This is a genomic window from Cryobacterium sp. Hh11, from assembly GCF_004404045.1.
Classification (GTDB): Bacteria; Actinomycetota; Actinomycetes; order Actinomycetales; family Microbacteriaceae; genus Cryobacterium; species Cryobacterium levicorallinum.
Genome location: NZ_SOHF01000027.1, coordinates 115,344 through 164,407 on the forward strand (window position 1 = coordinate 115,344; position 49,064 = coordinate 164,407).

A 49,064-nucleotide genomic window follows, 5' to 3' on the forward strand; every position below is an offset into this window, starting at 1 on the left:
ACTGCTCGTCGTCGTCAGCTGCTGGTATCTGTTTCTCACCTCGGTGCTGTCGATTCCGCAGTACTACCTGGAACGTCATTACGGCCGCGGCAACGCGCGCACGCTGCCGCCGACCCCACTCGGACGGGTCTGGGCGGTCCTGCGCCCAACGCCTCGCCCGACCACACCGAGAGCGGATGCCCCATGACCGATACGCGCGTCACAACAGCCGCACCGACGGCATCCGTTTCTGCACCCTTGTTGAGCGCGCGCAAGGTTCGCAAGAGTTTCGGTGGTGTCGAGGTACTCAAGGGCATCTCGCTCGAGGTCGCGGCCGGGCAGGTGATGTGCCTGCTCGGGCCATCGGGCTCCGGCAAGAGCACGTTTCTGCGCTGCATCAACCATCTCGAGCGCATCGACGGCGGCCGCATCTCCGTCGACGGCGAACTCATCGGCTATGCAGCCAGACACGGCCGCATCTTCGAGATGAACCGGCGCGAGGTCGCCAAGCAGCGCGGCGGCATCGGCATGGTGTTCCAACGATTCAACCTGTTCCCGCACATGACCGCCCTCGAGAACATCACGGCGGCGCCGATCGGGGTGCGCGGGCTGGCCAAACCGGCCGCCCTGGCTCGCGGCCGGGAGCTGCTCGACCGGGTCGGACTCGCCGACCTGGCGCAGTCGTACCCCGCGCAACTCTCAGGCGGGCAGCAGCAGCGCGTCGCGATCGCCCGCGCCCTGGCCATGGATCCGAAGCTGTTGCTGTTCGATGAGCCGACGAGCGCGCTCGACCCGGAGCTGGTCGGTGATGTGCTCGATGTGATGCGGGCGCTCGCCGCCGATGGCATGACGATGGTCGTGGTCACCCACGAGATCGGCTTCGCCCGCGGTGCCGCCGACGAGGTCGTGTTCATGGACGGCGGGGTCGTCGTGGAGAGCGGGCCGCCAGCGAGCGTGCTCGACCATCCGCAGAATCCGCGCACCAAGGCATTCCTCGACAGCGTCATGTAGCTCGGCGGACGCGCACGCCTGACCGGGGCCTACTCTGTAAGCAACGAAACCCTGGAGGAACAATGACCGTGTTGACCGCCGATTTGTACGACGAACGTGGCGACGAGCTGCAATCCGTGCCCCTGCAGTTTCAGACGATCGGCGGGCGGGCCCGGTTCAGCGGCCCGATTCGCACGGTCACCTGCTTCGAGGACAATGCGCTGCTCAAGTCGATCCTGTCCACGCCGGGAGACGGCGCCGTGCTCGTCATCGACGGGGGTGGTTCGCTGGGCTCAGCGCTCATGGGCGACATGATCGCCGACCTCGCCGTGGCGAACGGCTGGTCTGGCGCGATCATTAACGGCGCCGTGCGCGACCGGGTCGCCATCGGAGCCCTCGACCTCGGAGTCAAGGCCCTCGGCAGCAACCCCCGCAAGAGTTCCAAGACCGGTTCGGGGGTAGCGGATGCCGTCGTCGAGATCGCCGGCGTCGTCTTTACCCCCGGGCGCACGGTGTACTGCGACGAGGACGGCATTCTGGTCGAGCGCTGACCCCTTAAACGCGTGAAGCGCTGAGCGAATTCGCTCAGCGCTTCACGGAAAAAAGGGAATTACTGCAGAACGTCGTCGATGCTCACGACGATGAAGTTAGCGTCGAGGTCGACGTCGCGGTCATCGCCGTTGTCGAGGGTGACCTCAACCTCGTAGAGGTGGTCCCAGTCGTCATCGCGGTCGAAGTCGGTGACGCGACCGCTGCCGATCGCGGCGAGGGCTGCGGCCTCCGCGCTGGCACGGTCGCTGGCGGCCTGGTCGGCGGAGCTGGTGTCGGCCGTGGCACTCGGAGTGGTGATTGCGGAAGCGCTCGGGGCGGCGCTCGACGGGGATGAGTTGCTGTCGTCGGTGTCGTAATCGCCGACCCAAACCACGTCGAAGGCGTCGTTGAGCTCAACGTCGACGGTCGTGCCGTCGTCCAGACGCACCTCGAGGTCGTAGGCGCTTCCGCCGTCGTCGTTGCGGTCGGCGTTCGTCACGGTGCCGGGGCCGACCTCGGCCAGGGCGGCGTTGCTGGCGCGGTCGAGGGTCTCACCGGTGAGGGGGCCGTCGTTGTCGTTGTCGCTCACGGCGAGGGCAATGCCAGCGCCGCCGAGGAGCAGAACCACGCCAGCGGCGGTGGCGATGAGAATATTCTTCTTGTTCATGGTGCAGTGCCTTACCTCGGTGCCCCCAGAAGCCGGAGACCGAACGGCCGTGCCCAAGTTGCTGGGTTCAGCATAAGCGAAACAATGTACACCCCCTAATGTGCGGGGGCAAGCCATGGCCTATTCACTGGCCGCCGGTCAGGAGGCCCAATTCCCTGGCTGAAGCTGCCCGCCCGGCGGCAATAGAAACCGCTCAGCGGCCCGGTGAAGGGCCGCCGAGCGGCGCAAATCGGTGAGCGGTTACGCGGCGGGCGTGCTCGGGGTGTCGGTCGGGGCGACGGGTGCGGTGCCGTCGGTCGGCGGGGTGACGCTGGTGCCGGCATCCGCTCCCCGGGGGCCGCCGTGACCGCCGCCCATGCCGGGACCACCGATGCCGGGATCACCCATACCGCCGTCGATGCCATGGCCCGCCGAGGCCGTGGTGATCGACGTCGCATCGAGGCTCGTGTCATCGTCATTGACCGTTCCGGTGGCGCGAATTTCGGTGCCATCTTCGAGGTCGGCCGCAAGCCCGTCGCCGTACTCGGTGTCGTCGGTAACGTTGATCGTGCGCACGAACCCGTCGTTGTCGGTGATCGTGATGGTGTCGCCCGACACGGTCAGCACGGTGCCCGAGATGCTCGGACCGGAAGCGCCGAGGGCGGCCCTTCCGGTGGACGACCCCGGGCCGCCCTCAGAGTCGGAGCCACCGTGGCCGGGGCCATCGGAAATGCTGGAATTGTTCGACGCAAGCTCGGCGTTCGAACCGGAATTCGCGGCAATGCCGAAGCCGATTCCGGCGCCACCGAGGATGATGACCGCGGCAGCGATTCCGCCGATAGCGACCGGCTTGCGGTACCAGGCGCGGGGCTTCGGCGCGGCGGGATCGAAGGGCACGCTCGGGGTGGCGTAACCGGCTGAGGCTGCCGCGAACGGAACCGTCGCGTTCGCGTCGACCGGCGTTCCCGTTAGGGGAACGGTCGCGTTGGAGTCAAAGGGCAGGGTCTGCTGCGCGTCGTACGGCAGGTCCGACTGCGCGTCGAAGGCCTCGGTCGCGGCGGTATCGGTGCTGGACTGGGCAGTGTCTGTCTTCTTAGTGTCTGTCGTGTCCGCGCTGGTGTCCAAGGCGTCGGGCGTGGTGCGGGGCTCGACGGTGTCGTCGGCACCGTCGGCGGGATCGATGGGCTGGGAATCGTTGGTGCGGGTCATGCTGTCTCCTGACGAACTGAAGTGAGTGGGGATCTGTTTTCAGCTTCTGGCGCGAATCTGAAGACGAACTGAATCCCGCCCGACGCCGCCAAACGGTCAGCGGGCGCATAGCAAACGCCCAGCTTGGCCCCTCACTGTTAGACCGTGCCCACTGAACCTGCCCGCGTCCTCGTCGTCGAAGATGAAGACGTGCTGCGCAGCGCGATCGGCCAGGCCCTCACTCACGCCGGGTTTGTGGTCGATACCGCGCCGGACGGCACGAATTTCGCCGAACGCATTGCCCGTTTTCGACCGGATGCCGCGGTGCTCGACATTATGCTGCCCGGTGAAAACGGCCTGCACCTGGCCCAGCGGCTACGGGCGGCCGGCAACACCCCGGTGTTGTTCGTGACCGCCCGCGACGCGGTCGATGACCGGCTCGCCGCCTTTGAGGCCGGTGCCGACGACTACATCATGAAACCGTTCGTGCTGGCCGAGCTTGTTGCCCGCGTCACCGCCGTGCTCCGCCGCACCGGCCGCCTGGTCTCACCGACCATGCAGGTCGCCGACCTCGTCGTCGATGAGGAGGCCGCCACAGCCACCCGGGCCGGCCAGCTGATCGACCTCACCGCGACCGAACGACGCCTGCTCACCTACCTCGTGCACAACCGCGGCCGCACCCTCTCCAAAACCCAGATCCTCACCCAGGTCTGGGGCTACGACGACTACGACCCCAACCTGGTCGAGGCCTACGTGAGTACCCTGCGCCGCAAACTCGACGCCAACGGTCCGCGCCTCATCCACACCGTGCGCGGAATCGGCTACCGCCTCACGGGCTGACCGGCTCGTCTCGGCCAGCGGATGCCGTTTGCTCGCGACATCCGTTTATCTCCCGCTCCCATTAGAAAGCACCCCTCATGCGGACCACGTCCCTACGATTGCGAGTCGTCGCTGCTGTTCTGGCGATGCTCACGATTGTGCTGGTCACGGTCGGTATTCTGATCAACGTCGTGCTCGGCGGCCAGCTGCGGGCCGACCTGCAGCAGCGCCTGATCGACCGGGCCGGTTACGCGCAGATTCTGGCCGAGGAAGGTCTGGCGGCGCAGAGCCTGGCCAACCGGCTGACCGGCGATGACGTCACCGTGACCTACTCGGTCGGCGGCGACACCGTCTACGGCCGCACCGATCCCACTCCCCGCGGCGACCGCGGCCCTGGCGCTCCGCCGCACGCCGAGACCGTGCCCGGCGCCGTCGTCACCCAGAGTGGTGACCGCCTCTCGGTCACCCAGACCGTGGCCGGCGGAACCCTCACCCTCAGCTCGAGTGAGGCCGGCATCGACGCGGCCCTGGCCCAGCTGCGCACGATCGAGGTCGTCGCCGGTGCGCTCACGATTGTCGTTACCGGGCTGCTGCTGACCGGTGTGGTCGGGGTGGCGCTGCGACCACTGACCCGCATGACCGAGCTCGCGCTCGCCATCACCCAGGGCGGGCGCGGCGGCCGGCTGCGCCCGAGTAATCCGCGCACCGAGATCGGGCGCACCGCCGGCGCCTTCGACGACATGCTGCAGGCGCTCGAAACCGCCGAAAACACCTCTCGCCAGGCCGCGGCCGATGCGCAGGCCGCAGAAATCACGGCCCGTGATGCCGCGCAGGTCGCGGCTGCCGCCGAGGAACGGATGCGCCGGCTTCTCGCCGATGTCTCGCACGAACTGCGCACCCCGGTGGCCGGCCTGCAGGCCAGCGCTGAAACGCTGCTGCGCGACAATCCGGCCCGCGCTGAGCGCGAGAGCCTCACGGTCGGCATGATTCAGCAGACCCAGCGGGCTGCCCGACTGGTCGATGACCTGCTGCTGATGACCCGGCTGGACCAGGGCGATGAGGGCGCGGCCTTCGAACCGGTCGACCTGTCCGCGCTCACCCGCGACGTCGTTGCCGAGCAGCGGATGCTCGGGGCCAGCCGCGAATTCGACCTCGTGGTCGCGGCCGAGGTTTGGGTGAGCGGTGACGCCCAGCGCCTGGCGCAGATCGTGACCAACCTGCTCGGGAACGCGCGCACTGCGACCGAGCCGGGTGGCTGCATCCGTACCAGCCTGGCAATCGTTGATGGCACCGCCCGGCTGGAGGTCAACGACTCCGGCGCCGGCGTTCCCGCGCCAGACCGCGAGCGCATCTTCGAACGGTTCGTGCGCCTCGACCCGTCACGGGCCAGCAATCGCGGCGGCTCCGGCCTCGGCCTGTCGATCGCCCGGGCCCTCGCCCGCGCGCACGGCGGTACGCTCGAGTGCCTCGAACCGGTCGCGACGGGTGCGCGCTTCGCCCTGACGCTACCCCTGGCACGCGCCTAGCCCGCGACTATTCGCAGCCGGTTCCGTCACCGTCGCGGTCGAGGTGGCTGCCATAGCCGGGTTCGCCGGAGTGCACCGGCGCCGCGCCGGCCTCCCGAGCTGCGGTGCAGTTCTGAAAATAAACCTCGTCCGGCGTGACGACTGCAGGCTCACCGGTACTCGCGAGCTCGTCGGGGCAGTCCGAGAGGATGCGCGTCATCGCGTCGCGCTCGGCCGCGGTCACCCACAGCGCGTAGGTCGCCTTCACCGAGATTTGCCGGGCCACGTAGGTGCACCGGTAGCTTTTCAGCGGCGGCAGCCAGGTGGCCGCGTCGCCGTCTCCCTTGCGCGAATTGGTCACGCCGTCGACGGCGAGCAGATTGAGCGGATCGTTCGCCAACGCCACCCGCTGCTCCTGCGACAGTTGCTGAGCCCCGGTCTGCCAGGCATTCGACAGGGCAACGAGGTGGTCGATCTGCACGAGCGAGGAGGTCGCCTGGCCCCGCACAAAATCGATGGTCAGGCCCGTGAACGGCCCGACCAGGGTTCCGCTCTGCACCTCGCAGCCGCCCGCAATGACGAGCACGGTCAGGTCGCGGGCCAGGACGTCGTTGCGGGTGTCGCATCCGTTCTGGTCGACGTCTTGCCAGGCTGATCCGAAGCTTTCCGTGCGGTCATAGCCGGTTTTCGGCGCGCGACCCTTTACCGGCAGGGTTGCGAGCACGGAGAGGGCTGCGGAGTCGGACGTGGGCGCTGGCTGTGCGGTGGCCGGTTCGGCAGTGGCATGCGTTGATGGCGTCGCACTTGCGGAACTTCCGGTGTCGGCCAGATCCGGTGAAACGGATGTCCCCGCGAGCGACGTTCCCACCAGAATCGCCGCGAGGGCGGCCACGATCACCGCCGTGATCACGAAAGTCTTCTTCGGGCGACGGACGGCCATGGTGCTCCTTCTGGCCGCAAAGGCACGACCCCTCGAATATACGGCGTGCGCCGCGGCCGTCGGGTCAGGCCGCGGCATCCGTTTGATGAAAAAGGCACCCATTCTGGGGGTCTTCTTTCGGGGGCCGCACTGGCAGGATATAGAACCCGGCGAGGAGCACTCATGACTCACATACTCTCCACGCGGCGGCGTCTCGCGACGCCCCCGGAATTGCCCGAATCGAATCGCACCGGAGCGCTTCGATCAACACCCGGCCTGGCCTGGCTGCTCGATCGCGCCCCGCGCCGACCCGAACCCACGCCCACCGACCTGGCGCTGGCACGAGCCCGCAGCGAGCTGGCCGTCGACAGCTTTCTGGAGACGCTGCCCGAACATTGGGCGGCATTCACCTCGCCTGCCTTGACCGGCGACGGCCCAAGCGCGGCGCGGCTCATCGTCGGCCCCGGCGGCGTTTTTGCGCTGCACGCGCAGCTCTGCGACGGGCGGATCGCCTGGGTGTATCGCCAGACCGTGCACGTCGCGGGGCGTCGGGCCCCCGACCTGGCCACCGCCGAGGCTGGCGCGCAACGACTCACCACGCTGCTGCGCGGGCGGGTACCGCTGCGCACAGCGGTGCAGCCCGTCGTTGTCGTGCTCGGCGCCCGCGCGCTCTGGGCCCCGGGCCAAACTGGGCAGAGTTGGGCGGCGCCGGGTCGTCCTGCTCCGGTGGCGGTTCTCGGGGCGCGCGCTCTGGGCGACTGGCTGGCTTCCCGGCCGCAGGTGCTGCGTCCGATCGAACGCATGGAACTGGCCGCCGCCATCGATAACCCGCTGACCTGGGGCATCCGTCCGTCTATCCTGCCGCGGCCCGGTACCGTGCGGAATTAGCGCTTTTTGGGCCCGTTCCCCTTCGCGGAGAGCAGGCGCGCCCGCACCGAGAACGCGCCGCCGATCACGAGCGAAACGACGGCCGCCGGCAGAATGAAGTCGACGAACTGATTGCCCGAGATCAGGTTGCCCACCAGTAGCAGCACGGCCAGCCCGCTGAAACCGAGGCCCGCGATGGCGCAAACGTTGAAAGTCAGGTGTTTCACGGGGCAAATCCAATCGGTGGGGTGACTGTCAGGCTAGCCGACCTTGGCCTATTTAGTGGGGGAGGCGCCGGTCGGGGTCGTACCCCTATATTGACAAGCGGATGCTCCGCGCCAGCCTCGCGCGCCACTTCCTCAACCGGTCTGAGAATTACTCCGATTTGCTAACCAATGTCGCGCGCCGGCCGACTGTTACCCCTGAACGGGGACTCCTCGGCAACTGAATGGTATCGGGCGAAAGCCCGAGGTGAGGCGAGAACGTGATCAACGCAACGCTGGGCAATGGTGTGCACGCCGGCGACAGCGAGCCGGCGCCAGTGGTTTTGGCGGCGCCAGCCGTGTCGATGCTGCCCGGTTCTGACCCGTCACCGGCCACCGGGCGGTTCGCCGGGCAATCCCTCGTGGAAGAATTGTTGCGGCAACAGGAGGATCGGGCTCCGCGCTCCCGGCTAGCCCGCACCCTCGGTCGCTCCCCGCTCGATGCCAATGGCCTGGCCTGGTTGCGCGCGGCGCAGGCCGAGATGGTGGTGGGCGACATTCTCGCCCGGCTTCCAGAGGGCTACAGCGTCTTCCACTCCCTGCCCATTCGCAATACGGCGTTCTGGGTGGATCACCTCGTGGTCGGGCCCGGCGGAATTTTCGCGCTGAGTTCCAAAACACGCTGGGATCACGACCTGACCGGGTCGGTACGCACGATTCCGGTCGGCGATCACACCATGCCCTACCTGCGCGATGCGCGGTTCGAGTCGACTCAGATCACGGCACTGCTGGCCGGGGCAATGCCGGCAACGGCCGTGGTTCAGCCGATGATCGTGCTGGTCAACCCGCACAAAATTCGGCTCAATCGCAAGCCCGACGTCGTGACCGTCATCGATTCGCCCAGGCTGCGCCGGTGGTTGGTGGGGCGCCCGCGGCAATTTAGTGCGGAGCAGCAGGCTACCCTGACCGCGGTCATTGACGACCCGACCACGTGGCACACGCCGGTGCGAACGAGCGCGCCGGACCACCTGCACGCACGCTTCACCGCGCTCGAACAGGAGGTTTCGGCGGCCGGCGTCCGGCGCACTACGTTCACGGTTCTCGCCGCCGCCTTGGGCGCCAGCCTGCTGGCGATCGTGACGCTGCCCGTCATCGTCTCCGTCGTCGAGTACCTCGCCGCCCCCTAACCCGAATGCCGCGCGCCGTCCGCGGCTGGCCCTGCTGGCGCCGCGGACGGCATAACTCCTGCAAATTGTGGTCGGCCGCAAGCGGATGCGCCGAATTCCACCCAACTTTTCTGCCGCTCCTCCAAATTGCAGAAGTTGTGACCTGAAGCAGGGTGCGCTGGTGGCTAGATCAGCAAATCGGGACCACCGGCAGCCTGGTGTCCGGTGTTTTCGGGCCACCGCCTGCTCGATCGACCCAGAGATCCTGATTTAGCCACCATGACGGCGCAAGATTTAGGCGAGGCGCTCGAGAACGGTGCCCTCGCGCATCCGTTCGACGCGCACGACGTGGTCACGCAGGTCGCGCACGCCGCGCGGGATCGCGAGTTCGGCGACATCCTGCCCCTTGGTCGCGGCGTGCGACCGGGTCGGATGCTGATAGTCCGCGATCGACCGAAAGGTGTCGCGCCCGCGCGGCTCTTTGCTGTGCCGCTGAGCGAAGCCGGAGTTGATCGCGCTCAGCTCCATCTCGTCTTCGTGCGCCGCGACCAGGCTCTTGGTGCTCAGGGTGATCACGGTGTGGGCATCATCCCGATACGACCGGGCCTGCAGAAGTTCCTGCAGAAAGCGTGGCTGCAGGTGAAAGAACACCCGGTCGTTCAGCGCGGCGTACCACTCGGCGAGCGTCATATCGTCGAGGGCATCCTCCAGTGACGGCTCGTGAATCGCCTTTTGATGACGGATGACCGCGGTCCCGAATTCCGCATGCTCGAGCACGCGTGACTCACCGCGCCGCTTGCCCAGAATTGCCACCTGCGGCGCGCCCTGTTTGACTCCCCAGCGGGTCACGAGCGCGGATGGACTGAGCAGCCCGTGGCGCTCGATGGCTGGCCAACTGCCATCGGCGGCCACGTGGTAGAGCTCGGGGTACAGACGGATCAGATCGCGGGACAGCACAGTTCGAGAGTACTCGCCGCCCGTGCCGCCTCGGGTCGTCCGACTAGTTCAGCCAGCCAGGTCCAATGTCGCGAGCACCGTGCGTCCGCTCGCTGCCGCGCGCGGCGCCATGTCCACGAGCGCGATCTGGGCCAGTACGAGCTCATCGCCCGCGTGCACGCGCCGATGCTGCTTGACCGTGACGTGTGCCCGAAACTCCGGTCCCGAGAAGGCCGGCTCGTTCGGGGCTGTGGCCAACGGGAGCAGCGCTTCGACCAGCCGGTCGTGCAGTCTCGTCAGCGAAGCGTTGTCGTCAATGAGTGTCACCGGAATATCGTGTCGGCGGCCAAACAGGGCGTCCGGCCCGACTGCCACCGTGAGTGCCGGGAACCCGGCCATCGTCGCGGCAATGACCTGCGCAATCTCGCTGGGCGCAGCATCCGTTTTGAAGGGAGCGAGCACGGTAATGTGCAGCGGCCAACTCCCGACGGTGAAGCTCTCGCCGGTCTGCAGCGGCGTCAGCGGCAGAACGACAACGAGGCGGGGCATGCGCCGAGTCTAGACGGCGCCGGACTGCCCGACCTGCCGCGCAGAACAGCGGAGATTTTCGTCAGAATCGACTTAACACGCCAGCTGTCGGCACTGAGGCCAATATTCTCCGCAGCCGTGCACGCGCCCCATGCAGAACGGCCGCGACGCCCCACGAATCCGCGCATCACCGGCCCCGACGAGTCGGCAATATCGCGCGACCCGCCGCAGGGCGTAGCCGACCCGCTCCTGGAGCGGTACAACTGAATCATGACGAGTTCACCTCTGATTCTGGGCCCGATGATGCGCTACGTCGATAATGTCTCGGCGAGCATCTGGTTCGAGACTCGGGATGCCGGTCGGATCGTGGTCACCGCGGCTGGTCGTTCCTGGGCGGCGCGTACCTTCGCCGTGCATGCACACCACTACGCCCTCGTGCACGTCGACGGCCTGCACCCCAACACGACCCTGCCGTACACGGTGGAGTTCGAAGGACGTCCGGTCTGGCCCGATTCGAAGTCCTCGTATCCGGCGGCGGTCATCGCGACGCTCGGCGGCGGGCATCCGCTTCGGATGTCGTTTGGATCCTGCCGCACCAGTGTTCCCCATGACGAGGACGGCAACCGAACGCACGGCGTTGACGCTCTGCGGGCCTGCGCTCTGCGCCTGGCCTCGCCCGACAACGACGTGCCGCGCCCAGATCTGATCCTCTTTCTGGGCGATCAGGTTTATGCCGACCTGACAACCGAGGAGATGCAAAAGTTCATCAGGGCGCGGCGTGATATCACGAAGCCTCCCGGCAAAGAGCTCGCCGATTATGAGGAATACGCGCACCTCTATCGCCTGGCCTGGTCGGACGAAGCTAACCGCTGGCTGCTCTCCACAGTGCCGACCGCGATGATTTTCGACGACCACGACATTCGCGACGACTGGAATACCTCGCAGAGCTGGAAGCGCCAGATGGAGGCGACGTCGTGGTGGCGGGGCAGGATCATCGCGGGGCTGGCCTCCTACTGGGTGTATCAGCATCTCGGCAATATGTCACCCGCCGAACGAGCCGACGATGACATCTGGCGCCTGATCGCTGCCCACGATGGCCCGGATGAACTCGACCTGAGCGTCGCACTCGACGCATTTGCCGAACGGTGTGACCAGCAGCCCACCAGCTACCGATGGAGTTATTGCCGAGACATCAGCGATGTTCGGCTGATCGTGGTGGACTCCCGCGCAGCCCGCGAACTCGACCCGGCCCGGCGGGCACTTCTGGACGAAGACGAGATCGCCTGGCTCGATGAGCGGATGCGAGGCGGCTTCCGCCACCTTTTGATCGGCACCTCGCTGCCGTTTCTGCTTCCGCCCGGCCTCCACCACCTGGAATCCTGGGACGAAGCCATTTCCGAAGGAGCCTGGGGCAAGCCGGCCGCGCGGGTCGGCGAACGGCTGCGTCAGCTGGTCGACCTGGAGCATTGGGGCGCCTTCCAGCGCAGCTTCCGCGAGGTGGCACGGATGGCTACCGAGGTGGCCGACGGCCAACGCGGGATGGCGCCCGATACGGTGACGTTCCTGTCGGGCGACGTGCACTACTCCACCGTCTCCGAGGTCGGGCGAACCTCGGGGAGCCGCATCGTGCAGGCCGTCTGCTCACCGATTCGTAATCCGCTCCCCATATTCATGCGATCGTTCTCCGCCGTACTCACCTATGGCATCGCCACGCGACTGAGTGCCCGGCTGGCTCGTTCCGCTGGAGTCGCGTCGCCGCCGTTCGGCTGGGCGGGCATCAAGGGGCCCTGGTTCGACAACTGTCTGGCGAGCCTCGACGACACCTCCGCCGGCCTCACCATTCGGTGGGAGAAGGGAGTCGTCCGGGCCGGTGACCATCGGCATCCGCTGGTGGAGAATGTGGCAACAGTCGTCCTGGAACCCCGGACGCAGTGAGACGGCCCGCGTCTTAGTCCGGCGATACCCCGACTGTCAGGAGCAACTGGGGCTGGGACTGCTCGACCCAAGTACCCAATACCGTGGCGGCATCCGTTGCGAGGGCCCCCGAAGATGTGCCGTCGAGTACCCGCACGACGGTCACGCGCAGGGCGCCCGCCGTTGCGATCGTGGTGCCCGCCGTAGAGACGGTGTCGATGGTCGCAGCACGCTCCGGAACGGGGGTTCCGGGGGTGCCGCTGCCGCGCACGGTAGCGGTCGGTGCGACCGGAATGAGTTCACCGTTCCCTTGCGTGAATTGGTCGGCCTGCTGCCCGCCGGTCAGGGCTGCGGCAGCGACCACCGCCAGATAGACCGGGTCGCCGGTGGCGTCGTAGACCCAGCGGTCACCGAGCACGGAGTGGGACATGGTGCCGACGAGCTCATTCTTGCCGCCCTCGAGTGGCGCGCCGCGATAGGTCAGCGGAATCTGCAGCAGCGGCCCGGTACCAAAGCGGACCAGGATGGTTTCGATGCCGACACCTCCATCAGGATCGTCGAAGCGGAAGGATGCGACGCGCTCCACCTCGGCCCCAACGTCGCCCACAAACCACGTTTGCGTCGGAGCCCACGCGGCGATGAGCTCAGACTTGGAGGGCCGCAGGACGGCGTCGTAGAGAAGTGCCATAGCTTCGATCGTAGGGGTCGTGGCGTAACCCGCACCAGCTAAGCCCTTTTCGGGTGGCCTCGGAGAGCGCGTGCGCTCGAAAGCTGCTCGAGCGCACGGCAGGCCAGCCGCGTGCGCCAGCAGCTTTCGGCCGCACAATGCCTCCAGAACAGATGCTCGCGCCGACTTCAAATGCGGATCAGGGCACCAGCACGATCTTGCCGACGTGAGTGGATGCTTCCAGCCGCCGGTGCGCATCCGCTGCACTCGCAAACGAAAACCGGCCGTCGATCACCGGTCGGAACTCGCCCGATGCGATCCACGGCCAGACCGCCGACTCCAGGGAACGCAGAATGGCGACCTTTTCGGCCAAGGGCCGCGACCGCAGGGTGGTGCCCCAATAGCGGGCGCGCTTCTGCATGAGGCGAAACGGGTCGAACGTGGCCGGTTGGCCGCCCTGGTTGGCGAGCACCATGATGCGCCCGTTCACCGCGACCGCCTCGATATTGCGCGCCGCATAGTCACCGCCCATGATGTCGAGGATCACGTCGGCGCCGTGCCCGTCGGTGGCGGTGTTGATCTCGGCGACGAAATCCTGCTCGTGGTAGTTGATCAGAATCTGTGCTCCGAGGCTCGCGCACGCGGCGAGTTTCTCGGCGGATCCGGCCGTCACGGCCACACGGGCGTCCATGAGTCGGGCGAGCTGGATGGCGGTCGTGCCGATTCCGCTCCCGCCGCCGTGCACGAGCAGCGTCTCGCCGGGCGCGAGTTCAGCGCTCATGAACACGTTCGACCAGACCGTGGCGAGGGCTTCAGGCAGGGCCGCGGCGTCGATGAGGTCCATCGACAGTGGAACCAGCAGTGCCAGATCTTCGTGCACCACGGCTTCGGTGGCATAGCCGCCGCCGGCGAGCAGCGCACACACCCGGTCGCCGACACCGAACCGAGTCACGTCCTCGCCCACCTCGATGACCAGACCAGACACCTCCAGCCCCGGCCACTGCGGCGCGTCGGCCGGCGAGGGGTAGTGCCCCTGCCGTTGCATGATATCCGCACGGTTCACACCTGCCGCAGCCACCGCCAAACGGATGTCGTGGGCCCCGACAACGAGATCGGGCGCCGTCGTCAGGGTGAGAGCTTCAGGACCACCGGGAGAGTTCACGATAATTGCGCGCATGCTCGCAGCCTACGCGTGGGGTACGACACGACCAACGGCGCAGAGGTGTCGGGCGGGCATCCGCTTCACCGATGCTTCGCCCCTATCGGGACGGCAGAACTCGGCGCATCATGGAATTGCGGCTCACGACTCTGACCGCTGAACAGGAGATTCTCATGCGTGCGACCGTTCTGCCCCCCATTGACCGCTGGTGGCCGCACCTTGACATCGACTTCAAGCACGAGATCCTGGCGAACCTGGATGCCCCCTTGAGCACGGAGGCGTTGGCCGAAGTGGCCCGCTTGTGTGACGCGACTATCGAGCCAGGCCCGGCCGCCCTCTCCGATAGTGAGAAGGAATACATTCGCACCCAGATCGAAGTCGTCGACTGACGAAGACTCGAACTACCCGTGCCTCACTGCGTGAGCGGTGGCGGCGCGCCCGGCCCGAATGATCAGCACGATCAAAGCGAGCAGGCTGGCGGCGCTGACGACGTAGAGGAGCATGCCCCAGGGCGCGTGGTCCGCGCCCGAGACTAAAAAGGTGTCAGCGAGCGACATGCCAGGCCCGAAGCCCGCGAAAAAGTGTCCGGGAGCCGCGAAGATCAGCAGCACGAGGTAGGCCGCGACCACCGGCTCGACCCGGCTGTTCATCCGTACGATCGTCACCAGCAGAACGACGGTGGCGAGCACGATTCCGCTCGCGCCCCAGGCGAGAACCCAGTTCGCGGTGAGCGACTCATCCGCGCGCGCCATCGCAGCGCGGATCTGCCCGAGCGTGGCGCCCGGAACTGCCGCTAACGGATTCCACACCAGAATCTGCAGGGCGCCCACAATCGCGTAGGCGGCCAGGGCCGCGAAGCCCGCGGCGGCCGCCACGACGGCGCGGCGCGGTCGCGGTTTCTCGGTGTTCTCCATGCCGCCAGCGTACCGATCATTCGGGCGCGGCCCGACCCTCCGAAGTCGGTGACGAACGGTGACCCTGCTTTGGCCGGATCAGCGCCGGAAGGCGAGTGCCGCGGCCCGATCGGCCTGCACATTTGCCCGGTGAAGTTCCTGATGGCCGGCCAGTTCAGGGCGACGGCGAATAATCAGCCAGACGACGCCGAGCCCGATGAACCACACCGGCGTCACGAGCAGCGCCTGCAGGGTGTCGGCCTTCTGGGTGAGCGCCCAGATCAGGAAGACGAAGAACGCGAGCAGGACATAACACATGTAGACGCCGCCGGGCATTTTGAACTTGGAGGCCGCGTGCAGTGCCGGGCGACGCTTGCGGAACACGATGTAGCTCACCACGATGATGGACCACACGAAGATGAACAGTACCGATGCCATGGTCGTCACCACGGTGAACACGGCGATGATCGACGAGCTCGCATACAGCAGAACAGCGGATACGAGCAAAAACATGCAGGAGAACAACAGCGCGTTGGCCGGCACCCGGTGGCGGCTCAGGCGTTGAAAACGCCCCGGTGCCGTACCCTCGACCGACAGCCCGAAGAGCATTCTCGATGTGGAATACAGCCCGGAATTCGCGGAGGATGTCGCGCTCGTGAGCACGACGAAATTGATCACGGCTGCGGCCGCGCCGAGCCCCGCGAGGGCGAACATCGCCACGAACGGGCTCACATCGGCGGTGACCTCACGCCACGGAGTGACCGCCATGATTACGATCAGGGCCAGCACGTAGAACAGCATGATGCGAATGGGGATCGAGTTGATGGCCTTGGGAAGGTTCTTCTCCGGGTGCTGCGCTTCGGCGGCCGTCGTGCCCACGAGCTCGACCCCAAGGAACGCAAACACGGAGAGCTGGAAGCCGGCGATGAACCCCATCGGGCCGGTCGGAAACATCCCGCCGTCGTTCCACAGATTCGTGAGGCTTGCCGGGGAGCCGCCGGGGGACTGGAACTTCGTGAACACCATCACGAGCCCCACGATGATGAGCGTGACGATCGCGACGATCTTGATCAGCGCGAACCAGAACTCGGTCTCGCCGAACGCCTTGACACTCGTGAGGTTGAAGCCCAGCAAGACCAAAACCGCTGCGAGCGCCGGAATCCACAGCGGCAGATCGGGCCACCAGAAGCTCGTATACAACGCGATCGCGATCAGCTCGGCGATGGCGGTCACGATCCAGCAAAGCCAGTACGTCCAGCTCGTGAAGAAGCCGGCCCACGGCCCGAGCAGGTCACCAGCGAAGTCGCTGAATGACTTGTAATCGAGGTTGGAGAGCAACAACTCGCCCATGGCCCGCATGACGAAGAACAGCATGAAGCCGATGATCATATAGACGAAGATCACGGACGGCCCCGCGAGGGAGATGGTCTTGCCGGAGCCCATGAACAGGCCCGTTCCAATTGCACCGCCGATGGCGATCAGCTGGATATGACGGTTCGAGAGCGATCGGGCCAGGTGTGGCTGCGCGTTCGGCGCTGGGCGGGTGCTGGTTTTCAATTGCGACATCGGAGTTACTTCCTTGTAGTCCAGAGCGATTGGCGACGTAGTAGAACGCGGGAAACTGATGCCGGGAGCTGGCGTAGTCAGCTGGCCCTCGGCATCCGTTACCCGGCGTTACTAGACGAGGGCGAGGTCGGTCTCGACGATGAGGTCGGTCCAGTCCGCGAGCGGCAGGTCGAGGGCGACGCTCACCGAGCGGTTCGTGATCTTTCCGGCGGCGATGTTCAGACCGCCGGCGAGGGCGGCGTCCCGCTCGAACGCGGCGCGCACGCCCCGGTCGGCGATTGACAGAGCGTAGGGCAGGGTGACGTTCGTGAGTGCAAGGGTCGAGGTCTGCGGAACGGCGCCGGGCATGTTGGCGACGCAATAGAAGATCGAGCCGTGCACGGGGAAAGTGGGGTCCTCGTGGGTGGTGGCGTGGGTGCCTTCGAAGCAGCCGCCCTGGTCCACCGCAATGTCGACGAGCACCGAGCCCCGCTTCATGCGCGACACGAGCTCGTTGGTGACGAGCTTTGGGGCCTTGGCGCCCGGGATCAGCACGGAGCCGATTACGAGGTCGGCCTCGGTCAGCGAGCGGTCGATCTCGTAGGCGTTGGAGGCGATGGTCTTGAGACGTCCGGCGTACAGGGCGTCGAGTTCGCGCAGGCGGTCGATGTTGATGTCGAGGATGGTGACGTCCGCGCCCATGCCGAGGGCCATGGCAGCGGCGTTGGAGCCTGCGACTCCGGCGCCGATGACGGTTACCTTGGCGGAGCGCACTCCGGGTACGCCGCCCATCAGCATGCCGGGGCCGCCGCCGGGGCGGGTCATCGATGCGGCGCCGACCTGAACGGCCAGGCGTCCGGCGACCTCGCTCATCGGGGCGAGCAGGGGCAGCGTGCGGTCGGCCTTCTGCACGGTCTCGTAGGCGATGGCTGTGACGCCCGCCTCGAGCAGGGCAGCGGCGAGGGCAGGCTCGGCGGCGAGGTGCAGGTAAGTGAAGAGGATCAGGCCCTCACGAAAATACGCGTACTCGGCGGTGACCGGCTCTTTCACCTTGAGGATCATGTCGGCGCTTGCCCACACCTCGAAGGCGCTCGGGGCGATCACGGCACCGGCAGCCATGTAGTCGGCGTCGGCGAAGCCGGAGGCGATACCGGCGCCAGCCTGCACCAGCACGGTGTGGCCGTGCAGCTTGGCTTCGTGCACTCCGGCGGCGGTGATGGCCACACGGAATTCGTTGTTCTTAACTTCGGTGGGAACACCAATGATCATGGGGAACTCCTGTTCCTGGTAGACGCAGGCCGATCGACTTTGGTCGGCGTAAGAACGATAAGCCCGGGTTTTCGCGGCTCTCCCGGCGGGGCGGCCGGGCAGCGGATGCCGTGGGCTGGCCCTCGCACACCTCACCACTCCAAATTTGCCGCCTTTACAGGGGTTCTTCGCTGTCGACGCCGGGGTCCGATGTGTCCCACTCGGCAGACACCCCGCGGCCGACTCGACATTTGTAGCGTCACGGCTCGTTGATTGTCGCCAGGCGTCCACACGGCTCCGTAGGATTGAAGCTATGACAGCGGCCGATATCGACCAGGCGGTAGTTATTATCGCTGCCCATCTGGGCCGTGCTCTCTCGCTCGAAGACCTCGACGGCGGGCTGCTTGCGTATAGTGCGCATCGGCCTACGGCTGACCGCGTGCGCACGAATTTTCTGCTGAGCAAGCTGGTTCCGCCCGACGTCAGCGCCTGGCAGCTGAGCCACGGTATCGCAACGGCGGTAAAACCGGTTCCCGTTCCGGCCAATGCCGATCTCGGAATGTTGGGCCGCGTGTGCGTGCCGCTGCTGGCGCGTGGATTCCGGGTGGGTTATCTGTGGGTCCTCCAGCTCGACGACGAGCAGACGCCGGAGTCCATTCTGCGTGAGTTGGGCATCATTCGCCCGGAGCTGGATGCCCTCGCGGAGATGCTTCTCAACCGCTCGAGCGCGGATTCTAACGGGCGTCTCGCCAGCGAAGGGCAATTTCTCGCCGCCTGTTTGGCCGACCGCGACGCCGTGGTGGCGGTGGGCGGTTGGCCATGCTTGCACGGGCGCGGACCCTGGCGTCTCGCCACGCTGCTGGAGCGCGGTGACAACGTTCAGCGCAACCCTGCCGAGAGTGGTCTGCTGCACCGGCTCTCCGCACTTCACTCCACTCTCGGCATTGACACCGTGCTGTTCTCAGCCGGCACCGAAATGCATGCCGTGCTGCTGCTGCACGACGAGATCGACGGCTTCGATCAGTCCGAGGTTCTGAGACGGTTCGAGCTCGAAGTCGCGCGCCGTGGGGGGCAGGTGGCGGCGCCCGCTCTGCTTGGGCTGAGCGAACCCTTCACCGACCTGCGCGGGCTGCCGGGCGCCTACGCCGAGGCGCGGAGCGCCGTGCAGGCGGCCCGGGTGGATGCCCAACTCGGCAGGGTCGTCTCGTTTCGCGCTCTGGGGGTCTACCAATTTCTGGCCGTTGTGGGTCGAGAGGTGTCGGCGTTCGAGTCATCGCTGTTCTCCGAGTTGCGGGATCTCGACCGGAACGGGGAACTGCTGCCCGTGCTCGAGCTGCTCTACGACAAGGACGGTTCCGTGGCCGAGGTCGCCGAGCACCTGCACCTGCATCGAACCAGTGTGTACAACAGGCTGGGGCGCATCCGTTCTCTGCTGGGTGTTGACCCACTGGGTGGGCATGCTCGTCTGGAGCTGCACCTGGCCCTCAAAGCCGCCCGCTGGGCTGGCCGGCCCCGCTTGTAGCGATGGGGATGCCGTCGCAGCAATCGGCCGCAGCCGGCATCCGCTTGAAGGCTGGCCCGAATCAACCGGTCTTTACCGTGCGGGCGGCAGCGCCACGCGCGGACCGAATGATCAGCACGATCAGGGCGACCAGGGCTGCGGCACTGACCAGGTAGAGGGCGACGCCCCACGGGGCGTGATCTCCGCCCGAAACCATGAACGTGTCGGCGATTGACATGCCGGGTTCGAAGGCCACGACCAGGTGTCCGGGAGCCGCGAATACAAGCAGTGCGAGGTCGGTCGCGACCACCGGACCGACCTGACTGGTCTGGCGAACGATAGCCACGAGCAGAACCACGACGGCCTGCAGTATCCCAATCGCACCCCAAGTGAGAACACAGTCTGCGGAGAGCGATTCATTGGCGCGGGCCATATCCGCCCGGATCTGCCCGAGCGTTGTGCCCGGCACAGCGGCCAGCGGGTTCCGCACCAGAATCTACAGCGCCCCGATGATCGCGTAAAACGCCACGGCCGCGAAACCCGCAGCTGCAGCCACGCCGGCGCGGCACGGTTGGCTCTTCTGGGTGTTGCCCATGGTTCAAACGTTCCGATGATCCGTCCGCGGGCCAGAGCGGCTGCCGGCTGGCGGAGATGGAGCCTTGACATCGCATCCTCGCGGGATAGAGTAGGTACATTGTGTACGTACATATCATCCGTGGGCATCGTCGCCCCTAGCTAAGGAAATTCGCCATGGTAGCCGAATTCAAAATTGTCAGCCGAGTGCCCCTGTTCGACGGCATGAACCGCATTCCCGGTGGGCTGATGCTCATCCCCCTCATTCTTGGCTCCGTCGTGGGCACTTTCTTCCCCGGCTTCCTCGGGCTGGGCAACTTCACCACAGCACTCTTCCAGGCCAGCGCGCTTCCGCTGATCGGCCTGCTCATCTTCGCGACGGGCATGCAGATCACCCTTAAGACTTCCGGTCCGGTGCTGGCCACAGCCGGCGTACTGCTGCTGTGCAAATCAATCCTCCCGGCCACGGTTGTCGTGATCCTGGCCCAGATCGTGGGCCTCGACGGAATTCTCGGAGTCTCGATCCTGGCCCTGCTGGTAACCATGGACAACAGCAACGGCGGACTCTGGCTTGCATTCACCGGTCGCTATGGTGACGCCCGCGACCGTGGCGCGTACATGGCCTCCGCTATCAACGATGGCCCCTTCTTCTCCATGCTCTTTCTCGGCGTCGCTGGCCTGGCCAACATTCCCTTCCAGCTGCTTCTTGCCGCCATCATCCCGCTGTTGATCGGTGTTTTAGTGGGTAACCTCGACCAAAAGTGGACCGAGGTCATGCGCCCGATCCCCAACATGATCATCCCCTTCTTCGCCTTCGCGCTCGGCACCGGTATCAACCTGCAGAATGTGCTCTCTGGCGGACTGTCCGGCATCATTGTGGGGATCGTCGCCACACTCTTCACCGGCACGCTCGCCTACCTCGGTTACCGCTTTATTTTGCGCCGCGGCAACAAGTCCGGCATCGGCATCGCCTCGGCAACTACCGCCGGAAATGCCATCGCCACCCCCGCCATCATCGCCCTCGCCGACCCCACCTTCGCGCCCTACGTCGAGGTTGCCACCGCCCAGATTGCCTCGGCCGTTCTGGTGACGGCAGTGTTTGCGCCACTGCTGGCCACCTGGGTGCTCAAGCGGGAAGGCGGCCTGGTCGCCAAGGAGCCGGATGCCGAGTCGGCCAACGATAATGTTCCGGTGCGCGCGGTCGAGCACTCGTGACCGTCATTGTGCCGCACCAGCAGGCCACGGCCACATCCGAGGGCCACATCGCCGTCGGTATCGTGGCAGATGATCTCACCGGTGGCGGTGACTCCGCTGTGCAATTCGCGCGCGACGGATGGCGCACCCGGCTTACGCTGACAGCGCCCGACAACGAAACCCTCAGCCACGCATCCGTTCTCGCCGTGGTCTCCGACGCCCGCGCCCAGCCCGATTCGCTGGCCCGCACGAGCACGGCCCAGGCCGTCGCCGCGCTCGGCGACGCCGGCGTGAACCGGTTGCTGCTCAAGATCGACTCGACGATGCGCGGCTCAGCCCACGCGCAGATTCTCGGCGCGCTCGAGGCCTGGAGGCGCTGGCATCCCTCGGCCTTCGCCGTGGTTTGTCCCGCCTATCCGGCGATGGGGCGCACGGTACAGAGCGGGCGCGTGCTCGTCAATGGGCAGGGAGTCGAGACAACGGCCGTGGGTATCGACCCGGTTACGCCCATCACGACGAATCTTCTTGCTGAGCTCGTGCCCGGAAGTAGGCACGTCACGCTTAGAAATGGGAGTACTGCTGAGCACGTAGAACAGTTGCGCAGCGCCGCCCAAAACTCAACCCGCGTGGTCACCGTCGATGCCTCCACGGATGCCGATTTGCTGGCACTCGCCCAAGCTGTGGCTCAACTCGGAGCCGAGGCCGTCCCTGCCGGGAGCGCTGGCCTCGCTGTCGCGCTGTCCCACGTCTGGGGCAGCGACCAGGACATCTCCACCGAATTAAACCTGGCGCGAGCTGAACGCGTGATCGTCGTGGTCAGTTCTTTGCACGATATGTCCCGGTCCCAATACGACCACCTCGTCGACGGCACCTTGTCCACGCACGTGCGCACGTTCACTCCGAGCCTTGACAGGCTGATGGAGCCCGGCGCGATCGGTGGCTGGATCGCCGAGCAGATCGCTGCGCAACCGGACCTTCCCGCTATCGTTATCGTTGCGACTCCGTCGGAGCGACCACCCGCATCCGCTGCCCATACAGGACCGCAGACCGAGACCGCGGCCGAGACAATCGCCGACGGGTTGGCGACCATCACTGCCGCTCTATTTGCGCACCGTTCCGTGGGCGCCCTGGTGCTCATGGGCGGCGAGGGGGCGCGTGCCGTGCTGAATCGATTCGGCGCCAGCGCCATCCTGGTGACGGATGCGATTCGCGAGGGTATCCCGGTGGGCCTGATCGAAGGCGGCTCCGCCGACGGTCTCACTGTTGTCACGAAGGCCGGCGGCTTCGGAGTCACCTCGTCGATATCCGACATTCTTCCCGAACTCTTGGCGGACCAGGCGCTCCGCCGCTCAGCCAACCCGAACACAGGAGTAGACCTATGACCCTTCCCATCCTTGCCGTCACCATTGGAGACGTGGCCGGAATTGGCCCCGAGATCACGGCGAAGTCGCTGCTCGGTCACGATGACGTACGCACCCGTTGCGTGCCCGTCGTAATCGGTGACGAGGCGGCGATGCGCCGGGGTGTGCTCGACGTGGGCGGCGACCCGGCGGCGATTCGCGTGATCACGAGTGTGGCCGACGCCCGCAACGAGCCCGGAACGATCGAGCTGCTGCAGACCGGCCCGTCACTCGACCACGTAGAGCAGGGCGTGCTGAGCGCGGCGGCCGGCGACGCGTCCTACCGCTTCGTGGTGGAGGCCTGCCGGCTCGCTCGCGCCGGCGAGGTGCAGGGAATCGTGACGGCGCCGCTGAACAAGGCCGCGATGCACGCCGGCGGGCACAACTGGCCCGGCCACACCGAGTTGCTCGCCCACGAGTTCGGTGTGAAGAACTTCTCCCTGGTGCTCTCGGCTGGCGACCTCTATTTCTTTCACCTCACGACGCACGTATCCATGCGCCAGGCGATCGAGAACATTACGGTCGAGCGCACCCTGAACGTACTCGAACTGGCCGGCGCCTTCGCTAAGTCCATGGGTAAGCCCGATGAACTGATCGGACTTGCCGGTCTCAACCCGCATGCGGGCGAAAATCGCCTCTTCGGAGATGAAGACGCCGATATCCTGGCCCCGGCCGTGGCTGCGGCCCGAGCCCGTGGACTGAACGTCGTGGGCCCGCTGCCCGGCGATGCGCTGATCCCGGCGGCCGTGCGCGGCAAGTATAAACTCGCCGTGGTCTGCTACCACGACCAAGGTCACGCACCATTCAAAGCCGTCTACGGCGATGACGGCGTGAACATCACGGTGGGGCTGCCGGTCGTGCGCGTCTCGGTCGACCACGGTACCGCCTTCGACATCGCCGGGCAAGGAATCGCCCGCGAAGCCAGCCTCGTACTCTCGCTTGAGCGTGCCGCGACACTCGCACCCGGGTGGGACCACGTATGGCGGACCGCGCAAGCGGCCTGAGTGTCGTGCTCGGGCAAGCGGCTGCTGCTGCTTCGCCCGTCGAGCTGGCCGGGGCCCGGCGCGCCCCGGCCTACGATGGGGTGATGTGGCTAGATGAGGTGCCCGCCAGCGCGGTCGATTCCGCGAACGGAACACCGCTGCACAGCCAGGTGGGGGCGGTCATTCGTTCCCACATCGTGGATGGCGCATTGCCGCCCGGGTCGCAGCTGCCGACCGAGGCGGAACTTCAGGAGCGATTCTCCGTTTCCCGTTCGGTCGTGCGCCAAGCGCTGGCCGCCCTCAGCGCCGAAGGTCTCGTGCAACGCGGTCGCGGGCGTGGCAGCGTGGTGTCGCCGCGCGGCGAACACCATCGGCTCGTACAGCGCATGTCGGGATTGTCGACCCAGATTTCGGCCGAGGGTGCCGACGTGTTCACCGCCGTGCTCGCGCTCGGCCCCGAGCAGAACGCCGCAGCATCGGCGGCGCTCGGCGGGTCGACCGTTGTGGGTATCCGGCGCCTGAGATCCGCCGGCACCGGCCCCCTCGCTGTCATTCACACCTGGCTGCCGCTTTCGATCGGTGCCGACCTCACTATCTCCGAGCTGACGGATGCCTCGTTGCACGCGGTCCTTCGCTCTCGCCTGGGCGTGTCGATCGTCTCCGGGCGCCGTCAGGTGCGCGCTGTGGCTGCCACCACAGGTCTAGCGCGGCTGTTGGAGATCAGCGTGGGGGAGCCGTTGTTGCTGCTCGAAGGCACGAGCCTGGACGAGAACGGGCTTCCGATCGAGATGTTCTCGACGTGGCACCGTGCCGACCGCGTGGTTTTCGACCTCGACGTCGTCGGTACCGAGCTGCAGAACCCCGACCTGGAACGGGATGCCTCGCGGGACTCGGCGCGGATGTCGGAGGTAACTGGCAACCAGCGCACCCACGCCCAGCTCGTTGCGAGGGCCGCTCAACTGGCCCGCGAACTCGGCGAACTTGCTGCGGAACTGGCTCTGAACGATTGATCAGGGGCGTTGCACGCGACGCTAACGCCTGCTGCCTCCCGCTCTGGAAGCGTGTAGGTGACAGCGGCGTCGGAGAAGTCGCTCGAATGCATACAAACGCATAGAGCACGCGTGGACTCTCTTTATAGCGAGATAGTTTCCCGCCGCCGCGTGGTTTGCGCGGTCGCACCACGCTTCGGCGTGAGGCAACGCGGCCTACGTGGCCAGCAAGCACGCGCTCGTCGGCCTGACCAAGGTTGCGGCCCGCGAATATTCGGCACGGAACGTGCGCACTAACGCCGTCGGCCCTGGCTTCATCGACACCCCGCTGGTGCGTTCCTCGCTCAGCGCCGAAGCGATCACGGCTCTCGAAGCCCAGCACGCGACGGGCCGCCTCGGCACCAGCGCCGAGGTTGCCGCGCTTGTTCTGTTCCTGCTGAGCGACGCCGCGTCGTTCATCACCGGCAGCTACCACCTGGTCGACGGCGGGTACTCCGCGCACTAACCGCATTCATCAAGCGGATGCCGCCAGTAAGTGGCGGCATCCGTTGTTAGCCTGCTGCACTTCACGAGAAGACTTCGGGGAAGCATAGAATGCCCGAGGCAGATTATGATTCTCGCCCCTAAATCCTGAAATCGATGCCGGTGGATGCCGAAGTGCGCTGTTCCGCCGCCCTTGATGCCTTGGGACTCCGTGCACCCGGCTTGCACCTATGGTGTGATTCTCGCGGCAACGCCGTCGGCGGCGCGGCGGAGCCGGGGGTCGCCGTCGTGCGCCCAACGCGCGAGGGCCGCATCCGCTCTCAAACGACTCGTCCCGCTCAGCCCCTGCACGAGCGGGAGCACGACGTCGTTGGTGAGCGGATCGACCAGCTCCCGCAGGACCGCGCCGCGTAGAAACCCCTCGATGCGGGTGAGGTCGGTGTTGTCGAGCCGGGTCACGTTGGCTTGCAGCAGCACGATCGCGGCGAGGCGGCGCTCGAAAACCGGAACCTTCCAAAGTTCAGAGCTCAGCGCCGTTACGTCGTCGTGCGTCATGTTCTTGTACCGGCGGGCCAGATCGCGGATGGTGCCGCGCACGGCACCGACTGAGGCGCCGTAGAACTCGAGCTCGTTTCCGAACCGAGCCTGCGCCTCGGCAGCCCGTTCCCAGGTTGCCTCGTACTGCAGCGTGCGATCCACGAAGTCGCCGGCGTCGCTCATCCGTCTATTCTGCCCGCCCGCGCTGGGCACGCCTCCCGCTCGAGCTGCCGCGCGCCCGAAAGCGGCTCGCGCGTGTGGCCTGCCGGTCGCGCCGCGCTTCCCAAAACGGATGCCGCTGGGCTCGAAACGTAAGTATTACCATGCCCAGTAAGAACTACACTCGAGGCATGCGAATCACGTCGAAAGGCCAGGTGACGATCCCACAATGGGTGCGTGAGCGCTACGGACTCATGCCCCAGACCGACGTCGAGTTCACCGAACGCGACGGAATGGTCGTGCTCACGCCGCTGGCCTCTGCCTCGAAGCAAGATCGAGCCGATCTGATGCTGGCCGGGCTGAGAGGGTCCGCCCAGAAGTCCCTGACCACTGACGAGATCATGCAACTTACCCGCGCCTATGAAGATGATTGAGTCGCGCGGATTCCTGATCGATTCAAACGTTCTGCTCGACATCATCACTCAAGATCCTCTCTGGTCGACGTGGTCAGAAGCCGCGCTCGCCGAGGCCGCTCGCGCGGGAGAGGTCTGGATCAATCCGATCGTTTACGCAGAAGTGTCGCTGGCCTTTGCATCGATTGCCGCGCAAGACGCCGCGCTGCCCCCGAAAACTTTTCGCCGCGCCCCGTTGCCCTGGCCCGCCGGTTTTCTTGCGGCTCGGGCGCATCAGGCGTATCGCAGCCGCGGCGGCACCCGCACCACGACCCTGCCGGATTTTTTCATCGGTGCACATGCCGTCGTTGAGCGGCTCACCCTGGTAACGAGAGATGCGCGCCGGTACCGTACCGCGTTTCCCGACCTCCCGCTGGTCGCGCCCTGAGTCGCCTCAGTGCACCAGCGCCAGCAGCAGGGCGACAGCCACGAACAGCAGGCCGAACGTGCGGTTGAGAATTAGCTGCCCGCGGGCCGTGTTCGTGAACCGCTGAAATGACCGCGCCGCCACCGCAAAAAAGAACCACATCACCAGGACGTCGATAAACACCACGGTGACGGTCAGCACCAAATACTGGGGGAGCAGCGGTTGCTCCGGCTGGATGAACTGCGGCATGAACGCGAGAAAGAAAACGAGAGCCTTGGGATTGAGCAGGTTCACCCACAGGCCGCGGCGAAACATCGACCAGGCGAGTTCCCTGGCTCGCGGTGCGGCCAGGTCTCGAGACGGGTCGGGTTTCTGCAGAATTAAACGGATGCCCAGAAACACCAGGTAGGCGGCCCCGGCATACCGAATGACGTTGAACAGTACGGGAGAGCTGGTGACGAGCACCCCGACGCCGAGCGCCACTACGATCACGTGCACGACGAGCGCCGCCTGCTGCCCGAAAATACCCCAGATCGACCGGCGAAACCCACTGGTCAGCGAGTTGTTCATGGTGTTGATCGCGCCAGCGCCCGGGGTGAAGCTGATCAGCACGCCGGCGCCCACGAGGGCCAGCCATAGAGAAAGTTGCACACGTCAGCGTAGCGCGGGAGTCATCGTTCCGATGGCTCCTCAGGCTCAGGCAGCGTGCCGGCTGGCAGCCAGTCTTGTCGGTACGACCTAGTCGCGGCCAAACAGGTTGCCGAGTGCTGAGAGGCCGGGGATCTCAAAGTTCGATCCCAGATCTTTCACCTGCTCGCTCAGCCCGGTCGCGTACTCGCCCGCGCCGTCGGCGACGCCCTGGGTGACTCCCTCGACACCGCCGGCGAGATTCTCCAAATCAACGCCCTGGGTGACTCCCTCAAGACCGCCGGCAAGGTTCTCGAAATCGACGCCGAAGCCGGCCGCCTGTTCCAGAAGAGGCCCGGCCACAGTGCTGAGCACCGCGCCACCGGCGACGGCGGCGAGTAGCCCGCCGGCCCCGAGCCCGACAGCGGCTCCGGCCAGAGCGCCGCCGACTCCTCGGCCGGACGGCTTCGCGAACAGTTTCTTCAGGAACCCGGGATTCTGGGCTTCGCCGCGGGTGGCCGACCGGGCCAGGTCGTCCGGGCTGGACGATGCCGGGTATTCGTTGGCGGGCAGCTCTGCGCGCAACTGGGAATTGACCTCGTCGCGTTGCGTCGGAGTGAGCCGCGCGAACGCGTCGCGGTGCACCTGCTCGAGCTGCTGCGGCTCCGCGGTCTGCAGCAGGTAGTCGTAACGGGCGATAGCCGCGCGGTCTTGCGCGCTCACGTTCGAACCAGCAAGGGGAGCTGCACTGCGCTGCTCGTTGTTCGCCGGGGGCCTGCTGTCTCCGGTGACCTTGTCGGCTGCGGTGCGCACCATCGCGCGCCAATCCGTCTTGCCTGACCCGCCGGAGGACGGCTGCCCTTTCTGGTCAAGGGCCTTGGCTGCCATGCTCAGAATGCGCTGGAAATTGCTCATTGGGGGCCCTTCGGTTTGGCTGGGGTTTCTATTGTGCCCAGCCAAACCTGAGCAAAGCCTCCCAGCCGCCCCCGCCGCCCGCCGCCGATGCGCAAGCGGCCGCCGATGCGAAAGCTCTCGCCGCCCAGCGGGCCGCCGAGCAACCGTATGTTGCCCCCTGCGTCGCGCCCGCCGTCCCCAGCGTCGACAACTACACCGGATGCCGCGCCTACGGCAACAACGGAACCTTCGTTGATAACAAGGGGTCGCCGCGACACCAAGATCCCCTGCTCCTAATCGAGTCTGGCAAGACTCCTTACTTCGGCTCAGGGTTTGTCCTGGTTACCTGACCCGAGGCTCAGCGCGTAGGGGTAGATGGTGCGGAAGTCCCAAGTGCAGGCGCAACGACCCGATCGACCAGCAGCTGCAAGGCCCCACCAGCCAAGCGGATGCCCGATTGCTCATGACGGTGGTTGATCAGCAACGTTTCGCGTTTGATTCGGCTGTCATTTATCTTTGGGCAGGCGTTAGCTGAAGCGCCATGGCTCAGAGCGCGTCAAGATCGATACCGAGTTTTGCCGCGGTTTCGGCGAGGGGGTAGCTGGACCGGCAGCAGTGCGCTTCCGGAGGAAGGGTCGGCTGGTTCTTCTTGACGGGTCTGCAGCGTTTGGGACTCCTGGGGACGACTCAGAACTCCGCGTGCCGGAACAGCCTCGCTGGCCTGCCTGCCAGGCCGGGATTGTAGGCATCACAGTCTCTGGGCCGACCGCATCGCCGTGGCCGAAACCAGCCAGCCGTCGGCCTTCGCCCACAACGGATGGGTCGTCGAGGCGCTGCAGGGCGCATCCTGTGTGCCGGCTGAGTGGCGCCGGGTCGTGCACGGGTGGCCGGGACTCACCTCCGCAGACTTAATGCGGCTCGGCGAACGCGTTGCCGACAACTCGGGCGCGAAGGCCAAGGGATCAGAAGAATGAACGACCCCACATCAAACGATTCCGGCAACAACTTCGCGACCAACGACGACGAAGGCGGAGGCGACGGCTACGCGGAGTACAACCTGCACGAGACCATCAAGCGCATCGAGGTGGGCACCGGGCTCGGCATTCCCAAGGCCGTTCCGGTCACCACGTCGCACTCGCTCACCTACCGGGTGATCGCCAGCGCGCTCGCCACCGCCGTCGACGATCGGTACGAGTGGTACGCGGTGCCGGCGCCGATGGATCCCTACGACGACCCCGACTGCCCCCACTTTCTGCCGTTCGAATCGGCTCAGAAGGCACGCGACGACTACGCCGAGGCAGCGGATGCGCAGATCGCGGCGACCGGCCGCGACATCCACTTCTTTCAGCCGTTCTGGGCGCTGCTCCGCAACTTCGAGCCGATCGCCATCTTCGACTCGGCCGGCGTGATCCACGCCGTGATGGGTGCGACCGAGCTGATGCCGGCCTACGACCAGATCCACCGCAATCTCACGATCACCACGGTGCAGGTTCTCGGCCCCTACCTGCCGTGATGAGAGTCGCCTCACCGAAATCCAGTGGGCAGTCTCGTGTGCGTCTCCTTGTGCCTCGCGCGAAGGTCTTGTATTCCCCCAGTTCACTCAACTATTCTTTACGAATTAGTAAAATGAAAGGCAAGCGATGACAGCCGATGTACTGGCGCGTTCGGCTCGAGCGGCGAGCGGTCTGACTCAGAGCGAGCTTGCGGTTCGTTCGGGAATCGCGGGTTCGTCGTTGTCGCTCATCGAGAACGGAAAACGTGATCCGACCGTTTCCACGCTCGAGGTGCTGCTGCGAGCGACGCGTCACACGGTGGTCACCGTACCGACGCTCCGCAGCGATGCCGCGCGCATCGCCGGTGAAATTGGGGCGGCGATTGCCCGTTCCGAGCACGATCTGGCATTTCGCCGATTTCTGCAGCTGTCCGACAACCTCGTTTCCGAACGCGGCTCAACGCGCGTGGGCCTCGTGCTCACCGAGCCGACCTCCACGGGCTCAATAGGCTGGGATGCCGCGATTGCCGCTCTCTGCGAGTACCGGCTGAACGCCGATCACCTGCCTGTGCCGGACTGGGTTACAGAGCAACTGGGCCGACCCGACGAACCCTGGGCTCCGCGCACGAGTGACTACGACATCCCCGCTGACCCGCGGCGAGTGCCCAGCGAATTTCTGCGCCGTGGCATCCTGATCGAAGCTGAAACCCTGAGCAGCGTGTAGTGTCCGGCGACCAACTCGACCGCGACGATTTGATTCGCGGCATAAATGCGGTCATCATCAAACTCCGCGCTGCGGGCCAGCCGGCCGGCATCCGGATCGTCGGTGGAGCAGCATTAGCGCTTCGCTACTTCGACCGCCGCACAACCGCCGATGTCGACGCGGCGCTGCAGCCTGAGGGGCCCATTCTCCGGGCAGCAGAGCACGTTGCCGATGAGAACGGTTGGCCGCGTGATTGGCTCAACAGCAACGCCACGATGTTCATGCCGGCATTTGGGGCAGACCCGGCGTGGGAGGTCTTGTACTCACATCAGGGAATTGTCGTGGAAGTAGCTTTGGCACGCGCACTCCTCGCCATGAAACTAAACGCTTCGCGCCCGGGCCGTGACGTTCAGGACATCGCCAATCTGTTGGCGATCTGCAACGTTCGTGACCGTGAAACCGCAGAAGAATTGATGTCCGACTTCTATCCGGGAGACGGACTACCCGACAAAGCGCTCCGCCTGCTTGGCCCCATATTTACACGGGGCCTTCCTGAAATTCCGGCGGTGCCACCACCGGCGCACTTCGGGCCGACAGCTGCGGACCGACCACGCTGAGAGCACCCCGCACACACCTTACCTGCCGTGATGAAACCCGGACCAAGGAGCACCACCTTGACGAATCCTGACCGGCCCGCGCCCAAGAAGATCCTCTACATCGACCTCGACAACACGCTCGTCGACTTTCCGAGCGGCATCCGTCGGCTGAGCGAGGAAGCCCGGCGCGAGTACGAAGGCCACTACGACGACGCTCCCGGAATCTTTGCGCTGATGGACCCGCTGCCGGATGCCCTCGGCGCGTACCGCACGCTGGCCCAGCACTTCGATATCTACATCCTGTCGACGGCGCCGTGGCACAACGCATCCGCCTGGCACGACAAGGTGCTCTGGGTTCAGAGGCACCTCCGTCTCACCAGTGAGACTGTCGCCTACAAGCGCCTGATCCTTTCGCACCACAAGAACCTCAACCGCGGTGACTTTCTCATCGACGACCGCTCGGCCAACGGTGCCGGCGAGTTCGAGGGGGAGTGGCTGCAGTTCGGGCCGGATGCGCCGTACCCGAGCTGGGCATCCGTCACCGCGTATTTGCTGTCGCGGTCGGAGCCGTCGATGTTCGACGTCGCGGTGAACCTGGCACGTTCGGCGCACGCCGGTCAGCGAGACAAACTGGGCGTCTCGTATGTCTGCCACCCGCTCGAGGTGATGCGCCGGGTGAGCACCGACGACGAGAAGATCGTGCCGGTTCTGCACGACGTCGTGGAAGACACGGCCGTGACTCTCGACTACCTGCGCACGCTCGGCTTCGAACAAGACGTCGTCTCAGCAGTGGATGCCATCACCAAACGCCCGGGGGAGCCGCTCGCCGAGTCGATGGCGCGGGTGGCGACCGACCCGCTCGCCCTGAACGTCAAGCGCGCCGACATCTCTCACAACGCCGACCCGGTACGTCAGGCCGGGCTTTCGGACGAGGCGCGCGTGCGGCTCACGGAGAAGTACGAGAAGTCCGCGGGTTTTCTGGGCACGACGCTGGAGTCGATTCTCGCGGAGCATGCGATCTAAGAGTCGTATTACCGAAAAGTAATTGCACGCCAATCATTACCTATCGGTAATCGAATGCTAGGCTACTACCGTTCGGTAATAACGAAGCGGAGGTGCGATGATCGCTCAAATTCGGTCGGCGGTTGACCTCGGCGACTTCACGCGGCGCATCCGTCTTCAGCACGGTATGACCCAGCGGCAATTGGCGGTGGCCCTCGGCACAACCCAGCGCTACGTCTCCGAACTCGAGGCCGGAAAGCCCAAGAGGGCTGATGAGCGGTACTTCGAGATCCTGGCCAAGCTCGGAATTGCCCTCTCGGCGCAGTCGACGTCGCCGGTCGATGATGAGTGATCCCGCCCTGCGCGTCGAGCTCTATGGCGTACACATCGGCGACCTCACCCGCGCACCCCGGGGTCGGGCCCTGTTCGACTGGAGCAACGACGCCCTCGCGCGGTGGCCCCTGCGTTCGACGCCGCTGTCGGCCTCCCTCCCCGTCGGCACGTCGAATGTCGACACCACGGAGTCCTTCTTCGGCGCACTGCTGCCGGAGGGGCGCTGGCTCGACCTACTGGCCAATGCACTCCAGGTGCGCAGCAACGACCTAATCGGCATCTTCGGTGCTGTCGGGGCAGACCTCATCGGCGCGCTCACGATCGGCGCGGGCCGCGTGACAGGGCAACCCCGATCGCTCGAGGAGTCCGAACTCGTGCAGTTGCTGAGCCAGGCGGCCGGCTACATTCTTGGCGGCGGCGGTTCCGCGCTGCCCGGCTTCCAACGAAAACTCGCCCTCACCCGTTCTGATGGCCGCTGGATCGCGGGTAACGGTACGAAACCCTCCACCCACATCCTCAAACCGGTCTCCGAAGAAAATCGACATCTCGTCGAGGGTGAGAACTACGTGTTGGGTGTCGCTCGGGCGCTCGGCTTCCTTCACTTCGATTCGTGGGTGGACACGATCGGCCAGACGCCGGTGCTGGTCGTCGAGCGCTATGACCGACGAATCACGAATTCCAGCATCGAGCGAATTCATCAGGAGGACTTGGCGCAGGCGTTGGCGCTCCCGTGGGGCGGGGACGACAAGTTCGAGCGCAGCAACCGCGGTGCCAGCCTGGCCGCGATCGCTTCGGTGCTCGACCGCGACCGCAGCATCTTCGACCGCACAGAACCAGACCGCGAGAAGCTGCTTCGATACACAGTGCTCAACGTCGCGGCCGGCAACACCGACGCGCACGCGAAGAATTTTTCGCTCCTCCGCTTTGATGACGGCCGCTCACAATTGGCTCCCTTCTACGATGCCGCGCCGCTCGCTCTCGGGTTTGAGGCACCGCTGGAGCTGGCGATGTCCATCAGCGGCGAACGCGTCATCACGCGGGTCACTCTCGATCACCTCATCGACGAGGCCCGTGCCTGGGGCCTCGAGTCTTCGCGCGCCCGAGAGGTCATCGCTCAGACCCTGGACGCCGTGATTGCAGCGACGCGGGAGTTGCCCGCGCACCAGTCGATTTCGAAACACGTGCCGGGTTACATTCGTGGCCAGGCGCAGAATCTGGCGGCGGGAAAGCCGGCGCGCATCACAACGCCGATGCCTCCGATCCTGATGCCCAGACTGGGCACGCCCCCGCCCGACTGAGCGGCAACCGTGATCGGCTCGCCCAATTCACCAGCGGATGATCCCCGTTGCGTCACGATACTGGCGAAAGTGACCGGGCTTGTCGCCCGGCTCACTGCGGGTTCGCCGCCGTTATCGCAGTCACGCGAAGCTCAGTCGCGAGCACGGAGGGACTCTTACTTCTGAACGCGCGAATGACTCTCGCCCCTTGCCTGCTAGTGACCCGTGCCTCAGTCGGGCGGCCCAAACACCCGGGTAGCCTCGCGAACTGCAGCAACCCCGGGTACGTTCACCCCATGACCCGACGCATGAAGGAACCCGCCTACCTCGCTGAGCAGGTGAAGCATCGTTTCGATCGGCACATCAAGCCGATCAACGACTACGTCGACGAGATCAGCACGCCAGACCTCTGGGTTCCTTACGTCGCACCGATCCACGGTGGCATAAACGCTCGCGTACTCTCCGTGCTGCGCGATCCAGGCCCTGCCACACGCAAAGACAAGGGCAGTGGGTTCATCAGCATCGAAAACGATGACCCAACCGCTGAACGGCAGTGCGCGCGCTTCGCGTCAGTCGGCGTTAGTGCCTGCGATATTCTGCCGTGGAACGCCTACCCCTGGTTCATCAATCGAGCCCCCAAGGCCGCCGAGTTAGAGGCCGGCGTTGACACCATCCTCGAAATGCTCCACCTGGCACCAGCCGTGCAGGTCGTGCTGCTTCAGGGCGGAGACGCCCTCAGATCGTGGCACCGGGTGCTGCGGCGCGCGCCGAATACGGCCAATGAACTCACCGTCATCTCCACCTACCATCCGGGAGCTCAGGCCCTCTGGCACAGAGATCCGGCCGAGCGCATCCGGCGTGCAACACATCAAGTGGATGCCTACCAGCACCTCGCCGCGGTTCTCGCCTAGCGCAGACTGGCTCGGTGTCGGATTGGCTAAAGTGGCACTAATCATCGGGGGATGAATGACAACACAGCTACCGGGCATGCGCCATCGAATCGCCGCCCAATCGGTCATCGAAGAGCTGCTCCACCAGCAGCTGTCGATGCCGCCGCGCACGCGCTTCGCCCGGTTCTGGGGCGTCTCCCCGCTGGCCGCCGACAGCGTCGCCTGGTACCGCGGCGCCCAGGGCGAGATCGAGGTCGGCAGAATTCTCAGCCGGCTCCCGCCCGAGTGGCGAGTCTTCCACGCTCTCCCCATCGGCGAAGCCGGCGCCGACATCGACCACCTCGTAGTCGGCCCCGGCGGCATCTTCACCATCAACACCAAGCACCATCGCGGCAAGAAGATCTGGATCGCCGAACGGTCGTTCCTGGTCAACGGCCACAGGCAGCCCTACCTTCGAAACTCCAAATTCGAGGCCACGCGCGTCACCAAAATACTTCACGAGCGGATGCCACAGCTCCCGCCGGTGCAGGCCGTGATCGCGCTGGTCAGCCCCGCGTCGATCACGATCAAGAAGAGGACCGACGAAGTCCACGTTCTGGATGCGAATTACTTACGGCGCTGGCTTCTGAAACGGCCAGTCGACCTCGCCGAAGCCGATCTGGTCGCGCTCGCGGTGATAGTCGATGCGTCGACGACTTGGTCGCCCACTACGTCGGCACCGACTCCGAACCTAATGGCGCAGTACACCAAGCTGGATGGCGAGTTTCGATCTGCGCTCGTTCGGCGCATCAGCTGGAAGCTGCTCAGCATTGCGACGGTGACCGCAATCGGAGTATTCGTTGCTCTTCCACAGCTAATAGCGCTGGCGGAGAACGTCACTGGAAATTTCTGATGCCACAAAGGAAACGGAATTTGTGCCAGCCACGGGCCTGAGAGACGGCGCCCGAACACCAAGGTGGTGCTGGACGGAGTCCAATGCCTGGTCGTTGCTATGGTCTTAGGCAGAAGTGCCAGGCGCTAGAAATACTTGGGGGATTGCCAACATGAGACGTGTGCGTGCGAGAACGAGCCGCGACCATGAGCCTGCACGGGCCGACCTCGCGGATCTTCGGAAAATTACCCAATGACCCAACCGATGCCCTTCGGGCTCTATGAGACGCTCATCACCGGTTCCCTGACGAGTGAACTCGCCGTACGCGCCGAGACTGCAAGAAAGATGACCGATAAAATCGTCGACGCGGAGGCCCCCGAGTTCCTCGCCCGATTCATCGCCCATGCTGCCCGTCGGGCGCTGACCGGCATCGATCCCGCTGATCGGGTTGCGCTCGTCAACCGCGTGCTCGTCGACCTGCAGTCCGATGAATCTTTTAAACCCGGGGAATTGCGTCAGCTGCTCCAGCTGAGCGCTCCCGGCGCCGGCGCAAAAGCGATCGAGCGCCCGGCGACAGCGCTGAGCGATTCGGCCCTTCTCACGAACGCTCGAGACGAGCCCAGTCTGGGCGCTGAATTGCGGGCCGAGCTTGCGAGCGCAGATGAGGTGGACCTTCTCTGCGCCTTCGTGCGCTGGCACGGCATCCGTGTTCTCGAAGACGCTCTCATCGAACTTCACGATCGCAAGATTCCGTTCCGAGTCATCACGACGACCTACGTGGGAGCGACCGAGCGCAAGGCGCTGGACAAGCTCGTGGCCAAGTATGGCGCTGAAGTGCAAGTGAACTATGAGACCCAGTCCACCCGCTTGCATGCCAAGGCGTGGCTTTTTCGGAGGAAGACCGGTTTCAACACGGCGTACGTCGGGAGTTCCAATCTCTCCCACTCCGCCCTCGTGGACGGGCTGGAGTGGAACGTACGGCTCTCGCAGATCAGCACGCCGGCGCTCATCCATAAATTTTCGGCGACGTTCGACAGCTATTGGAACGACCCATCGTTTGAGAATTACGATCCGGACCGCGATTCCGAACGCCTCGACATGGCATTGGGGCGCAGCGCGAATTACGGCCGTGGCGATTCCATCGACCTCTCGAACATTGAGGTCCGACCGTACCCGTACCAGCAGGCGATGCTGGAATCGCTCGAGGCCGAGCGAAACGTGCACGGTCGCCACCGAAACCTAATTATCGCCGCGACCGGTACCGGCAAGACGATCGTCGCCGGGCTCGACTACCAGAACCTGCTTCGGGCCCGTGGTTCTGACCTGAAGATCCTGTTCGTCGCTCACCGGAAGGAGATCCTTGAACAGACACAACGAGTCTTCCGCCAAATTCTCATGGACGGCACCTTCGGGGAGCTGTTTGTCGCCGGGGGCAAGCCCGAGCGGTGGAACCACGTTTTCGCGAGTGTGCAGTCCTTGAACTCCTACGGGGTAGAGAACATCCATCCCCAACACTTTGACGTGGTCATCATCGACGAATTCCATCACGCCGAAGCGAAGACCTACCGGCGCCTGCTGGAACACCTCCAGCCCAAGGAACTGCTCGGTCTCACCGCCACGCCGGAGCGCGCGGATGGTGTCGACGTCAAGAACGATTTCTTCGCCGGCCGTGCCGCGGCCGAACTCCGGCTCTGGGACGCCCTCGAAGCTGACATTTTGGTCCCGTTCCACTACTTCGGCATCTCAGACGACGTCGATCTCAGGTCAGTTGAGTGGAAGCGAGGTAGTTACAGCGACGCTGGCCTCGACGCGGTCTACACGGGTAACGATGCTAGGACCGCCAAGATTTTGGTGACGCTGGCGGACAAAGTGACGGACGTTCACCAGATGCGAGCAATCGGATTCTGCGTCTCCGTAACCCACGCTGCGTACATGGCACGCAAGTTCAACGAGGCAAATATTACGTCGGCATGTGTTACCGGCGCGACTCCGTCGGCGGAACGCGAAGAGACACTGCGTCGGCTACGCCACGGCGAGATCAGCTGCATTTTCGCGGTGGACGTGCTCAATGAGGGACTCGACATACCGGTCGTCGACACGATCCTGATGTTGCGCCCCACTCAGAGCCCGACGATTTTTCTGCAGCAGCTCGGACGTGGATTAAGACGTGCACAAGGCAAGGCAGTTTTGACCGTGCTCGACTACATCGGTCAGCACCGCCGCGAATATCGTCTCGATACGCGCTATCGGGCGTTGACGGGCTTTGGCCGCAGCCGTCTTAGGCGCGAGGCCGCGGCAGGGTTCCCGTTCTTGCCATCGGGGTCGCAACTTGTGTTGGACCGGGTTGCGCGCAAGGTCGTCCTGGAAAGCATCAGCTCGCAGCTCAAATTCAAGAAAGACGTCGTTGCGGACATCCGCTCACACGCATCGACCCGTCCGTCGGTACACGAATACCTGCTCGCGGAGTACCTCGAAGACGCCGAGCGGGGGATTCGCGAGATCTATAGCAGGTGGACCTGGACCGATTTGTCCCGAGAGGCCGGTTTGAGTGGGCCGATTGGTGACGACGCAGTCATGTCTGAAAGCGAGGAACAGCTTCTCAAACGGATGGTTGCCTTCGTGCACGTCGACGACCCCGAGCGAGCGGATGCCTACACTCGGCTCTCGACACCGGGGTGCCCGGCCTACGCGGAGCTGTCCGTCCGGGACCAGCGATATGCGCGCATGCTTGTCTTCACTTTGTGGCCGGACGGTAACAAGTTCGCGTCTTATGAGGCTGCGTTGATTCAGCTTCGGGCCACGCGGACTGTCTGCTCGGAGATTCAGCAGATCGTGGCCTTTAGCGCGGATGCCTCCCGGCGGGTGCCGCTCGCCCTCGGGGAGGGGCTGGAAGACGTGCCGATGTTCAGCCACGCTTCGTATCGCCGGGAAGAGATTCTGGCAGCACTCGGCTACGCAAACTTGGAGACGGGCGGCCGCGTCGACATCCACCGTGAGGGTGTGGCCTGGTGCGCCGAGACGTTGACTGATGCCCTTCTCGTGACGCTCCATAAGTCCGAAAAGGACTTTTCGCCGAACACGATGTACCGCGACTATGCCCTCAACGCCTCCCGGTTCCACTGGGAATCTCAAAATGGGACGACCGTCGAGAGCGCGACTGGAAGCCGCTATATAAATGGCAGGCCCGGCGGTTCAAACGTTCTGCTCTTCACCCGCCACGACGGTAAGGACGACGAGGGAATGGTCGGCACGTACACCTGTCTTGGTCGCGTCACCTACCTCAAGCATGCAGGCGAAAAGCCGATCGCCATCACCTGGGACCTCCAACGAGAAATGCCCGCCGACGTCTACGTGAGCGCTAGCGCCGTCCCTCGATGAGCGATCTGCGGGCCTGTCGGCGGGGATCAAGACCGTGGCGCTCTGATGCTCCAGAATCTCCCTAAATCGGCCCTGTCCGAGGGCCGCGGGACGCCACAATGTGTCGCTACAGTTCGGATTACGCGCAAATGCCCCATGTCCGATAGGTCGCTGTTTCACGAAAACGTGCGGTGAGCAGACAACGCCGGGATGAATCCGACGTGACAGAGATGTAGTAACCCGGAGGTCGACCATTTTCCCGTCCATGATTGCATCGCAATTCGCAGGAATGACAGCCGTGATGCTGTGAGCGGGAATCTTGCCGTTCGTTGCCTCCTGGCTGCTTGACGGCATCGTGCAGGTATTTCGGCACAACGGCCTGAAGCTCTTCTGGATGGCTCTGGGCTTCAACGTTCTCGTTGCCGGGGCCGGCTACGTCGCGCAGCAATATGGGATGAGCGCCTCGAACGTTCCCACGGCCTCGATCGCAAGCATGACTTCCCTGGCCCAAACGTTTCTCATGTTCACAATTCCGCTTGCCCTCATCGGCTTCGACGCACGCACGATCAAGCTCCTGGTCAAGTCCCGATGACCAAACACGCACTTCCGACGTGGCAGCCGTCCGCCTGGGGCAAAGCCTTCACCAAGTCCGGCCACTGGCAACTCGCGCTCCACGACGACATCGTCACCGTCACCGTCGGCGGTGACACGACCGCGACCGCGGTCGAGGACGTGTCGACCGTGGTCGTCACCCGCGGACTGTTCTGGAGCCGGATCGATGTGCAGGTGGGGGAGCGGGGTACCCGGCTCCGCGGCATCCGCTCGACCGACGCAGCAGCGTTTGACCAGGCGTTCACCGCGTCGCGCCAGTCGCTGTACCTTCGGCAGCTCATCGCGGAATTTGATGCGGCGGCGTATCAGGCAACGCTCTGGTTGAACAGCTTTACCGCCGCCCTCAGCCAACACCTGCAGACCAAGGGGTGGCTCACCACCGAATTCAGCACGGACTGGGCTGCGCGCAAGACCGCCGTGGGCTTCTGCCATCTGCTCGATGAGCCCCTGTTGCGCAGCCATATCGCCGAGCAGACCGCCGGCATCGCCGACACGATCGCTCTGTGGGCAGAAGACGTGCGCGCCGTCATCGCGCGGGAAAACCAGAACCACCTCGAGCGTGAGACGGATGAGTGCCGCGAATTCTTCGACAACGTGGAATCCTCACTGCTGACGCCCGAGCAGACCCGCGCCGTGATCTGCTTCGACAACCGCATGCTGGTCGTCGCCTCGGCGGGCTCGGGCAAAACCTCCACCATGGTCGCCAAGGCCGGTTACGCCCTGCACCGCAACCTCATTCCGGCCGACAAGATTCTCATGCTGGCCTTCAACAAGGAGGCGGCCAAACAACTTCAAAAGCGCACGCGCGACCGCCTCGGACCGCTCGGTCTCGATGCCGACAAGGTCGTCGCCCGCACTTTTCACGCCTTCGGGCTCGAAATCATCGGCCAGGCCACCGGGCGGAAGCCGTCATTGGCGCCCTGGCTCGACGGCGGCGGTGACCTCGAACAGCTCGGCCTGATCGTGGATCGGCTGCGCGCGACCGACGTCGTGTTTCGTTCGGAGTGGGACTTCTTTCGCGCCGTGCTTGCCCGCGATTACCCGGATGATGACGGGGCGAAGTCCGATTCCGGTGAGGGTTTCAAAACGTCGCAGGGTGAAACCGTCAAGAGCGCCGGAGAGCGCATGATCGCCGACTGGCTGTTCTTCAACGGCGTTGACTACGTCTACGAGCAGCGCTACGAAATCGAAACCGTCGACGCCGAGCACGCGCAGTACCGGCCGGATTTTTTCTATCCGGCCATCCACGCGTACCACGAGCATTGGGCAATTGATGCCGATGGGTTGTCGCCGTTCGAGGACTATCTCGATGGTGTGGCATGGAAGCGGCGCATCCATCGCAGCAACGGCACCACCCTTCTGGAAACGACCATGGCGGAGCTCTGGGGCGGAAACGCCTTGACCAACTTGGGTCACGAACTGACGGAGCGTGGTATCACGCTGCAGCCCGACGCTGGCCGCCTCGCCGTAGGCCAGAAGCCCGTCGAAAACACCCTTCTGCTGGGTACCTTTCGCACCTTCCTCCTGCACGCAAAAAGCAACTGTCTCACCGACGAACAGCTCGGCGCTCGCCTGGCCGAACAGGCTCATGGCCCCGTGCGTTACCGCGATGCGTCGTTTCTGCGACTATTCGCGGTAATCCGCCGAGAATGGAACGAGAAACTCCGGGCGGATGACTGCATCGACTTCGAAGACATGCTCACCCTTGCCGCGCAGCACCTCGAAAACGGCGATTGGGAGAGCCCCTACGAACTCGTGATGGTCGATGAGTTTCAGGACGCCAGCTTTGCGCGGGCTCGCCTCGCTCGGGCCCTCGTCGCCGCACCTGGCCGCCACCTGTTCGCGGTCGGTGATGATTGGCAAAGCATCAACCGCTTCGCGGGAGCCGACCTCTCGGTCATGACCGGCTTCGAGAGCTGGTTCGGCCCGAGCGACGTCATGCGCCTCGAGCGCACCTTTCGGTTTCCGCAATCCATAGCGGATGTCTCCAGCACCTTCGTTTTGCAGAATCCGGCGCAAATCACCAAGAGCGTCGTTTCGTCGACCGCCGAGTTCGCACCCACGGTGGAGATCATGACGGTGCAAGCCGACACGGCCGTAGCGGCCGGCATCCGTCATCGTTTGACTGAGCTGCACGGCCGGGTGGCCAGCGGCGCCATCCCCAGTGCGAACGGCCGCAAGGTGTCGGTGCTCGTGCTCGGTCGATACCGCCACCAAAGTAGTTATCTGGACGGCTGTAAACACCTCTCTGACCTGCTCGAGATGTCGTTCACGACCATCCACGCTTCAAAGGGAGGGGAGGCTGATTACGTCGTGATTGCCGGTCTGGTGTCGGGAAAGTGGGGATTTCCGAGCACTATCCCCAACGACCCGGTGTTGCGCCTCGCTATGCCGCAGGCCGAAGAATTTCCGAAGGCTGAAGAGCGGCGCCTGTTTTATGTTGCGCTGACTCGCGCCCGGCGCAGCGCATTGCTGGTCACCATCGACAAACGTGAATCCCGCTTCGTGATGGAGCTCATTCGCGACCAGGGCGTGCTGCGCACCAACGCGATCGGCGAGGAATTGAAGTCCATCGTCTGCCCGCGCTGTGGTCGCGGGTTCATGGTCGAGCGCACCGGTAAGCGCGGCCCGTTCCTCGGCTGCGCCCGCTTTCCGCGCTGCAAGACGACGCTGGCGCTCGACGGCAGCGAATCGGTGCCGGTCGTGAAGCCGGTCGGCGGGTACCGCAAGCCGTTCACGCCGCACCGTCGCAACCGCTGACAACCGGTTATCCGGTGACATTGTCTTTCGCGAACGGTTATGACCAAGTTCTTGAGGCGGCCGCCTGCCCCCTGGTGGGCGCCGCCGCAATGTGTGCGGGGCAACGACTGGTACGTGTGGACCGCTAGCGGTGTCGGTGCCGCCGGCCTCGTGACACTTCTCGTGCTCTTTCAACGTGCCCGTGCAAAGCGGATGGCGGCACGAGCGCACGCGGACGGCGCCTAACGAACGCCGTCTGGCCCGTGCCGTGCGCCTGGCTGCACATCTGCACATCTGCACATCTGCACATGTACATCCCCATCACGCTGATGTACATTTGAGGCATGTCGAAGTCAAGCGTCACCGACGCCAGGGCGCGCCTACCCGAGTTGATTGCCCAGGCCAGCTCAGAGGCCGTCTTCCTGGAGCGTCGCGGAAAAGTCGCTGCTGTGCTGGTGAGCCCCGAGCAGTACGCGCGCATGCAGGAAGCGCTGGAGCATGCTGAGGACGTCGCGGCTTTTGATATGGCCATGGCCGACGAGGGCGACAACATTCCCTGGGAGCAGGTCAAAGCGGATCTCGGCTGGATGTGAGCAAATACCGAATCGAATTGCGTCCGGCAGCGGTCAAAGCTTTGCGTCGCATTGATCCGCAGGACCGCGGTCGGGTACAAGGCGCCATCGCCCTGCTGGGCGAAGACCCTCGCCCGCCCGGGGCGAAAGCGCTGCAAGGACGGGACGGCTATCGGGTGCGGGTGGGCAGCTATCGGATTCTGTACACCATTCGAAACGACATCCTTGTGGTGGTCGTGGTCACCGTCGGCCATCGTCGGGACGTGTACCAGTAGCGCGTGGTGCTGCTCGACGGCCGCGTTATCGTGGCCCACAACGCCGCCTTCGACGTCACAGCAGGACTACCTCGCGCTGCTCGCCCGCTGCTGCTCGACCGGCAGCTCTCCACCCACGAAGCCGAGGCGCTCTGATTCGCCAGAACCCCTCCCAAATCGGCCCTGTCCGAGGGCCGCGGGCCGGCTACGTGTCAACTAGAGTGCGAAGTGCGGGTTGAAGCCCGCCGCGCGGAGTCAGGACCATTGTTGGAATGCACGGCCAGTCAGCCGCGTCCTGAAACCGGATCGAACGCGTCGAGCTAGCGAGAGGACAGCCAGCATGCCGCCAACCTGGCAGCCATCCGCCTGGGGCAAGGCCCTCACCAGCTCCGGCGACTGGAAAATCGAACTCCACAGCGGCACCGTCACGGTCACCCTGGGCGGCGTCCCTATCGTGACCGCAGTCGAGGATGTCGAGATCGTCACCGTCACCCGCGGCCTGCTCTGGAGCCGGATCGAGCTGCACGTGGGGGAGTGGGTGAGTCGGCTCTACGGCATCCGCTCGAAGGATGCTGCCGCGTTTGAGCGAGCCTTCGCCGCGTCACTGAAGGCGCTGCAACTTCGGCAGCTCACCGCGGAGTTCGATGCGGCGGCCCACCGAGCGGGCCTGGGCTAAACGGCTTCACCGCCGCAACCGCTGACGCCCCTCGTCTGTGGGCCGCGGTTGCGCCTGCCTCCTCACTACAGTCAAGGAACCACCACCCTCAGCTCAGGAGTACCATGCCCGGTTTCGCCGTCATCGACTTCGAGACCACCGGACTCTTCGCGGGTGGCCACGATCGTGCCATCGAGGTCGCCGTCGCGCATGTCAGCGCTGACGGACAGATCGAAGGGCAGTGGGAGACGCTCATCAACCCCGGGCGAGACCTCGGGCGTCAGGATATCCACCGCGTGCGCGCCGCCGATGTCATGAACGCGCCCAGCTTCGACGAGATTGCCCCACAGCTCGTGGCGCTGCTGGACGGCCGCGTCATCGTGGCCCACAACGCCGCCTTCGACACCCGCTTTCTACTCGCCGAACTCGCCCGCGCCGGCTACCCGATTTTCGAACCGGTGATCAGCCTGTGCACCATGCAGCTCGCCCGCGACTTTCTACCCGGTACCGGCCGGTCGCTCGCCGACTGCTGCGCCGCCTACGACATCGATCTCATCGGCGCCCACCGCGCCTCCGTCGACACCTTCGCCACCGCCCAACTGCTCAGCAACTACATCCGCGGTTCTGCCGACCATGGCTTGTGGGCCGATGCCCTCGATCGCGCTGCCGCCTACCGCTGGCCGACCCTGTCGTTGCCGGAGCGCCCGTGGTAGGGGTCTGACCAGTAGTGGAACGGTAATTGGCGCTAAGCAAACGTAACGGCCCACGGGAGTAGGCAAACTCCTCTTCACAATGACGGCAGCGTTCGTCGACCTTGAACGTGGCATCATTCGCGCATACTGAGCTGCCGCGGATATCTCGGACAGTGGGCCCTCTTAAAATGAGGGTTCACTGAAAGTAGAGATCAGCATGACCGCAGCGCGTAGGCGTTTCACCCAGGAGTTCAAAGACGAGCTGTGCNGGCAGGAATTCTGGGACCTCGTCGGGCGAGGCATCTTGAGCGAAGAAGCTGGCGAGCGGGCCGGCGTGTCGGCGCCTGGATCGAGGACCGATACAACCGTCGGCGCCGGCACTCCTCGATCGGAGATGTCAGCCCCGTCGCCTTCGAACTGCAATACTCGTCAGAGACCGCGGAAGTTCAACTCGCCGCTTAACCCGTGTCCACTAACCGGAGGCAAGGCCAGATAAGGCATTAGGAAACGCGCCAAAGCACCACACAACGTAGTAGACACCATCTCGCGTGGCTCACGCATCAATGCTGCCTAGCGATGCCGTTTGGCCCAGAAGGTGGAAAGATTTTCTTCGAGTACGAAGACGGCAGTATTGTGCGGACTTACTAGCTGACGGGTCGCGTTTGGGTCGGGCACACGGCAGTATCGGCAACTGAACGGTGTTTACCGCGTCGGCTAAGAATTTCGGCGAAAGGTCAGCCGATGCGGATGAGTTTCTTGTTCACGAACTCATTAGCACCGAAACGGCCGAGTTCGCGCCCGAAGCCGCTTCTTTTCACTCCGCCGAACGGTAGCTCTGCGCCGCCGGCATCGACGAGGTTGACGAAGACCATGCCAGCTTCGATGCGGTCGGCGACCCGAAGTGCCTGCTCGGGATCGGTCGTGAACAAGTAGGAGCCCAGCCCAAAAGGAGTGTCATTTGCGAGGTCTACAGCTTCATCTTCTGAGGCTGCCCGGTAGACGAATGCCACGGGCCCGAAAAACTCCTCGTGGTACGTGTCGTTGTCTCGCGTTACGTCGGTGAGCACCGTCGCTGGGTAGAAGGTGCCAGACCGTTTGCCAGTGCTCGCCAGGGTCGCTCCCTGAGCGACTGCGCGCTCTACCTGCTCCTCAAGATGCTCGGCTGCAGCCAGGGAAGAGATGGGGCCGTAGTCTGCCCCGAGGACGGTCGGGTCGCTGGGTGAGTTCGCCAGGATGGCGGTGGTGAACTTCTCCGTGAACTCATCGTAAAGTTCATCGATCACGATGAATCGCTTGGCGGCGTCGCAGGCCTGCCCGCCATTGCGGAGGCGACCGGCAACAGCGGCAGCCACTGTCGCGGCCATGTCGTCGGTGCTCAACAGGATGAAGGGGTCTGACCCACCAAGTTCCAGCACGACTTTCTTGAGATGGCGACCGGCTACCTCAGCAACGGCCGCGCCGGCGCCCTCCGAACCGGTAAGGGAAACGCCCTGTACCCTCGGGTCGGCGATGACCGTGGCAACCTGCTCGCTGTCGGCATACACGTTCGTGTAGGCGCCAGCCGGGAAGCCTGCATCATGGAAGATTCGCTCAATCGCCGCAGCCGATTCCGGGCATTGCGACGCATGCTTGAGGATGATCGTGTTGCCCGTCATGAGGTTCGGTGCAGCGAAGCGCGCAACCTGGTAGTACGGGAAATTCCACGGCATGACACCAATGAGCACACCCAGAGAACTGGAGCGCATGAACGCGGAACCCTCGCCGCCGAGCAAGGTGATTGGTTCGTCCTTCAGAAATTCCTGCGCGTTGTCGGCGTAGTACCGGTAAATGTTGGCGGCATAGTCGACCTCGCCGAGCGCTTCATCGACGGGCTTGCCCATCTCGCGCACGATTATGGCCGCCAGTTGATCGCGGCGTTCCTCATGCAATTCGCCGACCTTCCGAAGGAGTGCGGCTCGCTCGTCGACGGAAGAGTTCCGAGACCAACCGTAGTGAGCCTCATCCGCCGTTGCGATGACCTGCTCGAGTTCATCACTCGAAATCTGGGGGTACGTCTTGATGGTCTCGCCTGTAGCGGGGTTGATCACGGCGTGGTGGCTCATGAGCCACCTCCTTTCACGGTCGAACTCTGTGCCGGAAACTGTCACGTAATACGAGCCAATCATGTTCGCTGAATTTGTCAAGGCGAATCAGACCAGCGGTGTCGTTACGGGCCTTGAATGCACCGACCCACCAGCCCAGCGATGCCTCGTTGATGCCGAGTTCGCGGGCCACGGTCGCTATCGCCCTGCCGTTGTTGATCACGAGCATTACGGCCTCGTCTTTGTACCCAGGAGTGAACTCCCTGCGTGTCTTTCCCATGTGAACATTCTCTCTTGTGAGGTGTCCAGCCAATGGGGGCAGGGCCAACTGATCGGCCACGCGCGGGTATCGACGCGTCAGCAATCCACCGACCGACAGCAAGTCGATATCCTCGCCGCTGGCGTCCGGCGTCCGGCGTGATGACGTCTACGTCGACCATGGGATCTTAGGAGCTCGCACATCGCGGTCCTACTCCGATCGCGCGCTTGACTCCCTCGAGGCGGGCGACACTCTCGTCACCACGGGTCTGGACCGGCTCGGGCGATCGACGCAGATCATGCTCGCTTTCGCCGAAGAGCTCCGCGTCCGCGGTGCCGGCCTGAGGGTGCTCAACCCGGGCGGCGACGACGTCGATACCGCGACACCGATGGGGTCCATGCTATTCACGATCATGGCGGCGCTCGGGCAAGTGGAACACGAAATCAAGCGAGAGCGCGTAGTCGACTCGATCAACAAGCGCCGGGACGCCGGAAAATATCTGGGCGGGCGACCGCGACTCATTACCGACAGTCAAATCCGAAACGTCCACCGGCTCATAAAAGGTGGAGAGATAGCGGCGCAGGTCGCTCTCGATCTTGGAATATCCAGAGCGACCTTCTACCGCCGAGCGCGCGTCCTCGGGTTACTGCCAGATCAACCCGCTGACGACACTCTGGCACGTGACGAGGCCACCAAGCGCTAGCCGTTAGGTCACGTCCCGCACGGTGTTAAGAAACTACACAGAGATACTGGATGTGACCGCGCTTGGGTTCTCTTGGTCGTTTCGCATGGCCGCTAACAGCTGATGACACAGTCTCACCTCCACGATATTCTGGATAAGACACAGTGGGCAGAGATCGCGCAGGGGGTACGTTCGCTTTAGCAGATCGAAAACCGCTGTGGGCGTACGGCCCGTCGGCGCTGAATGAAATGGAGCAGCACATGGCAACAATTCTCTGGATCATTGCGGTAGTCCTCGTTATTGCAGGCATTGTCGCGCTATTTCGACGCCAGATTCTCTGGGGTATTGTGCTCATCATCGTGGGACTGTTGGTTGGTCCAGGTGGCGTGAGCATCTTCACTTGAGACTGCGGATCGAGTAGCCGTTTCGGGGCGTGGCGGAGCTCCGGAACGGTTTCGGCGTGAATGATCCACTGACGCTCTTCGTTGTCTGAGGGCTGCATGACGTCGAGGAGGCCATAGCTTTTCCTGACACTTGCGATCGTCTCGCGGATCGGACCGGCATGGACGGGTCTAACCGAGCCTTCACCAAACCTGAGGCTCGACAAAACCAGATGGACGCGCGGGCGGGAGGGACTGCACCCTTTACGAAATCAGAACCCCACTCACGACTTGAAGAAACCATAGGGGCATCCCCCCATTCAGGTCACAAAGATTTTTAGCGTTGCCCGAGACCCTGTCAGCGGACTCACTCACCACGTCTAGGAAGTGCCTTGTCTACACTCGTCATTCGATCATCCGGGACCGCACCATGACCGCCGCCGAGGCGGGGCCGCGTTTGAGCTGCCGCGGATATCTCGGACAGTGGGCCCTCTTAAAATGAGGGTTCACTGAAAGTAGAGATCAGCATGACCGCAGCGCGTAGGCGTTTCACCCAGGAGTTCAAAGACGAGCTGTGCCGCGAGGTGATCACAACCTCCAAACCGATCAAGGACGTCGCCACCGCATACGGCGTCGGGCCCGAGACGCTCCGGAACTGGCTCAACAAATACCGCGAGGCCAACGGCGGCACCGAAGTGGACTTGACCGTGTCGGAACGAGTCCGTCTGAAGGAACTCGAGCGGGAAGTTCAAGAGCTGCGGGCGGAGACCGCATTCTTGAAAAAAGCCAGCGCTTACTTCGCGCGGGAGCAGCGGTAGTGAGCAAGTACGAGTACATCGACTCCCAAAAATCGGAGCCCACCAACCGGAATTCGGTGGTGAAAATGTGCCTCTGGCTGGCCGTCTCCACGTCCGGTTTCTACGATTGGGCAGTGCGGCCGCAGTCCGCGACCTCGGCCCGCCGCGAGGCCTTGATCGCCCGGATTCAGCACTTCTTCGAGGAATCCGATGGCACCTACGGATACCGCCGGATCCACGCTGACCTAGGTGCCGAGCAGACCGAGTGCTCGCCCGAACTGGTGCGGCAACTCATGCGCCAGATCGGCCTCGTAGCCTGCCAACCACGGCCCTTCCGCATCACGACGGAGGCCGATGCCGAAGCGGCCGCGAACATGCCCGACCTCGTCAAACGCGACTTCACCGCCGACCGCCCCGGAGCGAAATTCGTCGGCGACATTACCTACATCCACACCTGGCAAGGATTCATCTACCTGGCCACCGTCATCGACTGCTACTCCAAGAAAGTTGTCGGCTGGTCCATCGCCGACCACATGCGCACCGAACTCGTCGCCGACGCCCTCCGCAACGCCGCCGCGACGACCCAGATCGAGCCTCACGCGATCTGGCACTCCGACCGCGGCAGCGTCTATACCTCGGCCGATTTTCGGCTCCTGGTGACCGGCCTGGGGATGCGCTCCTCCATGGGCCGCACGGGCGTGTGTTGGGACAACAGCATGGCGGAAAGTTTCTTCTCGATGCTCAAAAATGAGCGTGTTTACCGCACCGCGTATGCCACGAAATCACAAGCTCGCAGCGACGTCATTCGCTACATCGAAGGGTTTTACAACAGCCGACGCCGGCACTCCGCGCTCGGTTACCGCAGGCCTAATGAAGTCCACTATGGTTATCAGCAGCCAGCATTGGCAGCGTAGAAGAATCCACTAATTCCGCTGTCCGAAATGCCCGCGGCAGCTCA

At 64.6% G+C, this 49,064-nt stretch carries 52 protein-coding genes and 2 pseudogenes (1 of these 54 only partly in view); 37 read left to right on the plus strand and 17 right to left on the minus strand.

What is annotated here, in order from left to right; all coding sequences use genetic code 11:
- The 3 genes from E3T46_RS13655 to rraA all read left to right on the plus strand — a co-directional run.
- A protein-coding gene (locus E3T46_RS13655) for an amino acid ABC transporter permease (RefSeq protein ID WP_241980751.1) crosses the window boundary here: on the plus strand, positions 1-187 show its final stretch. 740 nt of this gene lie to the left of the window's left edge; the window shows 187 of its 927 coding nt (coding positions 741-927); its start codon lies beyond the left edge, outside the window; the stop codon is at positions 185-187.
- Positions 184-990 (plus strand): amino acid ABC transporter ATP-binding protein, encoded by an 807-nt coding sequence (locus E3T46_RS13660; RefSeq protein WP_134578958.1) that lies wholly within the window; start codon positions 184-186, stop codon positions 988-990. Before E3T46_RS13655 ends, E3T46_RS13660 begins: the two co-directional genes overlap by 4 nt.
- Positions 991-1,052: 62 nt before the next feature.
- Entirely contained in the window at positions 1,053-1,520 is a 468-nt protein-coding gene (gene rraA / locus E3T46_RS13665; RefSeq protein ID WP_092448877.1) for a ribonuclease E activity regulator RraA, read from the plus strand.
- 59 nt (positions 1,521-1,579) lie between these two features.
- Here the strand turns inward: rraA and E3T46_RS13670 are convergent, their stop codons facing one another.
- Together E3T46_RS13670 and E3T46_RS13675 are read right to left on the minus strand one after the other, a co-directional pair.
- On the minus strand, positions 1,580-2,167 hold the full coding sequence (locus E3T46_RS13670) for a PepSY domain-containing protein (RefSeq protein ID WP_166790285.1): 588 nt from the start codon (positions 2,165-2,167) through the stop codon (positions 1,580-1,582).
- Between the two features lie 240 nt (positions 2,168-2,407).
- A complete protein-coding gene (locus E3T46_RS13675) occupies positions 2,408-3,355 on the minus strand; it encodes a hypothetical protein (protein WP_134578960.1) in 948 nt (315 codons plus the stop codon).
- A gap of 144 nt (positions 3,356-3,499) precedes the next feature.
- Here E3T46_RS13675 and E3T46_RS13680 point away from each other — a divergent pair, with 144 nt between their 5' ends.
- Both E3T46_RS13680 and E3T46_RS13685 read left to right on the plus strand, forming a co-directional pair.
- On the plus strand, positions 3,500-4,174 hold the full coding sequence (locus tag E3T46_RS13680) for a response regulator transcription factor (protein ID WP_134443537.1): 675 nt from the start codon (positions 3,500-3,502) through the stop codon (positions 4,172-4,174).
- Between the two features lie 77 nt (positions 4,175-4,251).
- Complete coding sequence (locus E3T46_RS13685) at positions 4,252-5,679, plus strand: HAMP domain-containing sensor histidine kinase (protein WP_134578961.1); 1,428 nt, start codon at positions 4,252-4,254, stop codon at positions 5,677-5,679.
- A 7-nt stretch (positions 5,680-5,686) separates the two neighbouring features.
- Here the strand turns inward: E3T46_RS13685 and E3T46_RS13690 are convergent, their stop codons facing one another.
- Complete coding sequence (locus tag E3T46_RS13690) at positions 5,687-6,598, minus strand: DUF1524 domain-containing protein (RefSeq protein WP_134473307.1); 912 nt, start codon at positions 6,596-6,598, stop codon at positions 5,687-5,689.
- 162 nt (positions 6,599-6,760) lie between these two features.
- Here E3T46_RS13690 and E3T46_RS13695 point away from each other — a divergent pair, with 162 nt between their 5' ends.
- A complete protein-coding gene (locus tag E3T46_RS13695) occupies positions 6,761-7,465 on the plus strand; it encodes a hypothetical protein (RefSeq protein WP_134578962.1) in 705 nt (234 codons plus the stop codon).
- On the opposite strand, the gene E3T46_RS13700 is transcribed toward E3T46_RS13695, so the two are convergent.
- Entirely contained in the window at positions 7,462-7,671 is a 210-nt protein-coding gene (locus E3T46_RS13700) for a hypothetical protein (protein ID WP_104133285.1), read from the minus strand. The two genes, E3T46_RS13695 and E3T46_RS13700, sit on opposite strands and share 4 nt — an antisense overlap.
- A 257-nt stretch (positions 7,672-7,928) precedes the next feature.
- Here E3T46_RS13700 and E3T46_RS13705 point away from each other — a divergent pair, with 257 nt between their 5' ends.
- Positions 7,929-8,834 (plus strand): nuclease-related domain-containing protein, encoded by a 906-nt coding sequence (locus E3T46_RS13705; RefSeq protein ID WP_134578963.1) that lies wholly within the window; start codon positions 7,929-7,931, stop codon positions 8,832-8,834.
- Positions 8,835-9,107: 273 nt separating this feature from the next.
- On the opposite strand, the gene E3T46_RS13710 is transcribed toward E3T46_RS13705, so the two are convergent.
- Positions 9,108-9,770 carry a hypothetical protein gene (locus E3T46_RS13710; protein ID WP_134578964.1) on the minus strand — a complete coding sequence of 221 codons (663 nt, stop codon included), beginning with the start codon at positions 9,768-9,770 and terminating at the stop codon, positions 9,108-9,110.
- A 48-nt stretch (positions 9,771-9,818) separates the two neighbouring features.
- A complete protein-coding gene (locus E3T46_RS13715; RefSeq protein ID WP_134578965.1) occupies positions 9,819-10,298 on the minus strand; it encodes a 2'-5' RNA ligase family protein in 480 nt (159 codons plus the stop codon).
- 249 nt (positions 10,299-10,547) lie between these two features.
- Here E3T46_RS13715 and E3T46_RS13720 point away from each other — a divergent pair, with 249 nt between their 5' ends.
- Positions 10,548-12,212, plus strand: a complete 1,665-nt coding sequence (locus E3T46_RS13720; protein ID WP_134578966.1) for an alkaline phosphatase D family protein — start codon at positions 10,548-10,550, stop codon at positions 12,210-12,212.
- Positions 12,213-12,225: 13 nt separating this feature from the next.
- Here the strand turns inward: E3T46_RS13720 and E3T46_RS13725 are convergent, their stop codons facing one another.
- Both E3T46_RS13725 and E3T46_RS13730 read right to left on the minus strand, forming a co-directional pair.
- Positions 12,226-12,879 carry a hypothetical protein gene (locus E3T46_RS13725; RefSeq protein WP_134578967.1) on the minus strand — a complete coding sequence of 218 codons (654 nt, stop codon included), beginning with the start codon at positions 12,877-12,879 and terminating at the stop codon, positions 12,226-12,228.
- Between the two features lie 178 nt (positions 12,880-13,057).
- Complete coding sequence (locus E3T46_RS13730) at positions 13,058-14,035, minus strand: NAD(P)H-quinone oxidoreductase (protein ID WP_134578968.1); 978 nt, start codon at positions 14,033-14,035, stop codon at positions 13,058-13,060.
- Positions 14,036-14,106: 71 nt separating this feature from the next.
- Between E3T46_RS13730 and E3T46_RS13735 the strand changes: the two genes are divergently transcribed.
- Complete coding sequence (locus E3T46_RS13735) at positions 14,107-14,406, plus strand: hypothetical protein (RefSeq protein ID WP_134578969.1); 300 nt, start codon at positions 14,107-14,109, stop codon at positions 14,404-14,406.
- A gap of 12 nt (positions 14,407-14,418) precedes the next feature.
- Here E3T46_RS13735 and E3T46_RS13740 read toward each other — a convergent pair whose 3' ends face one another.
- From E3T46_RS13740 to ald, 3 genes are all read right to left on the minus strand, one after another.
- The gene (locus E3T46_RS13740; protein WP_134578970.1) at positions 14,419-14,931 is read right to left on the minus strand and encodes a hypothetical protein; all 513 of its coding nucleotides are present in this window, start codon (positions 14,929-14,931) and stop codon (positions 14,419-14,421) included.
- A 78-nt stretch (positions 14,932-15,009) separates the two neighbouring features.
- Positions 15,010-16,476 (minus strand): D-serine/D-alanine/glycine transporter, encoded by a 1,467-nt coding sequence (gene cycA, locus E3T46_RS13745; RefSeq protein ID WP_134443554.1) that lies wholly within the window; start codon positions 16,474-16,476, stop codon positions 15,010-15,012.
- A gap of 111 nt (positions 16,477-16,587) precedes the next feature.
- Positions 16,588-17,724, minus strand: coding sequence for an alanine dehydrogenase (gene ald / locus E3T46_RS13750; RefSeq protein ID WP_134443555.1), 1,137 nt, complete (start codon positions 17,722-17,724; stop codon positions 16,588-16,590).
- Positions 17,725-18,016: 292 nt separating this feature from the next.
- Here ald and E3T46_RS13755 point away from each other — a divergent pair, with 292 nt between their 5' ends.
- Positions 18,017-19,225 (plus strand): PucR family transcriptional regulator, encoded by a 1,209-nt coding sequence (locus E3T46_RS13755; protein ID WP_134578971.1) that lies wholly within the window; start codon positions 18,017-18,019, stop codon positions 19,223-19,225.
- A gap of 61 nt (positions 19,226-19,286) precedes the next feature.
- On the opposite strand, the gene E3T46_RS13760 is transcribed toward E3T46_RS13755, so the two are convergent.
- A complete protein-coding gene (locus E3T46_RS13760) occupies positions 19,287-19,694 on the minus strand; it encodes a hypothetical protein (protein ID WP_241980753.1) in 408 nt (135 codons plus the stop codon).
- 260 nt (positions 19,695-19,954) lie between these two features.
- Between E3T46_RS13760 and E3T46_RS13765 the strand changes: the two genes are divergently transcribed.
- The 5 genes and pseudogenes from E3T46_RS13765 to E3T46_RS13785 all read left to right on the plus strand — a co-directional run.
- Positions 19,955-20,992 (plus strand): 2-keto-3-deoxygluconate permease, encoded by a 1,038-nt coding sequence (locus E3T46_RS13765; RefSeq protein WP_134578972.1) that lies wholly within the window; start codon positions 19,955-19,957, stop codon positions 20,990-20,992.
- On the plus strand, positions 20,989-22,353 hold the full coding sequence (locus E3T46_RS13770; protein ID WP_134578973.1) for a four-carbon acid sugar kinase family protein: 1,365 nt from the start codon (positions 20,989-20,991) through the stop codon (positions 22,351-22,353). The genes E3T46_RS13765 and E3T46_RS13770 overlap by 4 nt, the downstream gene beginning before the upstream one ends.
- Entirely contained in the window at positions 22,350-23,375 is a 1,026-nt protein-coding gene (pdxA, locus tag E3T46_RS13775; protein ID WP_134578974.1) for a 4-hydroxythreonine-4-phosphate dehydrogenase PdxA, read from the plus strand. Before E3T46_RS13770 ends, pdxA begins: the two co-directional genes overlap by 4 nt.
- On the plus strand, positions 23,351-24,364 hold the full coding sequence (locus E3T46_RS18730; RefSeq protein WP_134578975.1) for a GntR family transcriptional regulator: 1,014 nt from the start codon (positions 23,351-23,353) through the stop codon (positions 24,362-24,364). Before pdxA ends, E3T46_RS18730 begins: the two co-directional genes overlap by 25 nt.
- A gap of 187 nt (positions 24,365-24,551) precedes the next feature.
- Positions 24,552-24,848, plus strand: a pseudogene (locus E3T46_RS13785) (SDR family oxidoreductase); the annotation flags it as partial.
- Positions 24,849-25,054: 206 nt separating this feature from the next.
- On the opposite strand, the gene E3T46_RS13790 reads toward E3T46_RS13785, so the two are convergent.
- Positions 25,055-25,546: a DNA alkylation repair protein gene (locus tag E3T46_RS13790; RefSeq protein ID WP_134578976.1), complete on the minus strand. Its 492-nt coding sequence runs from the start codon at positions 25,544-25,546 to the stop codon at positions 25,055-25,057.
- 167 nt (positions 25,547-25,713) lie between these two features.
- On the opposite strand from E3T46_RS13790, the gene E3T46_RS13795 reads away from it, so the two are divergent.
- Together E3T46_RS13795 and E3T46_RS13800 are read left to right on the plus strand one after the other, a co-directional pair.
- Complete coding sequence (locus E3T46_RS13795) at positions 25,714-25,956, plus strand: AbrB/MazE/SpoVT family DNA-binding domain-containing protein (RefSeq protein WP_134473290.1); 243 nt, start codon at positions 25,714-25,716, stop codon at positions 25,954-25,956.
- Positions 25,949-26,362: a type II toxin-antitoxin system VapC family toxin gene (locus E3T46_RS13800; RefSeq protein ID WP_134578977.1), complete on the plus strand. Its 414-nt coding sequence runs from the start codon at positions 25,949-25,951 to the stop codon at positions 26,360-26,362. Before E3T46_RS13795 ends, E3T46_RS13800 begins: the two co-directional genes overlap by 8 nt.
- Positions 26,363-26,368: 6 nt before the next feature.
- On the opposite strand, the gene E3T46_RS13805 is transcribed toward E3T46_RS13800, so the two are convergent.
- Both E3T46_RS13805 and E3T46_RS13810 read right to left on the minus strand, forming a co-directional pair.
- Positions 26,369-26,992: a LysE family transporter gene (locus E3T46_RS13805; RefSeq protein WP_134443570.1), complete on the minus strand. Its 624-nt coding sequence runs from the start codon at positions 26,990-26,992 to the stop codon at positions 26,369-26,371.
- 87 nt (positions 26,993-27,079) lie between these two features.
- The gene (locus tag E3T46_RS13810) at positions 27,080-27,883 is read right to left on the minus strand and encodes a hypothetical protein (RefSeq protein ID WP_134578978.1); all 804 of its coding nucleotides are present in this window, start codon (positions 27,881-27,883) and stop codon (positions 27,080-27,082) included.
- 755 nt (positions 27,884-28,638) lie between these two features.
- Here E3T46_RS13810 and E3T46_RS13820 point away from each other — a divergent pair.
- The 17 genes from E3T46_RS13820 to E3T46_RS13900 all read left to right on the plus strand — a co-directional run bounded on the left by E3T46_RS13820 (position 28,639) and on the right by E3T46_RS13900 (position 43,928).
- Entirely contained in the window at positions 28,639-28,836 is a 198-nt protein-coding gene (locus E3T46_RS13820; protein WP_134578980.1) for a hypothetical protein, read from the plus strand.
- Positions 28,833-29,375, plus strand: a complete 543-nt coding sequence (locus E3T46_RS13825; RefSeq protein WP_134578981.1) for a hypothetical protein — start codon at positions 28,833-28,835, stop codon at positions 29,373-29,375. Before E3T46_RS13820 ends, E3T46_RS13825 begins: the two co-directional genes overlap by 4 nt.
- A 127-nt stretch (positions 29,376-29,502) precedes the next feature.
- A complete protein-coding gene (locus E3T46_RS13830; RefSeq protein WP_134578982.1) occupies positions 29,503-30,078 on the plus strand; it encodes a helix-turn-helix transcriptional regulator in 576 nt (191 codons plus the stop codon).
- A complete protein-coding gene (locus E3T46_RS13835; protein WP_134578983.1) occupies positions 30,078-30,674 on the plus strand; it encodes a DUF6036 family nucleotidyltransferase in 597 nt (198 codons plus the stop codon). The genes E3T46_RS13830 and E3T46_RS13835 overlap by 1 nt, the downstream gene beginning before the upstream one ends.
- Positions 30,675-30,731: 57 nt before the next feature.
- Entirely contained in the window at positions 30,732-31,676 is a 945-nt protein-coding gene (locus tag E3T46_RS18265) for a hypothetical protein (protein WP_198419217.1), read from the plus strand.
- Positions 31,677-31,773: 97 nt separating this feature from the next.
- Complete coding sequence (locus E3T46_RS13850; RefSeq protein ID WP_092448833.1) at positions 31,774-32,007, plus strand: helix-turn-helix transcriptional regulator; 234 nt, start codon at positions 31,774-31,776, stop codon at positions 32,005-32,007.
- Positions 32,000-33,286, plus strand: a complete 1,287-nt coding sequence (locus E3T46_RS13855; RefSeq protein ID WP_166790286.1) for a HipA domain-containing protein — start codon at positions 32,000-32,002, stop codon at positions 33,284-33,286. The genes E3T46_RS13850 and E3T46_RS13855 overlap by 8 nt, the downstream gene beginning before the upstream one ends.
- Before the next feature lie 275 nt (positions 33,287-33,561).
- Positions 33,562-34,176: a uracil-DNA glycosylase gene (locus E3T46_RS13860; RefSeq protein WP_134443591.1), complete on the plus strand. Its 615-nt coding sequence runs from the start codon at positions 33,562-33,564 to the stop codon at positions 34,174-34,176.
- Between the two features lie 55 nt (positions 34,177-34,231).
- Positions 34,232-35,047, plus strand: coding sequence for a nuclease-related domain-containing protein (locus tag E3T46_RS13865; protein WP_134578985.1), 816 nt, complete (start codon positions 34,232-34,234; stop codon positions 35,045-35,047).
- Between the two features lie 243 nt (positions 35,048-35,290).
- Complete coding sequence (locus E3T46_RS13870; protein WP_198419220.1) at positions 35,291-38,404, plus strand: DEAD/DEAH box helicase; 3,114 nt, start codon at positions 35,291-35,293, stop codon at positions 38,402-38,404.
- A 298-nt stretch (positions 38,405-38,702) separates the two neighbouring features.
- Positions 38,703-38,975, plus strand: coding sequence for a hypothetical protein (locus tag E3T46_RS13875; RefSeq protein ID WP_134578987.1), 273 nt, complete (start codon positions 38,703-38,705; stop codon positions 38,973-38,975).
- A complete protein-coding gene (locus E3T46_RS13880; protein WP_134578988.1) occupies positions 38,972-41,755 on the plus strand; it encodes a UvrD-helicase domain-containing protein in 2,784 nt (927 codons plus the stop codon). The genes E3T46_RS13875 and E3T46_RS13880 overlap by 4 nt, the downstream gene beginning before the upstream one ends.
- Positions 41,756-42,078: 323 nt before the next feature.
- Positions 42,079-42,327 (plus strand): type II toxin-antitoxin system Phd/YefM family antitoxin, encoded by a 249-nt coding sequence (locus tag E3T46_RS13885; RefSeq protein ID WP_134578989.1) that lies wholly within the window; start codon positions 42,079-42,081, stop codon positions 42,325-42,327.
- The gene (locus E3T46_RS13890) at positions 42,324-42,581 is read left to right on the plus strand and encodes a type II toxin-antitoxin system RelE/ParE family toxin (protein WP_134578990.1); all 258 of its coding nucleotides are present in this window, start codon (positions 42,324-42,326) and stop codon (positions 42,579-42,581) included. Before E3T46_RS13885 ends, E3T46_RS13890 begins: the two co-directional genes overlap by 4 nt.
- 3 nt (positions 42,582-42,584) lie before the next feature.
- Positions 42,585-42,716, plus strand: coding sequence for a hypothetical protein (locus E3T46_RS18735; RefSeq protein ID WP_277870974.1), 132 nt, complete (start codon positions 42,585-42,587; stop codon positions 42,714-42,716).
- Between the two features lie 184 nt (positions 42,717-42,900).
- Positions 42,901-43,236, plus strand: coding sequence for a hypothetical protein (locus E3T46_RS13895; RefSeq protein ID WP_134578991.1), 336 nt, complete (start codon positions 42,901-42,903; stop codon positions 43,234-43,236).
- A gap of 104 nt (positions 43,237-43,340) precedes the next feature.
- Positions 43,341-43,928: a 3'-5' exonuclease gene (locus E3T46_RS13900; RefSeq protein ID WP_134578992.1), complete on the plus strand. Its 588-nt coding sequence runs from the start codon at positions 43,341-43,343 to the stop codon at positions 43,926-43,928.
- Positions 43,929-44,641: 713 nt separating this feature from the next.
- Here the strand turns inward: E3T46_RS13900 and E3T46_RS13910 are convergent.
- Positions 44,642-46,009 carry an NAD-dependent succinate-semialdehyde dehydrogenase gene (locus E3T46_RS13910; RefSeq protein ID WP_134578993.1) on the minus strand — a complete coding sequence of 456 codons (1,368 nt, stop codon included), beginning with the start codon at positions 46,007-46,009 and terminating at the stop codon, positions 44,642-44,644.
- 13 nt (positions 46,010-46,022) lie between these two features.
- Positions 46,023-46,268, minus strand: coding sequence for a transposase (locus tag E3T46_RS18740; protein ID WP_134578994.1), 246 nt, complete (start codon positions 46,266-46,268; stop codon positions 46,023-46,025).
- A 21-nt stretch (positions 46,269-46,289) separates the two neighbouring features.
- Here E3T46_RS18740 and E3T46_RS13920 point away from each other — a divergent pair.
- The 3 genes and pseudogenes from E3T46_RS13920 to E3T46_RS13925 all read left to right on the plus strand — a co-directional run bounded on the left by E3T46_RS13920 (position 46,290) and on the right by E3T46_RS13925 (position 49,020).
- A pseudogene (locus tag E3T46_RS13920) lies at positions 46,290-46,950 on the plus strand (recombinase family protein).
- 239 nt (positions 46,951-47,189) lie between these two features.
- Entirely contained in the window at positions 47,190-47,333 is a 144-nt protein-coding gene (locus tag E3T46_RS18045) for a GPGG-motif small membrane protein (RefSeq protein WP_166790287.1), read from the plus strand.
- A 503-nt stretch (positions 47,334-47,836) separates the two neighbouring features.
- Positions 47,837-49,020, plus strand: a protein-coding gene (locus E3T46_RS13925) for an IS3 family transposase (RefSeq protein WP_134578995.1) whose coding sequence is annotated in 2 segments (ribosomal slippage) — positions 47,837-48,098 and positions 48,098-49,020 — 1,185 coding nt in all. Because the reading frame shifts where the segments join, the coding sequence is not laid out codon by codon here.
- The last annotated feature ends 44 nt before the right edge of the window (positions 49,021-49,064 follow it).

What these genes read in the sequence shown, in the direction of transcription:
- E3T46_RS13660 (WP_134578958.1), top strand. Translation starts at nt 184, where the DNA reads ATGACCGATACGCGCGTCACAACAGCCGCACCGACGGCATCCGTTTCT.
- rraA (WP_092448877.1), top strand. Translation starts at nt 1,053, where the DNA reads ATGACCGTGTTGACCGCCGATTTGTACGACGAACGTGGCGACGAGCTG.
- E3T46_RS13670 (WP_166790285.1), bottom strand. Translation starts at nt 2,167, where the DNA reads ATGAACAAGAAGAATATTCTCATCGCCACCGCCGCTGGCGTGGTTCTG.
- E3T46_RS13675 (WP_134578960.1), bottom strand. Translation starts at nt 3,355, where the DNA reads ATGACCCGCACCAACGATTCCCAGCCCATCGATCCCGCCGACGGTGCC.
- E3T46_RS13685 (WP_134578961.1), top strand. Translation starts at nt 4,252, where the DNA reads ATGCGGACCACGTCCCTACGATTGCGAGTCGTCGCTGCTGTTCTGGCG.
- E3T46_RS13690 (WP_134473307.1), bottom strand. Translation starts at nt 6,598, where the DNA reads ATGGCCGTCCGTCGCCCGAAGAAGACTTTCGTGATCACGGCGGTGATC.
- E3T46_RS13695 (WP_134578962.1), top strand. Translation starts at nt 6,761, where the DNA reads ATGACTCACATACTCTCCACGCGGCGGCGTCTCGCGACGCCCCCGGAA.
- E3T46_RS13715 (WP_134578965.1), bottom strand. Translation starts at nt 10,298, where the DNA reads ATGCCCCGCCTCGTTGTCGTTCTGCCGCTGACGCCGCTGCAGACCGGC.
- E3T46_RS13720 (WP_134578966.1), top strand. Translation starts at nt 10,548, where the DNA reads ATGACGAGTTCACCTCTGATTCTGGGCCCGATGATGCGCTACGTCGAT.
- E3T46_RS13725 (WP_134578967.1), bottom strand. Translation starts at nt 12,879, where the DNA reads ATGGCACTTCTCTACGACGCCGTCCTGCGGCCCTCCAAGTCTGAGCTC.
- E3T46_RS13730 (WP_134578968.1), bottom strand. Translation starts at nt 14,035, where the DNA reads ATGCGCGCAATTATCGTGAACTCTCCCGGTGGTCCTGAAGCTCTCACC.
- E3T46_RS13735 (WP_134578969.1), top strand. Translation starts at nt 14,107, where the DNA reads ATGCTTCGCCCCTATCGGGACGGCAGAACTCGGCGCATCATGGAATTG.
- E3T46_RS13740 (WP_134578970.1), bottom strand. Translation starts at nt 14,931, where the DNA reads ATGGAGAACACCGAGAAACCGCGACCGCGCCGCGCCGTCGTGGCGGCC.
- cycA (WP_134443554.1), bottom strand. Translation starts at nt 16,476, where the DNA reads ATGTCGCAATTGAAAACCAGCACCCGCCCAGCGCCGAACGCGCAGCCA.
- ald (WP_134443555.1), bottom strand. Translation starts at nt 17,724, where the DNA reads ATGATCATTGGTGTTCCCACCGAAGTTAAGAACAACGAATTCCGTGTG.
- E3T46_RS13755 (WP_134578971.1), top strand. Translation starts at nt 18,017, where the DNA reads ATGACAGCGGCCGATATCGACCAGGCGGTAGTTATTATCGCTGCCCAT.
- E3T46_RS13765 (WP_134578972.1), top strand. Translation starts at nt 19,955, where the DNA reads ATGGTAGCCGAATTCAAAATTGTCAGCCGAGTGCCCCTGTTCGACGGC.
- pdxA (WP_134578974.1), top strand. Translation starts at nt 22,350, where the DNA reads ATGACCCTTCCCATCCTTGCCGTCACCATTGGAGACGTGGCCGGAATT.
- E3T46_RS18730 (WP_134578975.1), top strand. Translation starts at nt 23,351, where the DNA reads ATGGCGGACCGCGCAAGCGGCCTGAGTGTCGTGCTCGGGCAAGCGGCT.
- E3T46_RS13790 (WP_134578976.1), bottom strand. Translation starts at nt 25,546, where the DNA reads ATGAGCGACGCCGGCGACTTCGTGGATCGCACGCTGCAGTACGAGGCA.
- E3T46_RS13795 (WP_134473290.1), top strand. Translation starts at nt 25,714, where the DNA reads ATGCGAATCACGTCGAAAGGCCAGGTGACGATCCCACAATGGGTGCGT.
- E3T46_RS13800 (WP_134578977.1), top strand. Translation starts at nt 25,949, where the DNA reads ATGATTGAGTCGCGCGGATTCCTGATCGATTCAAACGTTCTGCTCGAC.
- E3T46_RS13810 (WP_134578978.1), bottom strand. Translation starts at nt 27,883, where the DNA reads ATGAGCAATTTCCAGCGCATTCTGAGCATGGCAGCCAAGGCCCTTGAC.
- E3T46_RS13825 (WP_134578981.1), top strand. Translation starts at nt 28,833, where the DNA reads ATGAACGACCCCACATCAAACGATTCCGGCAACAACTTCGCGACCAAC.
- E3T46_RS13830 (WP_134578982.1), top strand. Translation starts at nt 29,503, where the DNA reads ATGACAGCCGATGTACTGGCGCGTTCGGCTCGAGCGGCGAGCGGTCTG.
- E3T46_RS13850 (WP_092448833.1), top strand. Translation starts at nt 31,774, where the DNA reads ATGATCGCTCAAATTCGGTCGGCGGTTGACCTCGGCGACTTCACGCGG.
- E3T46_RS13855 (WP_166790286.1), top strand. Translation starts at nt 32,000, where the DNA reads ATGAGTGATCCCGCCCTGCGCGTCGAGCTCTATGGCGTACACATCGGC.
- E3T46_RS13860 (WP_134443591.1), top strand. Translation starts at nt 33,562, where the DNA reads ATGACCCGACGCATGAAGGAACCCGCCTACCTCGCTGAGCAGGTGAAG.
- E3T46_RS13865 (WP_134578985.1), top strand. Translation starts at nt 34,232, where the DNA reads ATGACAACACAGCTACCGGGCATGCGCCATCGAATCGCCGCCCAATCG.
- E3T46_RS13870 (WP_198419220.1), top strand. Translation starts at nt 35,291, where the DNA reads ATGCCCTTCGGGCTCTATGAGACGCTCATCACCGGTTCCCTGACGAGT.
- E3T46_RS13880 (WP_134578988.1), top strand. Translation starts at nt 38,972, where the DNA reads ATGACCAAACACGCACTTCCGACGTGGCAGCCGTCCGCCTGGGGCAAA.
- E3T46_RS13885 (WP_134578989.1), top strand. Translation starts at nt 42,079, where the DNA reads ATGTCGAAGTCAAGCGTCACCGACGCCAGGGCGCGCCTACCCGAGTTG.
- E3T46_RS13895 (WP_134578991.1), top strand. Translation starts at nt 42,901, where the DNA reads ATGCCGCCAACCTGGCAGCCATCCGCCTGGGGCAAGGCCCTCACCAGC.
- E3T46_RS13900 (WP_134578992.1), top strand. Translation starts at nt 43,341, where the DNA reads ATGCCCGGTTTCGCCGTCATCGACTTCGAGACCACCGGACTCTTCGCG.
- E3T46_RS13910 (WP_134578993.1), bottom strand. Translation starts at nt 46,009, where the DNA reads ATGAGCCACCACGCCGTGATCAACCCCGCTACAGGCGAGACCATCAAG.
- E3T46_RS18740 (WP_134578994.1), bottom strand. Translation starts at nt 46,268, where the DNA reads ATGGGAAAGACACGCAGGGAGTTCACTCCTGGGTACAAAGACGAGGCC.
- E3T46_RS18045 (WP_166790287.1), top strand. Translation starts at nt 47,190, where the DNA reads ATGGCAACAATTCTCTGGATCATTGCGGTAGTCCTCGTTATTGCAGGC.